48 protein-coding genes, 2 tRNA genes and 2 rRNA genes (1 of these 52 running past the window's edge) are annotated in these 57,259 nt (G+C 59.9%); 30 read left to right on the forward strand and 22 right to left on the reverse strand.

Features of this window, described 5'->3' with window-relative positions; all coding sequences use genetic code 11:
• Window positions 1-272: 272 nt before the first annotated feature.
• The 3 genes from Tal182_RS00325 to Tal182_RS00335 all read left to right on the forward strand — a co-directional run bounded on the left by Tal182_RS00325 (window position 273) and on the right by Tal182_RS00335 (window position 3,626).
• Window positions 273-3,072, forward strand: a 23S ribosomal RNA gene (locus Tal182_RS00325).
• Between the two features lie 212 nt (window positions 3,073-3,284).
• Window positions 3,285-3,399: ribosomal RNA gene (gene rrf / locus Tal182_RS00330) — 5S ribosomal RNA — on the forward strand.
• A 150-nt stretch (window positions 3,400-3,549) separates the two neighbouring features.
• Window positions 3,550-3,626: transfer RNA gene (locus Tal182_RS00335), tRNA-Met, on the forward strand.
• Between the two features lie 48 nt (window positions 3,627-3,674).
• Here Tal182_RS00335 and Tal182_RS00340 read toward each other — a convergent pair.
• Window positions 3,675-7,094 carry a DEAD/DEAH box helicase gene (locus tag Tal182_RS00340; RefSeq protein WP_085857704.1) on the reverse strand — a complete coding sequence of 1,140 codons (3,420 nt, stop codon included), beginning with the start codon at window positions 7,092-7,094 and terminating at the stop codon, window positions 3,675-3,677.
• A gap of 638 nt (window positions 7,095-7,732) precedes the next feature.
• Here Tal182_RS00340 and Tal182_RS00350 point away from each other — a divergent pair.
• Complete coding sequence (locus Tal182_RS00350; protein ID WP_085857705.1) at window positions 7,733-8,515, forward strand: response regulator transcription factor; 783 nt, start codon at window positions 7,733-7,735, stop codon at window positions 8,513-8,515.
• Window positions 8,516-8,611: 96 nt separating this feature from the next.
• On the opposite strand, the gene Tal182_RS00355 is transcribed toward Tal182_RS00350, so the two are convergent.
• Window positions 8,612-8,935: a hypothetical protein gene (locus Tal182_RS00355; RefSeq protein WP_085857706.1), complete on the reverse strand. Its 324-nt coding sequence runs from the start codon at window positions 8,933-8,935 to the stop codon at window positions 8,612-8,614.
• Between Tal182_RS00355 and Tal182_RS32060 the strand changes: the two genes are divergently transcribed.
• From Tal182_RS32060 to Tal182_RS00380, 6 genes are all read left to right on the forward strand, one after another.
• A complete protein-coding gene (locus Tal182_RS32060; protein ID WP_164517749.1) occupies window positions 8,934-9,104 on the forward strand; it encodes a hypothetical protein in 171 nt (56 codons plus the stop codon). The two genes, Tal182_RS00355 and Tal182_RS32060, sit on opposite strands and share 2 nt — an antisense overlap.
• Window positions 9,105-9,317: 213 nt before the next feature.
• Window positions 9,318-10,340, forward strand: coding sequence for a UDP-glucuronic acid decarboxylase family protein (locus tag Tal182_RS00360; protein WP_085857707.1), 1,023 nt, complete (start codon window positions 9,318-9,320; stop codon window positions 10,338-10,340).
• 1 nt (window position 10,341) lies between these two features.
• A complete protein-coding gene (gene galE / locus Tal182_RS00365; RefSeq protein WP_064800177.1) occupies window positions 10,342-11,325 on the forward strand; it encodes a UDP-glucose 4-epimerase GalE in 984 nt (327 codons plus the stop codon).
• Window positions 11,322-13,181, forward strand: coding sequence for a glycosyltransferase family 2 protein (locus Tal182_RS00370; protein ID WP_085857708.1), 1,860 nt, complete (start codon window positions 11,322-11,324; stop codon window positions 13,179-13,181). The genes galE and Tal182_RS00370 overlap by 4 nt, the downstream gene beginning before the upstream one ends.
• A gap of 36 nt (window positions 13,182-13,217) precedes the next feature.
• On the forward strand, window positions 13,218-13,736 hold the full coding sequence (locus Tal182_RS00375) for a DUF995 domain-containing protein (RefSeq protein WP_085857709.1): 519 nt from the start codon (window positions 13,218-13,220) through the stop codon (window positions 13,734-13,736).
• 3 nt (window positions 13,737-13,739) lie between these two features.
• Window positions 13,740-14,711 (forward strand): glycosyl hydrolase, encoded by a 972-nt coding sequence (locus tag Tal182_RS00380; RefSeq protein ID WP_085857710.1) that lies wholly within the window; start codon window positions 13,740-13,742, stop codon window positions 14,709-14,711.
• Between the two features lie 66 nt (window positions 14,712-14,777).
• Here the strand turns inward: Tal182_RS00380 and Tal182_RS00385 are convergent, their stop codons facing one another.
• On the reverse strand, window positions 14,778-16,064 hold the full coding sequence (locus Tal182_RS00385) for an ABC transporter substrate-binding protein (RefSeq protein WP_085857711.1): 1,287 nt from the start codon (window positions 16,062-16,064) through the stop codon (window positions 14,778-14,780).
• Window positions 16,065-16,207: 143 nt separating this feature from the next.
• On the opposite strand from Tal182_RS00385, the gene Tal182_RS00390 reads away from it, so the two are divergent.
• Genes Tal182_RS00390 through Tal182_RS00400 form a run of 3 tightly spaced genes read left to right on the forward strand, consistent with a single transcriptional unit; the run spans window position 16,208 to window position 20,109 of the window.
• A complete protein-coding gene (locus tag Tal182_RS00390; protein WP_085857712.1) occupies window positions 16,208-17,236 on the forward strand; it encodes a LacI family DNA-binding transcriptional regulator in 1,029 nt (342 codons plus the stop codon).
• A 9-nt stretch (window positions 17,237-17,245) separates the two neighbouring features.
• Window positions 17,246-19,102: a DUF2264 domain-containing protein gene (locus tag Tal182_RS00395; protein WP_085857713.1), complete on the forward strand. Its 1,857-nt coding sequence runs from the start codon at window positions 17,246-17,248 to the stop codon at window positions 19,100-19,102.
• Window positions 19,099-20,109 (forward strand): hydroxyacid dehydrogenase, encoded by a 1,011-nt coding sequence (locus Tal182_RS00400; protein WP_085857714.1) that lies wholly within the window; start codon window positions 19,099-19,101, stop codon window positions 20,107-20,109. Before Tal182_RS00395 ends, Tal182_RS00400 begins: the two co-directional genes overlap by 4 nt.
• A gap of 23 nt (window positions 20,110-20,132) precedes the next feature.
• On the opposite strand, the gene Tal182_RS00405 is transcribed toward Tal182_RS00400, so the two are convergent.
• From Tal182_RS00405 to Tal182_RS00425, 5 genes are all read right to left on the reverse strand, one after another.
• The gene (locus Tal182_RS00405) at window positions 20,133-21,410 is read right to left on the reverse strand and encodes a Gfo/Idh/MocA family oxidoreductase (RefSeq protein ID WP_085857715.1); all 1,278 of its coding nucleotides are present in this window, start codon (window positions 21,408-21,410) and stop codon (window positions 20,133-20,135) included.
• A gap of 45 nt (window positions 21,411-21,455) precedes the next feature.
• Window positions 21,456-22,286, reverse strand: coding sequence for a sugar phosphate isomerase/epimerase family protein (locus Tal182_RS00410; RefSeq protein WP_064809188.1), 831 nt, complete (start codon window positions 22,284-22,286; stop codon window positions 21,456-21,458).
• Window positions 22,287-22,315: 29 nt separating this feature from the next.
• Window positions 22,316-23,479, reverse strand: coding sequence for a dihydrodipicolinate synthase family protein (locus tag Tal182_RS00415; RefSeq protein ID WP_085857716.1), 1,164 nt, complete (start codon window positions 23,477-23,479; stop codon window positions 22,316-22,318).
• Between the two features lie 3 nt (window positions 23,480-23,482).
• Window positions 23,483-24,631, reverse strand: a complete 1,149-nt coding sequence (locus Tal182_RS00420) for a Gfo/Idh/MocA family oxidoreductase (protein WP_085857717.1) — start codon at window positions 24,629-24,631, stop codon at window positions 23,483-23,485.
• A gap of 131 nt (window positions 24,632-24,762) precedes the next feature.
• On the reverse strand, window positions 24,763-25,440 hold the full coding sequence (locus Tal182_RS00425) for a TetR/AcrR family transcriptional regulator (protein ID WP_064800189.1): 678 nt from the start codon (window positions 25,438-25,440) through the stop codon (window positions 24,763-24,765).
• A gap of 263 nt (window positions 25,441-25,703) precedes the next feature.
• On the opposite strand from Tal182_RS00425, the gene Tal182_RS00430 reads away from it, so the two are divergent.
• The 7 genes from Tal182_RS00430 (at window position 25,704) to Tal182_RS00460 (ending at window position 34,476) form a co-directional block, all read left to right on the forward strand.
• Window positions 25,704-26,990, forward strand: a complete 1,287-nt coding sequence (locus Tal182_RS00430) for an ABC transporter substrate-binding protein (RefSeq protein WP_085857718.1) — start codon at window positions 25,704-25,706, stop codon at window positions 26,988-26,990.
• 6 nt (window positions 26,991-26,996) lie between these two features.
• Entirely contained in the window at window positions 26,997-27,956 is a 960-nt protein-coding gene (locus tag Tal182_RS00435; protein WP_085857719.1) for a sugar ABC transporter permease, read from the forward strand.
• Window positions 27,949-28,836 (forward strand): carbohydrate ABC transporter permease, encoded by an 888-nt coding sequence (locus Tal182_RS00440; RefSeq protein WP_094299086.1) that lies wholly within the window; start codon window positions 27,949-27,951, stop codon window positions 28,834-28,836. Before Tal182_RS00435 ends, Tal182_RS00440 begins: the two co-directional genes overlap by 8 nt.
• Window positions 28,836-29,933, forward strand: a complete 1,098-nt coding sequence (locus Tal182_RS00445) for a Gfo/Idh/MocA family oxidoreductase (protein ID WP_170965923.1) — start codon at window positions 28,836-28,838, stop codon at window positions 29,931-29,933. Before Tal182_RS00440 ends, Tal182_RS00445 begins: the two co-directional genes overlap by 1 nt.
• A 27-nt stretch (window positions 29,934-29,960) precedes the next feature.
• On the forward strand, window positions 29,961-31,037 hold the full coding sequence (gene ugpC, locus Tal182_RS00450) for a sn-glycerol-3-phosphate ABC transporter ATP-binding protein UgpC (RefSeq protein ID WP_064800194.1): 1,077 nt from the start codon (window positions 29,961-29,963) through the stop codon (window positions 31,035-31,037).
• Between the two features lie 112 nt (window positions 31,038-31,149).
• On the forward strand, window positions 31,150-32,025 hold the full coding sequence (locus Tal182_RS00455) for a phosphotransferase (RefSeq protein ID WP_085857722.1): 876 nt from the start codon (window positions 31,150-31,152) through the stop codon (window positions 32,023-32,025).
• Window positions 32,026-34,476, forward strand: a complete 2,451-nt coding sequence (locus Tal182_RS00460; RefSeq protein ID WP_085857723.1) for an FAD-dependent oxidoreductase — start codon at window positions 32,026-32,028, stop codon at window positions 34,474-34,476. It begins immediately after the preceding gene.
• 66 nt (window positions 34,477-34,542) lie between these two features.
• Here the strand turns inward: Tal182_RS00460 and Tal182_RS00465 are convergent, their stop codons facing one another.
• The gene (locus Tal182_RS00465) at window positions 34,543-36,000 is read right to left on the reverse strand and encodes a mannitol dehydrogenase family protein (protein WP_085857724.1); all 1,458 of its coding nucleotides are present in this window, start codon (window positions 35,998-36,000) and stop codon (window positions 34,543-34,545) included.
• Entirely contained in the window at window positions 35,997-37,412 is a 1,416-nt protein-coding gene (gene uxaC / locus Tal182_RS00470) for a glucuronate isomerase (RefSeq protein ID WP_085857725.1), read from the reverse strand. Before uxaC ends, Tal182_RS00465 begins: the two co-directional genes overlap by 4 nt.
• 166 nt (window positions 37,413-37,578) lie before the next feature.
• Here uxaC and Tal182_RS00475 point away from each other — a divergent pair, with 166 nt between their 5' ends.
• Window positions 37,579-37,788 (forward strand): SlyX family protein, encoded by a 210-nt coding sequence (locus tag Tal182_RS00475; protein ID WP_085857726.1) that lies wholly within the window; start codon window positions 37,579-37,581, stop codon window positions 37,786-37,788.
• 46 nt (window positions 37,789-37,834) lie between these two features.
• Here Tal182_RS00475 and Tal182_RS00480 read toward each other — a convergent pair whose 3' ends face one another.
• Both Tal182_RS00480 and Tal182_RS00485 read right to left on the reverse strand, forming a co-directional pair.
• Window positions 37,835-39,316 carry an NAD-dependent succinate-semialdehyde dehydrogenase gene (locus tag Tal182_RS00480; RefSeq protein WP_085857727.1) on the reverse strand — a complete coding sequence of 494 codons (1,482 nt, stop codon included), beginning with the start codon at window positions 39,314-39,316 and terminating at the stop codon, window positions 37,835-37,837.
• A 63-nt stretch (window positions 39,317-39,379) separates the two neighbouring features.
• A complete protein-coding gene (locus Tal182_RS00485) occupies window positions 39,380-40,660 on the reverse strand; it encodes a 4-aminobutyrate--2-oxoglutarate transaminase (RefSeq protein WP_085857728.1) in 1,281 nt (426 codons plus the stop codon).
• Between the two features lie 158 nt (window positions 40,661-40,818).
• Between Tal182_RS00485 and Tal182_RS00490 the strand changes: the two genes are divergently transcribed.
• The 3 genes from Tal182_RS00490 (at window position 40,819) to Tal182_RS00500 (ending at window position 44,082) form a co-directional block, all read left to right on the forward strand.
• Window positions 40,819-41,628: a MerR family transcriptional regulator gene (locus Tal182_RS00490; RefSeq protein ID WP_064800201.1), complete on the forward strand. Its 810-nt coding sequence runs from the start codon at window positions 40,819-40,821 to the stop codon at window positions 41,626-41,628.
• 84 nt (window positions 41,629-41,712) lie between these two features.
• Complete coding sequence (locus Tal182_RS00495) at window positions 41,713-42,339, forward strand: ribonuclease D (protein ID WP_064800202.1); 627 nt, start codon at window positions 41,713-41,715, stop codon at window positions 42,337-42,339.
• Window positions 42,340-42,564: 225 nt separating this feature from the next.
• Window positions 42,565-44,082: a hypothetical protein gene (locus Tal182_RS00500; RefSeq protein ID WP_085857729.1), complete on the forward strand. Its 1,518-nt coding sequence runs from the start codon at window positions 42,565-42,567 to the stop codon at window positions 44,080-44,082.
• A gap of 76 nt (window positions 44,083-44,158) precedes the next feature.
• On the opposite strand, the gene rpsA is transcribed toward Tal182_RS00500, so the two are convergent.
• Window positions 44,159-45,862 carry a 30S ribosomal protein S1 gene (gene rpsA / locus Tal182_RS00505; RefSeq protein ID WP_064800204.1) on the reverse strand — a complete coding sequence of 568 codons (1,704 nt, stop codon included), beginning with the start codon at window positions 45,860-45,862 and terminating at the stop codon, window positions 44,159-44,161.
• 175 nt (window positions 45,863-46,037) lie between these two features.
• Window positions 46,038-46,685, reverse strand: a complete 648-nt coding sequence (gene cmk / locus Tal182_RS00510; RefSeq protein ID WP_064805815.1) for a (d)CMP kinase — start codon at window positions 46,683-46,685, stop codon at window positions 46,038-46,040.
• Between the two features lie 378 nt (window positions 46,686-47,063).
• On the opposite strand from cmk, the gene Tal182_RS00520 reads away from it, so the two are divergent.
• From Tal182_RS00520 to Tal182_RS00535, 4 genes are all read left to right on the forward strand, one after another.
• The gene (locus tag Tal182_RS00520; RefSeq protein WP_038686030.1) at window positions 47,064-47,447 is read left to right on the forward strand and encodes a TIGR02300 family protein; all 384 of its coding nucleotides are present in this window, start codon (window positions 47,064-47,066) and stop codon (window positions 47,445-47,447) included.
• Window positions 47,448-47,598: 151 nt separating this feature from the next.
• Window positions 47,599-47,674: transfer RNA gene (locus tag Tal182_RS00525), tRNA-Ala, on the forward strand.
• A 270-nt stretch (window positions 47,675-47,944) separates the two neighbouring features.
• Window positions 47,945-48,493 (forward strand): DUF4365 domain-containing protein, encoded by a 549-nt coding sequence (locus tag Tal182_RS00530; RefSeq protein WP_085857730.1) that lies wholly within the window; start codon window positions 47,945-47,947, stop codon window positions 48,491-48,493.
• The gene (locus Tal182_RS00535; RefSeq protein ID WP_085857731.1) at window positions 48,490-49,623 is read left to right on the forward strand and encodes a hypothetical protein; all 1,134 of its coding nucleotides are present in this window, start codon (window positions 48,490-48,492) and stop codon (window positions 49,621-49,623) included. The genes Tal182_RS00530 and Tal182_RS00535 overlap by 4 nt, the downstream gene beginning before the upstream one ends.
• Window positions 49,624-49,695: 72 nt before the next feature.
• Here Tal182_RS00535 and Tal182_RS00540 read toward each other — a convergent pair whose 3' ends face one another.
• Window positions 49,696-50,325, reverse strand: a complete 630-nt coding sequence (locus Tal182_RS00540; protein ID WP_085857732.1) for a recombinase family protein — start codon at window positions 50,323-50,325, stop codon at window positions 49,696-49,698.
• A 189-nt stretch (window positions 50,326-50,514) separates the two neighbouring features.
• On the opposite strand from Tal182_RS00540, the gene Tal182_RS00545 reads away from it, so the two are divergent.
• Entirely contained in the window at window positions 50,515-51,636 is a 1,122-nt protein-coding gene (locus tag Tal182_RS00545) for a DUF3883 domain-containing protein (RefSeq protein ID WP_164517750.1), read from the forward strand.
• Window positions 51,637-51,687: 51 nt separating this feature from the next.
• Here the strand turns inward: Tal182_RS00545 and Tal182_RS00550 are convergent, their stop codons facing one another.
• The 4 genes from Tal182_RS00550 to Tal182_RS00565 all read right to left on the reverse strand — a co-directional run bounded on the left by Tal182_RS00550 (window position 51,688) and on the right by Tal182_RS00565 (window position 53,983).
• Window positions 51,688-52,062: a MarR family winged helix-turn-helix transcriptional regulator gene (locus tag Tal182_RS00550; protein WP_085857734.1), complete on the reverse strand. Its 375-nt coding sequence runs from the start codon at window positions 52,060-52,062 to the stop codon at window positions 51,688-51,690.
• A gap of 584 nt (window positions 52,063-52,646) precedes the next feature.
• Entirely contained in the window at window positions 52,647-52,952 is a 306-nt protein-coding gene (locus Tal182_RS00555; protein WP_085857735.1) for a hypothetical protein, read from the reverse strand.
• Between the two features lie 37 nt (window positions 52,953-52,989).
• Window positions 52,990-53,526, reverse strand: coding sequence for a hypothetical protein (locus Tal182_RS00560; protein WP_125461449.1), 537 nt, complete (start codon window positions 53,524-53,526; stop codon window positions 52,990-52,992).
• Window positions 53,519-53,983, reverse strand: a complete 465-nt coding sequence (locus Tal182_RS00565) for a hypothetical protein (RefSeq protein ID WP_125461450.1) — start codon at window positions 53,981-53,983, stop codon at window positions 53,519-53,521. The genes Tal182_RS00560 and Tal182_RS00565 overlap by 8 nt, the downstream gene beginning before the upstream one ends.
• A 1,142-nt stretch (window positions 53,984-55,125) precedes the next feature.
• Here Tal182_RS00565 and Tal182_RS00575 point away from each other — a divergent pair.
• Entirely contained in the window at window positions 55,126-55,665 is a 540-nt protein-coding gene (locus Tal182_RS00575) for a DUF4145 domain-containing protein (protein ID WP_164517751.1), read from the forward strand.
• Window positions 55,666-55,734: 69 nt separating this feature from the next.
• Here Tal182_RS00575 and Tal182_RS00580 read toward each other — a convergent pair whose 3' ends face one another.
• From Tal182_RS00580 to Tal182_RS00595, 3 genes are all read right to left on the reverse strand, one after another.
• The gene (locus Tal182_RS00580) at window positions 55,735-55,926 is read right to left on the reverse strand and encodes a hypothetical protein (RefSeq protein WP_085857740.1); all 192 of its coding nucleotides are present in this window, start codon (window positions 55,924-55,926) and stop codon (window positions 55,735-55,737) included.
• A gap of 871 nt (window positions 55,927-56,797) precedes the next feature.
• A complete protein-coding gene (locus Tal182_RS00590) occupies window positions 56,798-57,088 on the reverse strand; it encodes a CopG family transcriptional regulator (protein WP_085857742.1) in 291 nt (96 codons plus the stop codon).
• Between the two features lie 165 nt (window positions 57,089-57,253).
• On the reverse strand, window positions 57,254-57,259 hold the 3' portion of the coding sequence (locus tag Tal182_RS00595; protein WP_125461451.1) for a thermonuclease family protein. Its footprint extends 372 nt past the window's final position; 6 of the gene's 378 nt are visible here — the last part of the coding sequence; its start codon lies beyond the right edge, outside the window — the gene reads right to left on this strand; its stop codon occupies window positions 57,254-57,256.

Raw genomic sequence — 57,259 nt, forward strand, 5'->3', positions numbered from 1 at the left:
AGCTTGTCGCTCTGGATCGTTTGTTGTTCGTGGCTTTCGGGCCTCGTCTGATGAACGATCGGATTACCGTTGCCTGACCGCGCGGTATCGGATCATATCTCGAGAAGCTGGTCTTAAGACCTGACACAAGCGAGCTGCTCGGCGTAGCTCCGATAAAGTGATCAGGTCGAACACGTCGATGGCATCAAAGATGGTCTGGGTTGTAAAAGGTAACCCTGGCCGCCGCATCCCTTCGGGATGTCGGCTAAGTGATGAGCATTGGCAATGAGAACGATTAAGTGTCGTAAGGGCATTTGGTGGATGCCTTGGCATGCACAGGCGATGAAGGACGTGATACGCTGCGAAAAGCCGTGGGGAGCTGCGAATGAGCTTTGATCCATGGATCTCCGAATGGGGCAACCCACCTTAAATGCTTGGAAAATTTAAGACGATCTGCTGATCGTCTTATCTTTCCAAGCATTGTGATAAGGTATCTGCACCTGAATACATAGGGTGTAAGAAGCGAACGCAGGGAACTGAAACATCTAAGTACCTGCAGGAAAGGACATCAACCGAGACTCCGCAAGTAGTGGCGAGCGAACGCGGACCAGGCCAGTGGCAATTGTGATTAAAGTGGAACGCTCTGGAAAGTGCGGCCGTAGTGGGTGACAGCCCCGTACGCGTAGATATCATGATTGTCCTAGAGTAGGGCGGGACACGAGAAATCCTGTCTGAACATGGGGAGACCACTCTCCAAGCCTAAGTACTCGTGCATGACCGATAGCGAACAAGTACCGTGAGGGAAAGGTGAAAAGCACCCCGACAAGGGGAGTGAAATAGAACCTGAAACCGGATGCCTACAAACAGTCGGAGCCCGCAAGGGTGACGGCGTACCTTTTGTATAATGGGTCAACGACTTAGTGTAACAAGCAAGCTTAAGCCGGTAGGTGTAGGCGTAGCGAAAGCGAGTCTGAATAGGGCGATATAGTTTGTTGCATTAGACCCGAAACCGAGTGATCTAGCCATGAGCAGGTTGAAGGTTGGGTAACACCAACTGGAGGACCGAACCCGCATCTGTTGCAATAGATTGGGATGACTTGTGGCTAGGGGTGAAAGGCCAATCAAACTCGGAAATAGCTGGTTCTCCGCGAAATCTATTTAGGTAGAGCGTCGAGCGAATACCCCCGGGGGTAGAGCACTGGATGGGCTATGGGGACTCACCGTCTTACTGATCCTAACCAAACTCCGAATACCGGGGAGTACTACTCGGCAGACACACGGCGGGTGCTAACGTCCGTCGTGAAAAGGGCAACAACCCTAACCTCCAGCTAAGGTCCCCAAGTCATGGCTAAGTGGGAAAGGATGTGAGGATCCCAAAACAACCAGGATGTTGGCTTAGAAGCAGCCATCATTTAAAGAAAGCGTAACAGCTCACTGGTCTAAATAAGGGTCTTTGCGCCGAAAATGTAACGGGGCTGAAGCCATGCACCGAAGCTGAGGATGTGTAGCAATACACGTGGTAGCGGAGCGTTCCGTAAGCTGATGAAGGCAGACCCGTGAGGGCTGCTGGAGGTATCGGAAGTGCGAATGTTGACATGAGTAACGATAAAGAGGGTGAGAGACCCTCTCGCCGAAAGACCAAGGGTTCCTGCTTAAAGTTAATCTGAGCAGGGTTAGCCGGCCCCTAAGACGAGGCGGACACGCGTAGTCGATGGGAACCACGTTAATATTCGTGGGCCTGGTGGTAGTGACGGATTGCACAAGTTGTTCTGGTTTATTGGATTATCAGGGCAGCGGAGCGGTTCCAGGAAATAGCTCCACCGTATAGACCGTACCCGAAACCGACACAGGTGGTCAGGTAGAGTATACCAAGGCGCTTGAGAGAACTATGTTGAAGGAACTCGGCAAATTGCACGCGTAACTTCGGAAGAAGCGTGACCCCATATGAGGCAACTCTTGTGGGGTGGCACAGACCAGGGGGTAGCGACTGTTTATCAAAAACACAGGGCTCTGCGAAGTCGCAAGACGACGTATAGGGTCTGACGCCTGCCCGGTGCTGGAAGGTTAAGAGGAGAGGTGCAAGCTTTGAATCGAAGCCCCAGTAAACGGCGGCCGTAACTATAACGGTCCTAAGGTAGCGAAATTCCTTGTCGGGTAAGTTCCGACCTGCACGAATGGCGTAACGACTTCCCCGCTGTCTCCAACATAGACTCAGTGAAATTGAATTCCCCGTGAAGATGCGGGGTTCCTGCGGTCAGACGGAAAGACCCCGTGCACCTTTACTATAGCTTTACACTGGCATTCGTGTCGGCATGTGTAGGATAGGTGGTAGGCTTTGAAGCGGGGACGCCAGTTTCCGTGGAGCCATCCTTGAAATACCACCCTTATCGTCATGGATGTCTAACCGCGGCCCGTCATCCGGGTCCGGGACAGTGTATGGTGGGTAGTTTGACTGGGGCGGTCGCCTCCGAAAGAGTAACGGAGGCGCGCGATGGTGGGCTCAGACCGGTCGGAAATCGGTCGTCGAGTGCAATGGCATAAGCCCGCCTGACTGCGAGACTGACAAGTCGAGCAGAGACGAAAGTCGGTCATAGTGATCCGGTGGTCCCGCGTGGAAGGGCCATCGCTCAACGGATAAAAGGTACGCCGGGGATAACAGGCTGATGACCCCCAAGAGTCCATATCGACGGGGTTGTTTGGCACCTCGATGTCGGCTCATCGCATCCTGGGGCTGGAGCAGGTCCCAAGGGTTTGGCTGTTCGCCAATTAAAGCGGTACGTGAGCTGGGTTCAGAACGTCGTGAGACAGTTCGGTCCCTATCTGCCGTGGGTGTAGGAATATTGACAGGATCTGTCCCTAGTACGAGAGGACCGGGATGGACATATCTCTGGTGGACCTGTTGTCCTGCCAAGGGCATAGCAGGGTAGCTATATATGGACGGGATAACCGCTGAAGGCATCTAAGCGGGAAACCCACCTGAAAACGAGTGTTCCCTATCAGAGCCGTGGAAGACGACCACGTTGATAGGCCGGGTGTGGAAGTGCGGCAACGCATGAAGCTTACCGGTACTAATAGCTCGATCGGCTTGATCGTTCTCATTGTTCATGCTCATCAGCCAAAGGCTGATGATGCCTGACCTTGTCCTGACGCGCCAAGGGCGCTGCGGACGGCCCGCGCCACAAAGCGCGACGGCCTCTGGCCTGTATCGGTGCCACAAGCACCCGCAGCCGGAAAGATCAAAGACGTGTTCAAAACAAAACAGGCTAACGCCTGCCAGCTTCTCAAACAAAGTTGCGCTTTGCCGACCTGGTGGTTATGGCGGGGTGGCTGCACCCGTTCCCTTTCCGAACACGGCCGTGAAACGCCCCTGCGCCCATGGTACTTCGTCTTAAGACGCGGGAGAGTAGGTCGCTGCCAGGTCTGCAAATCGCAACTCAACGCATGCGCCCGGAGCCGTCAGGCTTCGGTAAGCTGCATGCGTCAACAAAGACTATCTTCTCAATCACAATCCAACGGCCCAAAGCCGAACAAAGGGCCGCTCAAAAGCGGCCTTTCGTGTTATAATACTTCCGCGGGGTGGAGCAGCCCGGTAGCTCGTCAGGCTCATAACCTGAAGGCCGCAGGTTCAAATCCTGCCCCCGCAACCAAAAGTCCCAAAAGCCCGCCAAAAGCGGGCTTTTTGTTTTTCCGGGACCTCAAAACATACGTTCAGAGAACGGCGCCGGAGTCCGATCTCTCACGTTCAGCTCATTGCGGGCCAGGAATTCCGCGGGTTGGATCGTCCGCAATGCATTTGCTGCCTCTCTGAAATAGGGAAGCGTTTGCCAGAGCGTGCGGTCGCCGACGATGTAGAAACGGCGCTTGGCGCGCGTCAGCGCCACGTTCAACAGGTTTGGCTTGGATGCGGCCCAGCCAGCTGCTCCGCGATGTTCGGCATCGGCGCCGAGGACCATGAAAACGATATCTTCTTCCTTGCCTTGGAAGGTATGGACTGTGCCTACCCGTTCCTGAAGCCATTTCTGCAGTTTCGCTGGAGATCCGTGCGCATATCCGTCTTGATCGATCCAGACCGCCTGAGAAAGAGCCCGTCTCAAACTGGTCTTGATCTCCTTGAACGGAGAGATGAGATAGATGTCCGGCAATGCACCATCCCGGCGATAGGTCGCGGCGAGGAGATCGACGATGAAGTCGGTCTGCTCGGCGACGGCCTGTTTGCCCGATACTTTGCCCTTGACGTCGATCCAGGCGCTGTCGCCATAAAAGGGCGATGCGTCGCCGGCCGGTCGGCGCTCGTGCAGCCCGAAGATCATCTTGTTCTGATAGGCGATCTGATTGGCAAGGCTGAACATCGGATCGATGCAGCGTCGATGCACTCTGAGTGGGCTGCCGATCCAGAGCCCATCTGCCTCCTCGCCCTGAAGTGTGGTTCCGTAGCGATTGGCGGCATCGGCCAGCATCTGCACCGACGCCCTGTTCGGCGAATATTGGCCTGCCGCCGTGTGGGGTGAAAGAGCCGAAGCGCCTGAAATCAGCGCGCTCGGAAGCGTGAAAACCGGTTCGATCTGCAAGGGATCGCCGATCACCATGACGCGACGTGCACGCAACAAGGTCCCGACCGCCGCTTGCGGCACGGCCTGGCCGGCTTCATCGATGAAGACCCAGCCGATCGAGCCGGGCCCGAGCCCGCGGAACTGCTTGGCAAAAGACGCGAACGTCGTCGACACGATCGGAACGATCATGAAAAGGCTCTGCCAGATCGATGCAATGTGCTTGTCATCGACGGGATTGTTGTTGGAAAGGAGCTTGGTGATGGCAACGATGTTTCCGCCAAAACCTCCGCCCTTCCTGCCGACATCGGCCAACCAAGCTTCATGCAGTGTCAGCGCTGCTTCCAGCAATGCCGAACGCAGAGCCGCCAGTTCGTCCTGATGCCAAAGACCGTCGATCTGCACCCGGTCCTTATCGAGATCGGCGGGACGCTCCGGTGCGGCGGGGTGATCGAGAATTTCCCCCAGCCGCTCGAGTTCCTCCTTTTTCGCAGACCAGATTTTCCGTCGTGACCGCAGTGCTCGTTCGGCCCGGTCATGCTCTCGCAAAGCCCGTTCCAGCGCGGGTTTATCGGTTTTCGCGAGCCGATCTTCGCATTCGGCCAACGCCTTGCTCAGTTCCAGCTGCTTTCGCGCATTGACGATGACGTCTTGCCGATGCTGCCGGGCCGGGTTGGTCGAGAGCACTCTCTTCCATCGCGCAGGGGCGCCGCGGTCGAGCAGCTGTTCCTCCTCCTTCAGGTAAGACAAACCGTCGGCGATGTGGCGCATTTCGGTCGCCAGCATGTCGCATCGGTTCTGCGCATGCAAGACTTCGTCCGCGGCGGCAGCCACCCTCTCGAGCGCTTGGCGGCAGAATGCATCCTCCGAAACGGGCGCTATTTCATCGCGGAGATCGGCATAGCGCGCATATTGGCCGATCTTTTCGCGAACCATCTCGTCGGCGGCATGAAAAGCCGATGCCGCTTCGGCAAAGCTTGGCCCCTCATAGCTCTTCAACCATTCCCAGATGCTCTGCGGCTTTGCGGCGCCCGACCAGCCGGGCTTCGGTCTTTCGGCGATCTCCATGAAGGCGAAACGTTCCTTGAAGGCTCGGCGGTTCCTGGAATTGCCGAGGGCACAGGCGATCAATCCCCATGGGCGGTCGCTGTCGGAGAGCTTGACGACCGATCCATTGTCTTTCTGGCAGGCGATCTTGTGTGCGACCGTCTGCAGATATTGAAAGGAAGACGTCCTCGCGATCGAGTTCCGCTTGGGAAGGTCGCGCGAAATATTCTCCACGGCGGCATTGTTAGAGGAGGCGACGACCATTTCGAACCCGGCAAGGGCTGGGATCAGCGCCGATATTGAGGCGGTGCTCCAATCCGTAAAACCGACACGACGTGGCGAGCCGTCAAAGGCGTCGCGCGCCGTCGTCAGGGAGGAGAGCACCCGGGCGCGCCGAACGATATTCTCCGCGAACATGTCACGCAGCAGCGTGGTCTTTCCGGTGCCCGGCGGGCCGTTGACCGAGAACAAACCCGTTTCCGACAGGCCGCCGATCGCCGAATTGATCGCGAACTGTTGCATGAGGCTCATTGCAAGATGAGGCTCGCTCAGCCAGCGTCCACGGTTGAGATTGGCGGGATGCAGCGCCCGAATGATCGCCCGGCGTCCTTCTTCCGAATAAAGGTCGACCCGATTTTCATCTGCCGGCGGGTTGAGGTACCGCCGGAGCGGCTCCGGGACATTGCCCTGCCTGACGCAGATCATCGCCCGTTCGATATCCTCGATAAAGAAGCTGTTCAGAATGCCGATGTCCTCATCAAGGCTGGCACCTTCGTCTTCCTCGTCGGCATTGGCTGCATGATCCTCCTGTTGAGGCGGCAACGAAATGAGCTCGGGTCTTTCCGCCCTGTCGCGGTAGCGTATTTCGACGGCGGCGATGGGCTTTTCCTGGCGTGAGGCAAAACCCGCCCAATCGCAGAGCAATTCATGCAGCGCCAGGATTTCGCCGGCATCGATCGGCTGATCGGTGGCGGCCTCGAAGGATGAAGATCCCAGCTGTCGCTGCGCCTGGAAGTTTTGAAGCAATTCCGACAGCTGCCGCTTGCCGTCTGCAAATGCCTCATGGCTGAGCGAGGAGAGACCAGATTTCCGTGCCCGTCCGAGGGCCCATGGAAGCGTCGAGACGGAAAATGTTTCGAACATCGGCTGTCCGAGCGGAGTAAGCTGCAGGCTGGCAAAGCAGGTATCGCCATCGAGATCGCTGCGTTCGGCATCCTCATACTCGGTAAAGTCGATCGCAGCGCTGTCGAAGTGCCTGCGGATGTCGGCGATCTCGGATTTGCTGAAAACGCCGAGGAACAAGGTGAAGCCGGTGATCTGCTTCTCCTCGGGTATGACGGGACGGCTGAGTGCAGCGCTGTCCTGCAAGAGCGTCTCTGCATGCAGCCAGAAAACGGTCCGTCCTTCGCCGAGGACGAGACGATTGGAGAGATCATAAGGTATGAAAAACTCGATTTTATGCCAGAAATCGAGTATGGCCAGAAGCTGTTCCCGTTCCACCCTGTCCGCATCGATCTGCATGACTTCTCACTGAGGAGTGCAAAATAGGCTCACGCCTCTTTTAGCAGCGATTGCAGCTCAAAATCAAAGAGCATGGTGATGATGCGCCCGGTCGCGTGCATTTAACGGCCGCGGAAGCGCGTCAGCGCAGACGCGGCTGCCTTTTTTTCGCCTTGCTGGCGCTGATATCAGCCTTGCGATGCGCGGCCTCGGCGAACGATCGGAGACGTTCGAGAGCAGTGCTGGCCCTGCAGGGATTACGACCGGGCGCGAGCAGCTGGAATGCGAGACTTCCGCCAACCGCGCCGGGTTGAACAACCTGCGAGCGTTTCGCCTGCCTCATAATCTTCGGGAGAAGATGACAAAAATATTACAATTTGTACTGAAATATTACATTTACTGAATTATCTATAGTGGGAACAAATATAACCTTGAAGTATAAGTATCAGTAAAAATACAACCGATACGTAGTATCTTATTGTTTCTCGCTCCCTAAAACTAATCACTTTGGGCCATTTCCTTCCTTCTCAATCCGTATTAACATAATTAAGAAATGTCTAAAGAAAAAGGCGATGACACAATAGGACCGGCATTTCATACTATCTTATACCTGCCATCGCTTCATGTTTGAGTAAAGTGTACCGCTAGGGGAGGCGTATATGTTCATGACAGGCTCAGGAATGGAGAATGCGGACCAGGCCAAGAAGTCTAGCCCATCCGGAGATACTATCCTTGTAGTAGCCAAGGCTGATCTGTTTTCAGAATGCATGGTGGAGGCGCTGGCAAAGAAATTTCCAAACTGCGATGTGCCAAGCATAACAAGCGCAAATCCGATGCTGGAAAAGGATACTAGCGATATAAAGCTCGTTTTATTTTACCATATACCTGCGCCTGAGCTGCAAGACGCGCTGCAGGCGGTCAGAGAAAATCATCCGGAAACCTCGATCGGACTTGTCGTCGAGGCCATAGACATGATGGAGCCCTATGTCAGCCGCTTGGTGGAGGCAAGGATCATCGACGGCGTCCTGCCGCTTAATCTTCGACTTGATGTTTTCATGGCGGCGGTGGATCTGCTGATGAAGGGCGGGGAGCATTTTCCCTCGGCGCTTCTCAACCGCCTCACCAATAAGGGGGCCCAGTTGGAGGCCTCACTTTATCAGACGAAATCGGTTGATGCCGCCCGCAACAATGCGCTCAAGCTGAGACGCGACAGCATCTCCGCCTTGACGACCCGGGAGGTTCAGATCCTGGATCTCATCTGCAAGGGGACGCAGAACAAGATTATAGCCGACAAGCTGCACCTTTCCGAAAATACGGTGAAGGTTCACGTCCGCAACATCTATAAGAAGATGAACGTCCGAAACCGCACGGAAGCAGCGTCCCGCTTCTTCAATGATCATCCGGTCGGCGATGACGACATGTCCAGCCGTTGGCGCAACTGATCGGCAGCGCCGCGCCCCTTTTCAGGCGTGCAACGAGCGCATGGTTCTAACCTTGAATCGATTCCGATTTAAGAAATATGCAGCGGCGCTTTTGCTTCAGATCGAGGGACGCGCAAAGCAGCGCGACTTCTGTCCGAAGCCGCTTGGAGAGCAGATATAGGGCGCGGACCCGTGATAGGCGACGATGCGGGCTCGTGCCGCAGCAGGCCGAGCGGTTCGATTTTCCGGGTAGGTGTAAGCCTTCGACGCGGGTGTCGTCTCGACGACGACAACATTCTTTTTCGCGATGGCGGCCGTGTCGTTGTCAACGACCGCACAAGCCGTTGCTCCGATCGCAAGAAGCGTCGCTCCCCCGGCAAGCATCGCCAAATGAAATGGACTCCAGTCTTTCGGCTGGGCTGCGGCGCGATTTTTGAACATGCCCAAACCCTCGCATATGACGCTTCCGGATGCAAGGCCGGTCGCGCAGCCCTGCGCGGTCGGCCTCTCCCTCTTCTATCCGATCTTTATTGAGCAAAGTTTGAGCAACGGCGTGATTCCCGTTTTGCGTGAAAAAATAGGTAAAATGATTAATCATTTGTTACTCTAAAGAACAACTGCGTAACTATTTGGGATATTTTATATTTTTAAAGTTGACCTCGATAACAATCGTCTTATCATTTCAATAGTAAATGAGTTATCTGAAGAATAACCTCGAAATTATTCCTGTATGGGTACTCAGTTGCATGAATATCCATCCGGGTAGTGGAGGTGTAAGGCGCCTTAATAATACAAAAGACTAAAACGTGGGGAGGAGTTTGTAATGCGTAGTTTCATTCCCGGCGAAGGCTATTCTGAAATAAACAACATAGCGGTGCTCAAGAATCTGGGCACCGCTCTTGTAAATGGCGGAGCCGGCTTTCTTGGCTCGCATCTCTGCGAAAGGCTTCTGCTGCGCGGCCACAGCGTCGTATGCCTCGACAACTTTTCCACCGGCCGCCGTGCAAATGTCGAGCATCTCGCGTCGAATCCCAGCTTTCGCATCATCGAGCACGATGTCCGTCAGCCCTTCGATATCGAAGCGTCGCTGATCTTCAACTTCGCCTCTCCTGCTTCTCCGCCCGATTATCAGCGGGATCCGGTGGGCACCTTGCTCACCAACGTACTCGGCGCCGTCAACACCTTGGACTGTGCGCGCAAGACCGACGCGATCGTCGTTCAGTCGTCGACGTCGGAAGTCTATGGCGATCCGACCCAGAGCCCGCAGCGCGAATCCTATTGCGGCAATGTCAACTCCATCGGGCCGCGAGCCTGTTACGACGAGGGAAAACGCAGCGCCGAAACCCTGTTCTTCGACTATCACCGGACCTACGGCGTCGACATCAAGGTCGGCCGCATCTTCAATACCTACGGACCTCGCATGCGCCTGGATGATGGCCGCGTGGTCTCCAACTTCATCGTGCAGGCCCTGCGCAACGCCGACCTGACGATCTACGGCGACGGCCAGCAGACCCGCTCTTTCTGCTATGTCGACGATCTCGTCGAAGGTTTCCTGCGTTTCTCGGCAGCCGGCAGCGCATGCCACGGTCCGATCAATCTCGGTAACCCGGGCGAGTTTACCGTTCGACGCCTGGCGGAGATCATCCGGGACCTCACCAATTCGCGCTCCCGCATCGTTCACCTGCCGGCTGTCGTCGACGATCCCCGCCAGCGGCGGCCGGATATCTCACGGGCGATGACGGAACTGGCATGGCAGCCTCATATCGAGCTCGAAGCCGGCCTTGCGCGCACCGTTGAATATTTCGACGGCCTGCTTGCCGGGACGGAGCAGGCGGAGGCTGTATGAGATGCCCCGCTATATTCTCGTCACCGGCGGCGCCGGTTTCATAGGCAGTCATATCTGCAAAACGCTGTCGCGCGCCGGGATGATCCCGGTTACCTACGACAACCTCTCGACCGGACATGCCGACAGCGTCCGCTGGGGACCGCTCGTTCGCGGGGAACTCGGCGATGCGATCGCGCTCCGTCGGACGATGGCCGAATTTTCGCCCGATTGCGTCATCCATTGCGGCGCCAATGCCTATGTCGGCGAATCCGTCGATATGCCGAGGAAATATTACCGCAACAATGTCGTCGGCAGTCTCACGCTGCTCGAAGCCTGCCTCGACCAGGAAATCGATCGGATCGTCTTTTCCAGCAGTTGCGCCACCTATGGCGTCCCCGCCTCGTTGCCGATACGGGAGGAAAGCCCGCAGCAGCCGGTCAATCCCTATGGACGTACCAAGCTGATCTTCGAGATGGCGCTCGAGGATTTTGCCGCTGCCTATGGCATCCGCTTCGCTGCCCTGCGTTATTTCAACGCGGCCGGCGCCGATCCGGATGGCGAGCTTGCCGAGCGTCACGAGCCCGAGACACATCTCATTCCTCGCGCCCTCCTCGCCGCCGCCGGCAGGCTGGAGCGGCTCGATATCTTCGGCACCGACTATTCGACCGAGGACGGAACCTGCATTCGCGATTATATCCATGTCAGCGATCTCGCGCAGGCACATTTGGCCGCCGTCAACCACCTGATCGCAGACGGCGCCTCGCTGAGCGTCAATCTCGGTTCCGGCCGCGGCACGTCAGTGCGCGAGATCCTCGACGCGGTCTATCGCGCCAGCGGCCGCGAAGTCCCCGTCCGTTATCGCGCCCGCCGCCCCGGCGATCCGCCGATCCTGTTTGCCAATACGGCACGGGCCAAGGCAGAGCTCGGCTTCGTGCCGGCTCTTTCGGATATCGACACGATCATCCGCACTGCCGGACCCACCTTCGGGCTGGAGATGACGGCATGAGCCTGGTTTCGGAGATCGATCACCGGATCAGGACGGCGAATGCCGCCGATGCATTCAACCCGGTTTTCACGGGTCGGAAGCGTGTCGCCTATGCTGTCGGCATCCTCTGCTGGCTGGCGGCGCTCGGCTATTTCTGGAGCTGGTGGTGTCAGTCCGCCCACATCATTTCCTGGCCAGCCTTCGTGCTCGTCACCGTCGTGCTTGCCTGGATAACGCTTGTCCCCGCCTATTTCATCCTGATCTTCCTCGATGCCAGAACGATCGGTTCGCGCGTCCTGCTGCCGGAAGGACGCGTGGCAATGGTCGTCACCAAGGCGCCGTCCGAACCCTTTGCCGTCGTCCGCGCCACGCTTCAGGCGATGCTCGATCAGACCGGTGTCGAGTTCGATGTCTGGCTGGCCGATGAGGATCCTTCCGCGGAAACCAGACGCTGGTGCGCCGAGCACGGCGTGCTGATCTCGACGCGAAAGGGCGTGGCGGAGTATCACCGCACGACCTGGCCGCGCCGGACGCGGTGCAAGGAAGGCAATCTCGCCTATTTCTACGACCATTTCGGCTATGCGCGTTACGATTTTGTCGCCCAGTTCGATGCCGATCATGTGCCGACACCGACCTATCTCCGTGAAGTCCTGCGCCCCTTCGCGGATCCTGGCGTCGGCTATGTTTCCGCTCCCAGCATCTGTGATGCGAATGCCGCGGCGAGTTGGGTCGCGCGCGGCAGGCTCTATGCGGAGGCAAGTCTGCACGGTTCGCTGCAGACCGGTTACAACAATGGCTGGGCGCCCCTTTGCATCGGCTCCCACTATGCGGTCCGCACATCAGCCCTTCGCCAGATCGGTGGCCTTGGCCCCGAGCTTGCCGAAGATCATTCGACGACGCTGATGATGAACGCCGGCGGCTGGCGCGGCGTCCACGCGGTCGATGCGATCGCTCATGGCGACGGCCCGGCGAATTTCGTCGATCTCGCCGTGCAGGAATTCCAGTGGTCGCGCAGCCTCGTCACCATCCTGCTGCAATATTCCCGCCGCCACGTCATCCATCTCCCCTGGCGGCTGAAATTCCAGTTCGTCTTTTCGCAGCTGTGGTATCCGCTCTTTTCCGCGGTCATGGCAGTGATGTTCCTGCTGCCGGTTGCCGCCTTGCTGACGGGCGAGGTCTTCGTCAACGTGACCTATCCGGATTTTCTGCTGCATTTCGCGCCGATGTCGATCGTGCTGACGCTCTTTGCTTTCTTCTGGCGGGCCACGGGAACCTTCCGGCCGCACGATGCGAAACTGTTTGGATGGGAAGGGCTGGCCTTCACCTTTCTGCGCTGGCCATGGTCGCTGGCCGGCAGCCTGGCGGCCATTCGCGACCATATCTCCGGTTCTTTCGTCGACTTTCGCATCACCCCGAAGGGAAAGCAGCAGCAGCAGTCTTTGCCGCTGCGCGTGGTTGCGCCCTATCTTGCTCTCGCGGGGCTTTGCGCCGCGGCCATGGCGCTCGCCGGCGAGGCCGCTGCCGCTCAGGGCTTTTACCTTTTCGCTGCGATGAACCTCGTGCTCTATCTGTCACTGACGGTGCTGATCGTCATTCGCCATGCGATCGAGAACGGCCTGCCGCTGCTGCCGCAATCGCGCGGCCTCTGGCTCGCGACGGCCACCGGTTTGGCGATCTGTGTCACCGGCGGCTTGCAGGCGGGCAACCACGGTCTGCGCGGCCTCGAAGCCCTTTCCCATGGCCAGACGCTCATCAGTTTCAGCCAATCGCAATTTGCCGTCGCCGGGGCCGGCCTCGGCGGCAAGACCAGGACCGTGAAGTTTCGCCTCAGATGGAATGGATTCGGAAGCGCGGGACGGGACCAACAGGGTGTTTGAACCGGCCAACCGGCACGTGTCGAGGAGGAGCATATAATGAGCATCGGATCGAGACTGTATGGCATAGCCCTGGCTCTCAGCCTGTGCCTGCCTGTGATGGCGCACGCTGCCGAGGCCACTAAGACGCCGCCGACGCCGCTCAGCGCCTATGAACTCTATCGCATCTACGGTGACAAGACCTGGACCTGGGGCACCGGCGGCGGCCGTTTCTTCAATGAAGGCCGGCGGTTCGTGGCCTGGACCAACGACAAGGGCAAGCAGTCCTTCGCCGAAGGCAAATGGGTGGTGGACGATCTCGGCCAGCTCTGCATGCGCGCGACCTGGACGAATGCCGAGGGAGCAGCCCGTGCCAGCACCTGTTTCGGTCACCGCAAGATCGGCAATACGATCTACCAGCGCCGTCAGCCGGACGGCAACTGGTACGTCTTCCGCCATTCTTCGGTGCGCCAGGATGACGAATTCGGCAAGCTCGTCTCTACGGATACCGTCAGCGCCAAGGCGTATGAACTGAAGCAGCTCCTGCTGAATCAGGAAATAGCCCGAAAAGGAGGCTGAGCCATGAAGGAGCTGACGAAAAATCACCTCTCGGCCGCCGCGATCGCGTTGCTGCTGTTGTGCGTCGCGGGACTGCCGGGCCGAAGCGAGGTGCAATATGCGGGCATCGCGCCGAATCCGGCGGCGAGCGCGCGAACGATCATCGACAAACGCCCGGTCGTCCATGCCGACGGCATCAAGTTCGGCGCCTACGACCCGCATGGGGATTTCGGCACCCAGGCCAATGTCTCGACCGAAGCCCTGTTCCTGCCGTGGGAAGACGTTGACCTGGAGACGCTGCGCGTTGCGGATGCCTATGCACTGGCCAGGGGCCGCAACCTGCTGATCACGGTGGAGCCCTGGTCCTGGGATGTCGATTGGCGGCTGACCTCGGGCGAGCTTCGCGCAAAGGTTCTGCGCGGCGACTACGATGTCAACATGCGGGCGATCGCGCAGATGATATCCCAGCTGAAAAGCCCCGTGATCGTCCGCTGGGGACAGGAGATGGAAGACAAATCCGGGCGGTTTTCGTGGGCCGGCTGGAACCCGCAAGACTATATCGCCGCCTACAAACGCATGATGGACATCCTCCGCGAGGAGGCGCCCGGCACCGAGATCATGTGGTCACCGAAGGGCCTGCCAGGCCTGCAGGACTACTATCCCGGCGACAACTATGTCGATCTGGTCGGATTGTCGGTCTTCGGGCTGGAGCGCTATGATGAACTTGCTTACAACAAGCACCGGACCTTCTCGGAAGCGCTGAGGCAGGGCTATGATCTCGTCGCCGGCTATGGAAAGCCCATCTGGGTCGCAGAGCTCGGCTACGAAGGCGGCGACTCCTATATGAGGCCCTGGATCGAAACCGCGACCTTGAAACAGAGCGCCTTCCCGAACCTTCGGGAAGTGGTCTATTTCAATGACCGGGACGTGCATGCCTGGCCGTTCAATCTCGGCCGGCCTGACTGGCGCGTGGTCGAGAGCTTGGCGGACAACTGATGTTGCTTAACGAGGGAGAGGCCCGCCGGGGTTTTGCGGCCCTCTCCTCTCATATAAGGCAAGCGATCATCCCTTGAGCGTTGCCTTACCCTCTTCGACGAGCCGGGTCGCCGCATCGGCGGGCGAGGTCCGTTCGAAGGCGAGTTCGTCGCAGATCGGGCGCAGCACGCGCTGGTCGAATTGAGTTGCACCCATCGGCACCGGCGGCGGATATTCGCCGACCTGATCCTTGAGCATGTTGACGTATTTGACCGTCTCCTGCTCCGTTGGGTTCAGCTGCGGCAGAATGGCCTCACGCACGGCCGGTGACATCGGCACGCCACGCTCGACGCCGAGAATCTTGCCGGCTTCGATGTCGTTGACGAAGAAGTCGATGAATTTCGCGGCCGCTTCGCCGTTCTTCGTCGTGGCGCCGACGCTCCAGATCAGCGCAGGGCGGTAGTAGTGGCCGGACGGCCCGCCCTTCTTTTCCCGCGGCAGCATGGTGATGCCGATTTTGTTCTTGATGATCAGCTGATAACCGATCATCTGGTTGGAATAGGCCATGCCGATCACCGATTTGCCGAGACCGAGGGCGTTGGTGTCAATGGTGTTTTGATCGAGCGTCTGGACGTCGGCAGCAACCGTGCCTCCCGCCTTGCGCAGCTTCTCCCAATAGTCGAACCACTCCGTGGCATCGTCGGCCGTGAAACCGAGCCCCACCGTTTCCTTGGCAAAGAGGCTTTTGCCCCGCTGGCGCAGCCAGGCGTCGAACACATAAGCGTAGCGTGCCGCGTAGGGGCCGCCCGCCTTGCCCGAGGACTTGGAGAGTTCCACCGCGAGTTTGGCATATTCATCCCATGTCAGGTCGGGTGTTGGCACCGGAATGCCTGCCTTTTCGAATTCCACCGTGTCGAAGAACATTGAGAAAGAGTTGAGGCCGAGGCCGACACCATAGAGTTTCCCGTCGATGGTGGTCAGTTTCAGAACGTCGCCGCCGAAGGACTGGACCTTCAAGGTCGAGGGGACGAATTCGTCGAGCGGCATGCAGGCGCCGCGCTTGGAATAATCGGAGATCGTTCCCGGCTCGAGCTGAAAGACGTCAGCGATCGAGCGGCCGGCCATCTGCGTGGCGAGCTTCGTCCAGTAGCCGTCGCCTGAAAGCGATTCACCGACGATCGTGACACCGGGTGTTTTCGACTGGTAGAGTTTGGCGACATCGAGCGTCCGCTTGGCGCGGTCGTTCGACCCCCACCACATGGCTCGCAGCTGCGTGTCTTCGGCAAAGGCCGGGATGGCGCTTCCGGCGCCAAAGGCAAGGCCGGCGGCTGCACCGGCTGAACCCATCAGAAATGAACGGCGATTGACCTGCATGATATCCTCCCTTGTCCCAATTTGTCCGCTGCCATCCTCCATGGCGTTGTCGGATTTTCGCGAGACAGGTTACGCAAAAAAGAATTTATTGCAAGAAATAACGTTGGTATTGCAAATTTGCGTGATTTGCATAAAGTTTGCCTATGAGCGATGAAAAAGCCAGACGGCTGCGACAGGCCGACATAGCCACATTAGCGGGCGTCTCCGTCTCGACGGTGTCGCGCGTGCTCGCCAACGAACCGGGGATCAGCGAGACCGTCCGGCGGCAGATATTGAAGGTGGCCGCCGAACACGGTTATCCCGTCAAGCCTGCTGCCGAAGCCGTTGCCGGCGGGCTGGCGCTGATTGCTAGCGATGGCGTCACCGGCGGGCTCAGCGTCTTCTATGAAGCGATCGTCGACGGCTTGCGCACCGGAGCCGCCGAAGCGGGCATGCCTTTCGAAATTCGGCTGGTCCGCGAGGATCGGATCACGCCGGATGCCGTGCGCGACTATATGCAGGCCGCGGGGGCTGCGGGTCTTTTTCTCGTCGGCATCGACCCCATCGAAAGCTTGCGCGACTGGCTGCAGGCCACCACGACACCGACCGTGCTTGTCAACGGCACCGATCCCAGGATGCAGTTTGACGGTGTTTCGCCGGCTAATTTCTTCGGTGCCTATGAGGCGGCCAGCCGGCTGACCCGGGCCGGCCATCGCCGTATCCTGCATCTGAGCGGCTCTCACCGCCATACGATTCGTGAGCGCATTCGTGGCTTCGAGGCGGCGATCGCCGCCGTCCCCGGCGCCGAAGGACGATTCGTTTCGCTGGCGCTCCAGGGCAGCGCAAGCCGCGAGGCCCACGAACGCACCGCGGCAGTCCTTACCGAGAATGCCGGCTTCACCGCGGCGTTCTGCATGAATGATTTCATTGCCGTCGGCGTTTTGGAGGCGGTCACCGAGGCCGGCCTGCGGGTGCCCGAGGATTTCGCGATTATCGGTTTTGATGATCTGCCCTGCGCATTGATGACCAATCCGCGGCTTTCCACCATGCGCGTCGACCGTGCCGCTCTCGGGCGCGAGGCCGTGTCGCTGATGCTGACCCGGTTCCGCAACCGAACAGCGGCTGCGCGCCACATCTGCCAGGCGGTCGTTCCCGTTCCGGGGGGGACCGTTGCCAATGCCGAGAACCCGTAAGAGGTGCCGATGACCTATGATCCTGCCAGCGCCAATCCGCTTGCCGGCAATCCGCTGGAAACCCGCGCCGATATGAGCCGCGCTCTGCTCGCTCTCTTCGATCCGCTGCTTCCCTGTTTTTCGCAGGGCAATGCTCGAGTCAGGCTCAATGGCGCAGCCGCCCATTTCGATCGGGCGGCCGCCGATCTCGAGGGTTTCGCCCGCCCGCTCTGGGGATTGGCGCCTTTTGGCGCCGGGGGTGGCGACTTCGCCCATTGGCATCGATTTGCCGAAGGTCTCGCAAACGGCACCGACCCCGCCCATCCCGAATATTGGGGAACAGTCAATGGCCGGGATCAGCGGATGGTCGAGCTTGCTGCCCTTGGCTTTGCCCTGGCGCTGGTGCCGGAAAAGATCTGGGAGCCGCTTGATGCGCGCGCCCGCAGCAATGTCGTCGCCTATCTCAAACATGCCAGAGAGTTCGACTATGCCGATAACAACTGGAAATTTTTCCGCATCTTCGTCGATATCGCCCTCGATCGTCTCGGCGTCGATTTCGACCGCAGCCTGACGCGGCAATATCTGCAGGAGCTCGAAGGCTTCTATATCGGTGACGGCTGGTATCGCGACGGAAACGTGCGTCGTATCGACCACTACATTCCCTTTGCCATGCATTTCTATGGGCTGATCTATTCGAAGCTCGTCGATGACGATTATGCGAAACGCTATCGCGAGCGCGCCATCCTCTTCGCCCGGGATTTCCGCCACTGGTTTGCCGCCGACGGCGCGACGATCCCCTTCGGCCGCAGCCTGACCTATCGCTTTGCCTGCGCCGGCTTCTGGTCGGCGCTCGCCTTTGCCGATGTCGAGGCTTTGCCTTGGGGCGAGGTCAAGCATCTCTGCTTGCAGCATCTGCGCTGGTGGAGGGACAAGCCGATTGCCGACCGCGACGGCGTTCTCTCGATTGGTTTCGGCTACCCGAACCTGCTGATGTCGGAGAGCTACAATTCCGCCGGCTCGCCTTATTGGGCCTTGAAGGCCTTCCTGCCGCTGGCGATCGCGGAGAACCATCCCTTCTGGAGCGCCTGCGAGAAGGCGCCGGAGCAGGCGCCTGAGGTCGTTCCCCAGCGCCATCCCGGCGTGGTTCTCATGCAGGCGGGCCGCGATGTCGTGGCTCTTTCTTCCGGCCAGGAAAACCTGCAGATGCGTTTCGGCACCGAGAAATACGCAAAATTCGCCTATTCCACGCGGTACGGCTTCAGCGTCGAGTCCGACGAACGCGGCTTTGCGCTTGCCGCCTTCGATTCCATGCTGGCCTTCAGCGATGACGGCCTGCACTACCGCGTGCGTGAAACGAATGAGGAGGCCCGGCTCGCGGGTGATGTGCTTCATTCGAAATGGTCGCCCTTCCCCGATGCCGAAGTCGAAACCTGGCTCGTGCCCGCCGCCCCCTGGCATATCCGCCTCCACCGGATCAGGTCGGGCCGGCCGCTGCGGATTGCCGAAGGCGGCTTTGCCATCGGCCGCCGCGACTTCGAGCAGGATCGGCTGTCGGCCTCGGAGGGGGCGGCCTATGCGATCGGCGAAGCCGATTTCACCGGCATTCTCGACCTCGGCTCTTCGATCAAACGTGTCGGACTTGCCCAAAAGGCCCAGCCGAACACCAATGTGATCGTCGCCAAGACCATCGTGCCGCAACTGCGCGGGCAGATTCCGGCCGGCGAGACCATTCTGGTGACGGCGGTGCTGGCGCTCGCCGATCCCGCCGCTGTTTCGTCAGCCTGGACACGGCCGCCGAAAGCGCCTGATATTGCGGCGCTGGAGGCCCTGGTGCGGGAAAAGGGCGTGACCGTCAGCGCCATCGAAGCGCCGGGTCAGATGCCATGAGCCGTCCGGCCATCGTCCTTGCCATGGAGCCGTCGCGCACGGAACATGTCCTGCCCGATGAGATCCTGCGCCGGCTCGATTCCATCGGCCGCCTTCTCGATCCCGAGCCGCTGCAGCGCTTCGACGACGCGCGGGCAAGGCGCCTGCTTTCAGAAGCGGAGATCCTGATTACCGGCTGGGGTGCGCCCTATGTCGGGCCTGAGATTCCGGCTGCCGCGCCGCGACTTCGCCTCATCGTCCATGCGGCGGGCACGGTGAAGGGTATCATCGATGACGCCATCTTCGAAGCCGGCATAGCGGTCAGCCACGCGGCCGAGGCCAATGCCGTGCCCGTTGCCGAGTTCACGCTTGCCGCGATTATTTTCGCCGGCAAACGTGCCTTCCGCTTCCGCGACCTCTACGTCGGCGACCGCAACCGTGATCGGACCTATCCGATGCAGCGGGAAGCGATCGGCAATTGTGGACGAACCCTCGGCATCGTCGGCGCCTCGCGCATCGGCCGACGGGTAATTGAACTCCTGAAACCCTTCGACTACAGGCTGCTGCTGTTCGATCCCATGCTCGATGCCGCCGAAGCAGCCGGCCTCGGAGCTGAAAAGGTCGATCTCGACGATTTGATGCGGCGCGCGGATATCGTTTCCCTGCACGCGCCGTCACTGCCGTCGACGCAGCATATGATCGATGCGCGAAGACTGTCGCTGATGAAGGACGGGGCAACCCTGATCAACACCGCGCGCGGCATCCTCATCGATGAGGCCGCGTTGCTTTCGGAGCTGAAGACCGGCCGCATCGATGCGGTCATCGACGTCACCGATCCGGAAATTCCGGAGGCGGATTCGCTCTTCTACGATCTGCCGAATGTTTTCCTGACACCGCACATCGCCGGCGCCATCGGCCTGGAACGGGCGCGTCTGGGCGCGATGGCGGCGGATGAGGTCGAGCGTTTTACGACCGACCGGCCGTTGCTCTACCAGATCCGCCGGCAGGATCTCGAAAATATCGCCTGACGCATCCCGTCCAGGGATACGCGTCAGCGCGGCGTGCTCAACGAATTGGGCGAGCCGTCATTGGCAAGCTCGGGCATCAGCTCGGCGATGTCGACCACCTTGCCGGTGCGCGAGCTCGTCAGCGCGGCAATGCCGCAGAGCACGGACATGGCGCCCGCCCGTGTGCCGGCGCGCTGGCCGAGCCTGTCTTCCATGTCAGGCTTGAAGATCATATTGCGCATCCGGTCGTCGCCGCCGTAATGGCCGCCCGTGAAATGCGGAACGACGATGCGCTCCACCGCCTCCTTCCCATTCGGGAAATTGCGAATGAGCAGGATCGTATCCTGCTTCGGCTCTTCCCAGGGCTGCGCCTCATACTGGCGGATTTCGATGCGGCCTTTCGTTCCGTTGAAGGCCAGGTGATGGCCCTCGATCGGCTGGAAGGTGTTCAGCGAATAGGAGACGTGGACGTTGTTGCGGTAGCGGATCGACACGACCATCGTGTCGGGGATGTCGATATCTTCGCGGAAGACGCAGCCGTCCCGGAAATAGCCGTCGATCTCAGAAGGATCCTCGTAAAGTGAATCGAGGAACGGATCCTTTTCGATATCGAGATAATAGTCGCATTCATGCGCGTGCGGACAGAGCTTGCAGCGAGGCCCGCGAAACGGGCCCTTGCGGCCGTAGTTCTGCAGGTCGGCAAAAGAGGTGACAGACTCCGGATCGCTGTCGAGATACCAGTTCAGCAGATCGAAATGGTGGGTGGCCTTGTGGACGAACAGGCTGCCGGAATTTTCCGTATAGGCATGCCAGCGGCGGAAATAGTCGGCGCCGTGCTTGGTGTTGAGATACCAGTGAAAATCGACCGAGGTCACCCGGCCGATCTCGCCGGCATTCAGCAGTTCCTTGATCTTGGCGGCCGTCGGCGCATAGCGGTAGTTGAAGGAGACGTCGACCCGGCGGCCGGTGCGCTTTTCGGCATCGAGAATCCGGCGAATTTTCTCGATCGAGGTGGTCATCGGCTTCTCGGTGATGACGTCGATGCCGGATTCCAGTGCCCGCACGATGATATCGTCATGTGTATGGTCAGGCGTGCAGACGATGGCGAGATCCGGCCTCTGCTCGGCAAGCATGGAATCGATGTTGTCATAGAGCGGCGCATTGCTGCCGATCATGTTGCGGGCGCGCTCGCCGCGAAGCGAGTTCTTTTCGACGATGGCTGTGAGATCGACATGTTCGCGCCAGCCGGCAAGCAGGTCCTTGCCCCACATGGTGGTGCCGCGGTTACCGGTGCCGATCAGGGCAAAACGGCGTTTCTCCATCGAATGACTCCTCTTTCATACGTGATGAAACAATTGGATTTGAAATCAGATCTGGCAGCAGTTCCGGAAGCGCTCGACGCAAGTGGCGATCACCTCATCGGCCGGACGCTTCCACCAGTTTTCGGCCGAAAAGATCTCCACTTCCTGCGCGCCGAAGAACCCGGCGGCTTCGATCATCCGTCTTATGCCCTTGAGGTCGATGACGCCATCGCCCATCATGCCGCGGTCGAGCAGCATATCCTTCGTCGGCGCCAGCCAGTCGCAGATGTGATGGGCGAAGATACGGTTCATGCGTCCGGCGCGAGCAATCTGGTTGGCAAGATCGGGATCCCACCAGACATGGTAGACGTCGATCGCGACGCCGACATCCTCGCCGAGCGGCTCGCACATGTCGAGCGCCTGGCCGAGCGTGTTCACGCAGGCCCGGTCGGCCGCATACATCGGATGCAGCGGCTCGATCGCAAGTTTCACGCCTGATGCCTGCGCATGCGGCAGCACCGCGGCAATGCCATCGAAGACCATCTGACGGGCGGCGACGATATCCTTCGAAGCGCCCGGCAGGCCGCCGACGACGAGCACGAGGCAGTCGGCGGAAAAGGCGGCCGCCTCGTCGATCGCGCGTCTGTTGTCGTCGAGGTTTTTCTGCCAGTCGGCCTCGGTTGCCGCCGGAAAGAAACCGCCGCGGCAAAGGCCGGTCAGCTTGATGCCGTTCGACTTGACGATCCGCACCGCCTCGTCGAGACCGGCCTTGGCGACCTGGTCGCGCCAGGGCGCGATCGAGGTAATGCCGTGCTTCAGGCAGATATCGACGGCTTCCGCGAAGCCGCACTGCTCGCGGATCGTCGCCAGGTTGATCGAGAGTCCTTCGACCTTCATGTCATTCTTCTCCCGTGCGGTGTCGTGTTTCAGTTGACGCCGTGGACGGCAAGCAGCTGTTTCATGCGCGCGGTTGCGAGTTCCGGATCGGCCAAAACCCGCGCCTTGTCGGCCAGCCGGAAGAGTTCGGCCAGATGCGTCAGCGAGCGGGTGCTCTGCTGGCCGCCGACCATGGTGAAATGGTCCTGCAACCCGTTGAGATAGGCGAGGAAGACGACGCCCGTCTTGTAGAAGCGGGTCGGAGCCTTGAAGATGTGGCGCGACAGCGGCACGGTCGGCTCCAGCAGGTCGAAGAATTCGTGATTGCTCTTGCGGCCGAGCGCGTCGAGTGCTGCCGAAGCCGCCGGCGCGATGGCGTCGAAAATGCCCAGCAGCGCATCGGAATGGCCCTCTTCGTCGCCGGCGATCAGTTCGGCATAGTTGAAGTCGTCGCCGGTATACATGCGCACGGATCTCGGCAGTTGCCGGCGCATCGTCACTTCCTTCTCCTTGGAAAGCAGCGAGATCTTGATGCCGTCGACCTTTGAGGCATTGGCTTCGATCACGCCAAGGCAGGTTTCCATTGCCTTGAGGTGGTCGCCATTGCCCCAGTATCCCTCGAGCGCCGGATCGAACATTTCTCCGAGCCAGTGGATGATGACGGGTTCCTTGACCTGGCGAAGGATGCGGTCATAGACCCTGATATAGTCGTCCGGCCCCTTGGCCGCGACGGCAAGCGCCCGGCTTGCCATCAGGATGATGCGGCCGCCGGCCGCCTCCACCGTTTCGATCTGCTCTTCATAGGCCTTGATGATCGTATCGACCGTCACGTCGGGACCGGGCGACAAATGGTCGGTGCCGGCGCCGCAGGCGATCAGCGCGTCCTTGCGGCCGGCCGCCTCGGCAAGCGCCCGGCGGATGAGGTCGCGCGCCTCCGGCCAGCCGAGGCCCATGCCGCGCTGCGCCGTATCCATGGCTTCGGCGACCCCGAGGCCGAGATCCCAGAGCCGATGACGGAAGGCGAGCGTCCGCTCCCAGTCGATCGCCGGCGTCAGCCATGGGTCGTTGTCGGCGAGCGGGTCGGCGACGACATGGGCGGCGGCAAAGGCGATGCGCGGAAAGCTTTTGGCGTCGCGCTTCTTCAGTTCGATCGGCGTACCGGTCAGCGTATAGGGAACGATCTTGCCGTCGAGGGGGAGATTGATCGTTGTCACGGCTCAGAACTCCAGTGCGGGGACGTCGAGCCAGCGGCGTTCGGCCCAGGATTTCAGCCCGAGTTCGGCAAGCTGCACACCCTTGGCGCCGGCTTCCAGCCCGTAGGGCCACGGCGCATCTTCGACGACATGGCGGATGAACATTTCCCACTGCGCCTTGAAGCCGTTGTCGAAGGCCTGCGTATCGGGAACCTCGTCCCAGGTCTTGTAGAAGTCGATTGTCTGCGGCTGGTCGGGGTTCCACACCGGCTTCGGCGTGTTGACGCGGTGCTGGCTCCAGCATTTCGTCAGGCCGGCCACGGCCGAACCATGGGTGCCGTCGACCTGGAAGGTGACGAGATCGTCGCGGCGCACGCGCACCGCCCAGGAGGAATTGATCTGCGCGATCGCGCCGCCTTCGAGCTCGAAGGTCGCATAGGCCGCATCGTCGGTGTCGCAATCATAAGGCTTGCCCTGCTCGTCGATGCGCCGCGGAATATGCGTGGCGCCAAGGCAGGAGACGGCCTTGACTTCGCCGAACAGATTGTCGAGCACGTAACGCCAGTGGCAGAGCATATCGAGGATGATGCCGCCGCCGTCACCCTTGCGGTAGTTCCAGGAGGGGCGCTGGGCGGGCACGCCCCAATCACCCTCGAACACCCAGTAGCCGAATTCGCCACGCACCGAGAGGATCTTGCCGAAGAAGCCGGAATCCCTCAGCAGCGCCAGCTTGCGGAGGCCGGGCAGGAACAGTTTGTCCTGCACGACGCCGTGCTTGAGGCCGGAACGCCGTGCCTTGCGGGCGAGATCGATCGCCACCTGCAGATCGTCGGAAATCGGCTTTTCGCAATAGACGTGCTTGCCGGCGTCGAGCGCCTTCGACAGTAGCTCGGCGCGCATCAGCGTCGTGCCGGCATCGAAGAAGATCATGTCGTCGGGATTGGCGAGAGCGGCATCGAGATCGGTCGACCAGCGCTTGATGTTATGCTTCTTCGCCAGCTCTTCCATCTTCGCGCCGTTGCGGCCGACGATGATCGGGTCGATCTCGAGTTTTTCGCCCGATTTCAGCGTGATGCCACCCTGGTCGCGGAAGGCCAGGATAGAGCGAACCAGGTGCTGGTTGTAACCCATGCGGCCGGTGACGCCGTGCAAGATGATCCCCAAGCGTGCCATGTTTTCCTCCCTGCAATCTTTTATGGCGGGAGCGGGCGTCCTGGCCCGGCCCTCCCAAGCCGGTAACTAAACGGTTACTTGATGGCAGAAGAGCGGCGAGCCTGTCAATAGTCAAATCCCGCTTTCACTATTCAGCGCTTGATTGAGGCGAGGGTGACGTGGACGATATGCCTCTCCCAGGCACTGAGATTGGCCGGCTCGATCAGGTCGCGGCCGAAGATCGTCGAAAGCGTATACTGGTTGGAAAGATAGAAATAGCCGAGCGAGGCGATCGTCAGATAGACATGCAGGGGATCGGCGGTCTCGATGAAGACGCCCTGCTTCTTGCCCCGCTCGAGCACTTGGGAAAGCTCGCCGATCAGATGCGAATGCAGTTCCTTGAGCCGGATGGACTGACGCAGCCATCGGGCACGATGCAGGTTTTCGGTGCCGAGCAGGCTCAGGAATTCCGGATGCTGGAGGAAATAACGCCAGGTGAAGAGCGCCAGTTCGCCGATGCCTTCCTCGGGGCTGCGGTCGCCGATATGCAGCGCGCGTTCCGCCGTGCGGATGCCGACATAGGCCTCTTCGAGCACCTTGAGGTAGAGCTGCTCCTTGTCGCCGAAATAGTGGTAGAGCATGCGTTTGTTGGTGCCGGCACGTTCGGCGATGGCGTCGACACGGGCTCCGCCCATGCCGTTTTCGGCGAATTCGCGGGTTGCTGCCTCGAGGATGGCGGCGCGTGTCCGCTCCGGATCGCGTTGCGCCGTCCGCTCCGTTGACGGTCGCCGGGCCGGTTTCTTTTCTCTGTTTCCCCCGCTGTCGTGCATCGCTCCACCCCTGTCTTCACGTGTTGCGCTCATAAGCCTTCGGTGCGAAATTGTAAAAACCGAATTTGGAAGGGCGGCCCGCTGGAACGGAATGCTGAGAGCATGATGTCGCCGAAAACCGCTGACGCTTTCGACATCATGCTCTGACCGACACCGCTTGACAGGCTTGCCGCTTTGCTCGTAGCTTGTAACCAATTAGTTATTTGCGCAAGCAAAACTAAATTGGAAGCGTGTGGAGGCGCTTCCCTTTGGAGGAGGAAAAAATGACTCTACGTGTTAACAGACGTAATTTCGTTGCAGGAAGCGCAGCACTTCTGTCGCTGTCGGCGCTCGGAACCAGCGCTTTGGCACAGGAAACGCGCTTGCGTCTCCTGTGGTGGGGCTCGCAGCCGCGCGCCGACCGCACCAACAAGGTGTCGCAGCTCTATCAGACGAAGAACCCGGGCACCTCGATCACCGGCGAATTCCTTGGCTGGGGCGATTACTGGCCGCGTCTGGCGACCCAGGTCGCCGGCCGCAACGCGCCCGACGTCATTCAGATGGACTATCGCTACATTGTTCAATACGCCCGGCGCGGCGCGCTCGCGCCGCTTGAATCCTATATGCCGGCCAAGCTCAATCTCGACGATTTCGACAAGGCGCAGATCGAAGGCGGCAGCGTCGACGGCCATCTCTATGGCGTCAGCCTGGGCGCCAATTCGGCTGCAACGGTGCTGAATACAACGGCCTTCAAAGAGGCGGGCGTCGATCTGCCGACGCAGGCGACCACCTGGGATGAATTCGCCCGAATGGGTGCGGAAATCACGAAGGCGGGCAAGCGCAAGGGCATGTTCGGCCTCGCCGACGGCAGCGGCGGTGAACCGCTGTTCGAAAACTGGCTGCGCCAGCGCGGCAAGGCGCTCTATACCGCCGACGGCAAGATCGGTTTCGGTGTGGACGACGCATCGGAATGGTACGATATGTGGGCCAAGTTCCGTGCGGCCGGCGCCTGCGTCCCTGCCGATATCCAAGCTCTCGACAAGAACGATATCGAAACCAACACGGTGTCGCTCGGCAAGGCTGCCGCCGGTTTTGCCCATTCCAACCAGTTCGTCGCCTATCAGGCCATGAACAAGGACAAGCTGGCGCTCACCAACTACATGCGCATCAAGCCGGACTCGAAGGGCGGCCATTATCGCAAGCCTTCGATGTTCTTCTCGGTCTCGGCGCAGTCGAAGTCGATCGATCAGGCGGTTGATTACATCAACTTCTTCGTCAAGAACCCCGAGGCTGTGCTGCTCCTGGATGTCGAGCGCGGCATTCCGGAATCGGCTGCCATGCGCGAGGTCGTCGCGGCGAAGCTCGACGACAACGGCAAGGTTGCCTTGGCCTATGTCAGCGGCCTTGGCGATCTCGCCGGCAAACTGCCGCCGCCGCCGCCGGCGGGTGCCGGCGAAGGTGAGTTGATGCTGCGCAACATTGCCGAACAAGTCGGTTTCGGACAGCTGTCTCCTTCCGATGGCGGCAAGCAGCTTGTCACTGAAATTACGCAGATTCTCGCACGAGGCTGATGCCGTATGAGCAATGCGATGCGCACGCCCGCAGGGGCCATACCAGTGGAAAGATATCAGGGGGCCGTGGCCGCAGGACGCTTCAGGCGTCTCTGGAATGCCAATGCTCCCGGCTATCTCTTCCTCCTTCCGTGGCTCATCGGCTTTTTCGGGCTGACGCTCGGGCCGGCCCTGATTTCGCTTTACCTGTCCTTCACCGACTTCGACATGCTGCAGTCGCCGCGGTGGGTGGGAGTTGCGAATTACGTGCGCATCGCCACGGCGGATCCGAAATTTTCCGCCGCAATGCACGTCACCCTGACCTATGTCGTCTTCTCGGTGCCGTTCAAACTGACCTTTGCCTTGCTGGTCGCCATGGCACTGAACCGCGGCCTGCGCGGTCTGCCCATCTACCGTGCCATCTTCTATCTGCCGTCGCTGCTTGGCGGCAGCGTTGCCATCGCCGTTCTCTGGCGCCAGCTCTTCGCCAGCGACGGCCTCGTCAACGCCGCACTGGCCCAGATCGGCATCGAGGGGCCAAGCTGGATCTCGCATCCGAATTATTCGATCTATACACTGGTGGCGCTGTCCGTCTGGCAGTTCGGTTCGCCGATGATCATCTTTCTCGCCGGCCTGCGCCAGATCCCGCAGGATATGTATGAGGCGGCAAGCCTCGACGGCGCCTCGAAATTCCGGCAGTTCTACAAGATCACGCTGCCGCTGCTGACGCCGGTGATCTTCTTCAACGCCGTCGTCCAGACGATCGAAGCCTTCAAGGCCTTCACGCCCGCCTTCATCATATCGGGCGGCACCGGCGGTCCGATCAACTCGACGCTGTTCTATACGCTCTACCTCTATCAGGAAGCCTTCGGCAATTTCCGCATGGGCTACGCTTCGGCGCTCGCCTGGATCCTGGTGGTGATCATCGCCATCTTCACCGCCTTCTCCTTCCTAAGCTCGCGTTATTGGGTGCACTACGATGACTGAGATGACCGCTTCCGTCACTGCGGCCAGGCCGCCATCGGATATCACCAAACGCAGCCTGCCCGGGTCGCTCATTGTCCACGCCCTGCTGATCGCCGCTTCGCTTCTCATGGTCTATCCGCTGTTGTGGATGGTTTCGGCATCGGTCAGGCCGGAAACCGAGATCTTCTCGTCGACCTCGCTCATTCCGTCGTCGATCGATTTTTCCTCTTATGCCCGCGGGTGGGTCGGCCTCGACGTCAGCTTCAGCCGGTTCTTCTGGAATTCGCTCGTCATCTCGCTGCTGGTCGTGACAGGCAATGTCATCGCCTGCTCGCTGACGGCCTTCGCCTTTGCCAGATTGCGTTTTGCCGGCCGGAACTTCTGGTTCGCGATCATGCTCGGCACGCTGATGATCCCCTATCACGTGACGCTGATCCCGCAATATGTGCTCTTCCTCAATCTTGGCTGGGTCAACACCATCCTGCCGCTCGTCGTGCCGAAGTTCCTGGCAAGCGACGCCTTCTTCATCTTTCTGATGGTGCAGTTCTTCCGCGGCATTCCGCGGGAACTCGATGAGGCGGCGATGATGGACGGCTGCAGCGCCTGGCGGATCTATTGGAAGATCATGCTGCCGCTGTCGCTGCCGGTGCTGGCAACGGCCGCCATCTTTTCTTTCATCTGGACCTGGGACGATTTCTTCGGGCCGCTGATCTACCTGAACGACATGAACACCTACACGATCCAGCTCGGTCTGCGCACCTTCGTGGATTCCACCAGCGCTTCAGATTGGGGCGGCTTGTTCGCCATGTCGACCCTGACGCTGGTGCCGGTCTTCTTCTTCTTCCTGTTCTTCCAGCGCCTGCTGATCGAGGGCATCGCCACGACCGGCATGAAACGCTGATGGCAGTAGTGGAAAAGAGTGACATGAGCATCAAGACCGTCGCGATCGTCGGCTGCGGCATCGGCCGTTCGCATATCGTCGAAGGCTATCTGCCGCATTCCGACAAGTTCAAGGTGACGGCGATCTGCGATCTGAACGAAGAACGCCTGGCTGCCGTCGGCGACGAGTTCGGTATCGAACGCCGCACCACCTCTTTCGAGGCGCTGCTGGCCGACGAAACGATCGACATCATCGATATCTGCACCCCTCCCGGCATTCATCTGGAGCAGGTGGTCGCCGCTCTCGGTGCCGGCAAGCATGTCGTCTGCGAAAAGCCGCTGACGGGCTCCCTTGCCGGGGTCGATACGATCATGGAAGCGGAAAAGAACGCCAAAGGCGTGCTGATGCCGATCTTCCAGTACCGCTACGGCGACGGCATCCAGAAGGCCAAACGGATCATCGATGCCGGCATTGCCGGCAAGCCCTATACGGCTTCCGTCGAAACCTTCTGGCTGCGCAAGCCCGAATATTACGCCGTGCCCTGGCGGGGCAAATGGGCGACCGAACTCGGCGGTGTGCTCGTCACCCATGCCCTGCATCTGCACGACATGCTGATGCACCTGATGGGCCCGGCCGCAAGGGTCTTCGGCCGCGTCGCCACCCGCGTCAATGATATCGAGGTGGAGGATTGCGCCTCTGCCAGCCTGCTGATGGAAAACGGCGCCTTCGTCTCGCTGTCCTGCACCCTCGGTTCGCAGGAGCAGATCAGCCGGCTGAGATTGCATTTCGAAAACGTCACCTTCGAAAGCACGCACGAACCCTATACGCCGGGCAAGGATCCCTGGAAGATCATCGCCGCCAATGACGACGTTCAGGAAAAGATCGATCGCGTGGTCGGCGACTGGCAGCCCGTTGCGCCGCGCTTCACCACCCAGATGGGTCAGTTCCACGCCTTCCTCAGCGGCACTGGACCCCTGCCGGTGACCACGAAGGACGCGCGCCGCGCGCTGGAACTCGTCACCGCCATCTACCAGTCTTCCGACAGCGGCGCCGAAGTGCCGCTGCCGGTCGGTCCCGACAGTCCCAAATACGCCGATTGGCGCGCAAGAACGAAGTAACCTGTAAAAGAGAGGGGTTTTGAGACGATGGCAACCAGTGTCGTTCTTCAGAAGGTCGAGAAGCGCTACGGCGCAATGGATGTGATCCATGGCATCGACCTGACGATCGATCCCGGCGAATTCGTCGTTTTCGTCGGCCCCTCGGGCTGCGGTAAATCCACGCTTCTGCGGATGATCGCCGGCCTCGAGGAGATTTCGGGCGGCGCGCTGCTGCTCGACAGCGAGCGCATGAACGAGGTGGCACCCGCCAAGCGCGGCATCGCCATGGTCTTCCAGTCCTATGCGCTCTATCCGCATATGTCGGTCTACAAGAACCTCGCCTTCGGCCTTGAGACGGCCGGTTACAAGAAGGCCGATATCCAGCCGAAGGTGAAACGCGCCGCCGAAATCCTGCAGATCGAGAAGCTCCTTGAGCGGAAGCCGAAAGCGCTCTCCGGCGGCCAACGCCAGCGTGTCGCGATCGGCCGCGCCATCGTGCGCGAGCCACGTATCTTCCTGTTCGACGAACCGCTGTCGAACCTCGATGCCGAACTGCGAGTGCAGATGCGGGTCGAGATTTCCCGCCTGCACCGGCAGCTCGGCAACACCATGATCTACGTCACTCATGACCAGGTCGAAGCCATGACGATGGCCGACAAGATCGTCGTCTTGAATTCGGGCCGCATCGAGCAGGTGGGCGCGCCGCTCGATCTCTACAACAATCCCGCCAACCGCTTCGTCGCCGGCTTCATCGGTAGCCCGAAGATGAATTTCCTGAAGGCGCGCATCGAACAGGTCGGCGAGGCCGAAACCAGCATTCATGTCTGCGGCAACTCCGTCCGCCTGCCGCGCCGGCTGAAAGGCGAGGCCGGTCAGGAGGTCACCTTCGGCATTCGCCCCGAACATCTTTCGCTTACAGAGGGCGCCATCACGCTCTCGACCGTCAATGTCGATCTCGTCGAAAATCTTGGCGGCGCCACCATGCTCTACACCACGACGCCGGATGGGCAGCTCTTGACGATCGCCCTTGACGGCCAGCAGAAGGTCGAGCGGGGCGCCAATGTGAAGACTTTCTTCGATCCCGCCCGCTGCCACGTATTCGACGCCGCCGGTAAAACGATCTGACTCTCGGGAGCGCTCCCGCGAGTCCAGAAGGACGCGTAGCGCTGCCACCGCTGCTTGACAGCCGATCCTGCTCTGTCCCATCATTTCGGAAGGGGCCGCAAGGAGGGTGAGCATGACGCCTGAGGATAGGATTCATGCGCTTGGCATCTGGCAGGGCTCGATCGAAATATCGCCGATAGCAGGCGGCATCACCAACAGGAACTATCTGGTCAGCGATGCCGTCGCCCGTTGCGTGGTGAGATTGGGCACCGACATTCCGATCCATCACATCAGCCGCCAGAACGAGCTTGCCGCCAGCCGCGCCGCACATGCCGCCGGCCTGTCGCCCGCCGTCATCCACCATTCGCCTGGCGTGCTGGTGCTCGAATATATCGAGGCGAGGGCACTTGTGCCGGAAGATATCAGGGCGCCTGACATGCTTGCCAGGGTGGTGCCGCTGGTGCGTGCCTGTCACCACGACATCGCCCGGCATTTCCGCGGCCCGGCGATGATCTTCTGGGTCTTCCACGTCATCCGCGATTATGCCGCCAGCCTGAGGGCGGCGGGCAGCTCCCACCTTCCCTTGCTTGCGAAACTCCTCGCCAGGGCCGAGACGCTGGAAGAAGCGGCAGGACCCTTCGAGATCGCCTTCGGTCACAATGACCTGCTGGCTGCCAATTTTCTCGATGACGGCAAGCGGCTTTGGCTAATCGACTGGGATTATGCGGGCTTCAACACGCCGCTTTTCGATCTCGGTGGATTGGCCTCCAACAACGAACTGCCGGAAGCAGCCGAGCGGATGATGCTGGAAATCTATTTCGGCCGGCCGCCAATCGATGAACTCATCAGACGCTACGCTGCGATGAAATGCGCCTCGCTGCTGCGTGAGACGCTCTGGAGCATGATTTCGGAAATCCATTCCACGATCGATTTCGACTATGCCGCCTATACGGCAGAGAATCTCGCTCGTTTCGAGCGCGCCTATCAAGCCTTTGAACGGGATCAATAAATGATGAGACAATTACCGAAGACGGCAAAGGCCGTGGTCATCGGCGGCGGCATCATCGGCTGCTCGACAGCCTATCATCTCGGCAAGCTCGGCTGGACCGATACCGTTCTCTTGGAACGCAAGAAGCTGACCTCCGGCACCACCTTTCATGCCGCCGGCCTTGTCGGCCAGCTGCGCACAAGCGCCAACATCACCCAGCTGCTCGGTTACTCGGTCGATCTCTACAAGCGGCTGGAAGAGGAAACCGGCCTTGGCACCGGCTGGAAGATGAATGGCGGCCTGCGGCTTGCCTGCAACGAGGAACGCTGGACGGAAGTGAAGCGCCAGGCGACCACCGCCCAGTCCTTCGGCCTCGACATGCAGTTGCTGACGCCGCAGGAAGCCTTCGATCTCTGGCCGCTGATGACGATTGACGATCTGGTCGGCGCCGCCTTCCTTCCCACAGACGGTCAGGCCAACCCTTCCGACATCACCCAGGCGCTCGCCAAAGGCGCCCGCATATCAGGCGTTTCGATCTTCGAGGATACCGAAGTCCTCGACCTCGAAATCGACAAGGGGAAGATTCGCGCCGTCATCACCGCAGAGGGGCGCATCGAATGCGAGCGGGTCGTCGTCTGCGCCGGCCAATGGACCCGCGCCTTTGCAGCCCGCTTCGGTGTCAACGTGCCGCTGGTCTCGGTCGAACATCAATATATCATCACCGAATCTTTCGGCGTGCCTTCCAACCTGCCGACGCTGCGCGATCCCGATCGTCTGACCTATTACAAGGAGGAGGTCGGCGGCATCGTCATGGGCGGCTACGAACCGAACCCGATCGCCTGGGCAGAGAAAGGCATTCCCGAGGATTTCCACTACACGCTGCTGGACAGCAATTTCGAGCATTTCGAGCAGATCATGGAACAGGCGCTCGGCCGCGTTCCGGCGCTGGAGAATGTCGGCGTCAAGCAGCTCTTGAACGGCCCGGAAAGCTTCACGCCTGACGGTAATTTCATTCTCGGCGAGGCGCCGGAACTCAAGAACTTTTTCGTCGGCGCCGGCTTCAACGCCTTCGGCATCGCATCTGCCGGCGGCGCCGGCATGGCGCTTGCCGAGTGGGTGACGAAGGGCGAGCCGCCCTATGATCTCTGGCCGGTCGACATCCGCCGTTTCGGACGCCCGCATTTCGATACCGACTGGGTGCGCACCCGCACGCTGGAAGCCTATGGCAAACACTACACGCTGGCCTTCCCCTTCGAGGAATATGCGAACGGCCGCCCTTGCCGCAAATCGCCGCTTTACGATCGGCTGAAGGCGCAGGGTGCCTGTTTCGGTGAAAAACTCGGCTGGGAGCGGCCGAACTGGTTTGCCGATCTCTTCGCCAATGAGGAGCCGAGGGATGTCTATAGCTACAAGAGGCAGAACTGGTTTGAGGCCGTCGGCCGCGAGCACAAGGCGGTGCGCGAGGCAGCGGTCATCTTCGACCAGACCTCGTTCGCCAAATTCGTGTTGAAGGGCAGGGATGCCGAGGCGGCGCTCTCCTGGATCGCCTCCAATGATGTCGCAAGGCCCGTGGGCTCGCTCATCTACACCCAGATGCTGAACGACAAGGGCGGCATCGAATGCGACCTGACCGTCGCCCGGATCGCCGAGAACGAATATTACATCGTCACCGGCACGGGTTTCGCCACGCACGACTTCGATTGGATCGCGCGCAATATTCCGGCCGAGATGCATGCCGAACTGGTCGACGTCACCTCTGCCTATTCCGTTCTGTCGCTGATGGGGCCGAATGCGCGCGCCGTGCTGGAAAAAGTGACCGGCAGCGATGTTTCGAACGCGGCCTTTCCCTTCGGCCAGGTCAGAACGATCGGCATATCGGGCTGCCCGGTGCGGGCGCTGCGCATCACTTATGTCGGCGAACTCGGCTACGAACTGCATGTGCCCATCGAATATGCCACCACCGTCTATGACGTGCTGATGGCATCAGGCGGCGAATTCGGCCTCGTCAACGCCGGCTACCGCGCCATCGAAAGCTGCCGCCTGGAAAAGGGCTATCGCGCCTGGGGCTCCGATATCGGCCCCGATCACACGCCTGTCGAAGCCGGCCTCGGCTGGGCGGTGAAGACCCGCAAGAACATTCCCTTCCGCGGCCGCGAAGCAATCGAGCGGCAGCTCAAGGAAGGTGTGAAGAAGCGCCTCGCCTGCTTCGTTCCCGATGATCCCGATACCGTGCTGCTCGGCCGCGAAACCATCTATCGCGACGGCAAACGTGTCGGCTGGCTATCGAGCGGCGGCTTCGGTTATACGCTTGGGAAGGCGATCGGCTACGGCTATGTTCGCAACCCGGAAGGTGTGACGGAAGATTTCGTCCTCGCCGGCGTCTATGAGCTCGACGTCGCGAGGCAACGCATTCCCTGCAAGGTGTCGCTGGCGCCGCTCTATGATCCCGAAATGGCGCGCGTGAAGGGCTGACATGAAGTGACGCAAAGAGAGGGCGTGCCGTGGCACACCCCCCTCTGCTGAAAAGACTTCAGGCTCTCAAAACAGCGGCAGTCGGTCGTCCTGGATCAGGATCTCGAGCTTGTCCGAGACATCCTGCGTCCAGGCCCGATGCCCTGTCAAAGCCGACGGGAAAAGGCCTGGCAGGGTGAACAGAGCTGCCGAGATCGCCGGACCAGTGTGCGGGACGTCGGCGATGAGCGCGGCGATCTCGGCAGCGCGGGGGTCGCGCAGCTCGTAGCGTTCGCCATTGCCGTGTGCGCCGATCGCATAGCGCATCCAGGCCGCCACGGCGATTGCATAGGTCTCCGCCCGGTCGCCAAGGGCAAGCGCCTCGCATGCCGGTTCCAGCAGCCGTTGCGGCAGTTTCTGCGTGCCGTCCATGGCGATCTGATAGGTGCGGTGGGCGATCGCCTTGTTTGCAAAGCGTGCTATCAATTCATTGGCATAATCATCGAGATCGATACCCGGCACTGCGTCGAGGGTGCGTGCCGCCGCATGCATGTGGCGATAGGCCAGCGCCGCTAGACCCACGTCATCCATGACGTCGCGGATGAATTCATAGCCTCCGATATAACCGAGATAGGCAAGCAGCGAATGGGCGCCGTTCAGCATCCTGAGCTTCATTTTTTCGTAGGCCGAAACTTCCTCGACCATCAGCGCGCCGCGTACCTTTTCCCAAGCCGGACGGCCATTGGCGAAATGGTCTTCGATGACCCATTGCGTAAAGGGCTCCGTCTCGATCGCCGCCATGTCGGCGCGGCCCGTCAGCCGCTCGGCATCGACATAGGTCGCGTCGGTGCTGGCGGGCGTGATTCGGTCGACCATCGTCGACGGGAAGGGCACGTTCGCTTCGATCCAGCGATGCAGCTCGGCATCGATGCGTGAAGTGAATTCGAGCACGAGGCGCTTCAGCACGGCGCCGTTGCTCGGCAGGTTGTCGCAGCTGAGTGGGGTGAAGGGCGCTATGCCCTTCTGCCGGCGGCGCGCGAGGCCTTCGACGAGATAGCCGATGACGCCGCGCGGCGCACGTCGGTTGGCGAGGTCGGCGACGATATCCGGATGTTTGAGGTCGAGGCCGCCCGTTGCGGGATCGAAACCATAGGCCTTTTCCGTCACCGTCATGCTGACGATGCGAATGGCAGGGTCCTCGAGCCGCGCCAGCAGCCCGGCCGGATCGCGCGGCGCCACATGCGCCTTCAGGATCGAGCCGATCACTTCGGCCGTCGTGCCTGACGTGTCGCGGATCAGCACCGTATAGAGCCCGTTCTGGGCGGAGAGATTGTCCGCGACATCGGGCGTGCGCAGGCTCGCCACCTCGATGCCCCAGTCGCCGCCGGCGGCTGCGAGCGCGCCATCCGTGAACGGTGCGAAATGGGCGCGGAAGAAGGCGCCCGGGCCGAGATGCAGGATGCCGGCCTTCAGCGCATTCCTGTTATAGGCGGGAAGCTTCGCCGTCGGCGCAAGGCCGGTCACGTTCTGCAGTCTGTCGCTCACAGCTTATAGGCCTTCTTCGCATTGTCATAGGAGAGTTCGCGCGCCACGATCTCGGCGTCATGCCCGGAAATCCGGTGCTCGGCGACGAGCCCAGCGAGGAAGCGGCAGACTTCACGGCGCCAGACGTCGTGGCGCGCCGGGATCGACAGCAGCGCGCGCGTGTCGTCGTTGAAACCCGCCATATTGGCGAAACCGGCCGTCTCGACGACCTGGTCGAGATAGCGGCGGATGCCAAGCGGGCTGTCATGGAACCACCAGGGCGGGCCCACCATCAGGCAGGCCCAATGGCCGGCCATCGGCGCCAGCTCCCGGGCATAGGTCGTCTCGTCGAGCGTGAAAAGCAGGATGCGCAGGCCCGGCGCATGGCCATATTTGGAAAGCAGCGCATTCAGGCCGCCGACCCAGTCAGTGCGTGTCGGGATATCGGCGCCCATATTGGGACCGCGGGTGGCAAAGAGCCCGCTGTCGGTATTGCGTCGCGAGCCGGCATGGATCTGCATCACCATGCCGTCCTCGGCCGATAGACCGGCCATCTCGGTCATCATCTGGCCGCGGAAAAGCTCGGCATCGGCAGCCGAGAGCGGTCCCTTCAGCACCCTGTCGAGCAGCGCCTGTTTTTCCCCAAGCGGCAGATCGGCGGTGAAGGCGCTCGGTACGCCGTGATCGGTCGCGGTGGCGCCGAACTGGCGGAAATAGGCGCGCCGGCGCCGATGCGCCTCGATCAGGCCGTCCCACTTCGTGACGTCGGCGCCGGTGATCTCTCCGAACTTGAGGAGATTGTCGCGGAAGCCGACGGCATCGGGATCGGTGACGCTGTCCGGCCGGTAGGTGGTGCGCACCTTGCCGATCCAGCCCTCTGCCGCCATCTTCTGGTGATGGACAAGCGGGTCGAGCGCACCTTCGGTCGTCGCGATCGTTTCGATGCCGAATCGCTGATGCAGCGCCCGCGGGCAGAATTCGGGACGGGCGAGCTGGGCATTGATGTGATCGTAGAGCTCATCGGCATTATCCGCCGTCAGCGGCTCGGTGCAGCCGAGCACGGCCGACATGGCGTGATCGACCCAGAGGCTCGAAGGCGTTCCGCGGAAGAGATGGTAATGCCTGGCAAAGGTCCGCCAGATCGCCCGCCCCTCAGCCACCGGCTTGCCGTCGAGCCTGGGAACACCGAGCTCGTCCAAGGTGACGCCGACGCTGTGCAGCATGCGGAAGAGATAGTGATCGGGAATGACCAGCAGCGAAGCCGCGTCTTCAAAGGGCTTGTCGTCGGCGAACCAGGACGGTTCGGTGTGCCCGTGCGGGCTGACGATCGGAAGATTGCGCACCGTCTCGTAGAGGTCTCGCGCGATGGTCCGTGTCGCCGGGTCGGCCGGAAAGAGCCGGTCCGGATGAAGAAAGCCGTTGCCTGCATCCATCAGTATTCCTCCCTGATGGATTAGGGCCTACCCCACTACATCGGGCACGGCAAGGTCTTTTAGTAACCAAACGGTTCAGTTTTGCGCATGGCCGCGCCGGGGGTCGAAACATTGACGCGGCGGTCTATTTCCGCTTTGGAAACACCATCTGTTCAAAGGAGGATCGATGTCCGACGAGACCAACCGCATCACCCGGATGGAGGAAATGCTGGCGCATCAGGCAAAGACGATCGAGGAGCTTTCCGATCAGCTCGCCGAACAATGGAAGATCGTGGAGCAGATGCGCACCAAGCTTGATCGGTTGACAGAACGCTTCCTGTCGCTGGAGGAGCAGTCGCTGGAAGCCCCGGCCATCACCCGTCCGCCGCATTATTAAAAGCACGCGGCGCAATGCCGCGTGCTTGTCCTGTTAGGGCGACGGATCAGACGCCGCCGATGCAGAGATATTTCATTTCCAGGTAATCGTCGGCGCCATGGCGCGAACCCTCGCGGCCGAGGCCGGATTGCTTGATGCCGCCGAAAGGCGCCGTCTCGGACGACATAAGGCCGGTATTGATGCCGATCATGCCATATTCCAGCGCTTCCGCCACCCGCCAGACCTTCTTGAGATCGCCGGCATAGAAATAGGCGGCAAGGCCGAATTCGGTGTCGTTGGCCTCAGCGATGACGTCCTCGGCCGTCTCGAAGCGGAAGAGCGGCGCCACCGGCCCAAAGGTTTCCTCGCGCGCCACCGTCATGCCGCGCGTCACGCCGGTTAGCACCGTCGGCGCAAAGAAGGTGCCGGCGCCGTCGATGCGTTTGCCGCCGGTGAGAACCTTGGCGCCCTTGGCCAGCGCGTCGCCGACATGGTCCTCCACCTTGGCAAGACCCTGCTCGTCGATCAGCGGCCCGATCTCGACACCGGGCTTGAACCCATCGCCGACCGACATCTCGGCGACTTTGGCGGCAAGCTTCGCGGCGAAAGCGTCATAGACACTCGATTGGATGTAGAGGCGGTTGGCGCAAACGCAGGTCTGGCCCGCATTGCGGTATTTGGAGGCGATCGCGCCCTCGACGGCGGCGTCGAGATCGGCATCATCGAAGACGATGAACGGCGCGTTGCCGCCGAGCTCCAGGCTCACCTTCTTGATCTGGTCGGCGCACTGTCGCATCAGGATACGGCCGACCTCGGTCGAGCCGGTGAAGCTGATCTTGCGCACTTTTTCATTGCTGCAGAGCTCGCGGCCGATCGCCGGGCCATCGAGCCCGACGATGAGATTGAAGACGCCGGCGGGAATGCCGGCCTGTTCGGCGAGCACGGCAAGGGCAATCGCCGTCAGCGGCGTCTGCTCGGCCGGCTTCGACACAACAGCGCAGCCGACGGCAAGCGCCGGCGCGATCTTTCGGGCAATCATCGCCGCCGGGAAATTCCACGGCGTGATTGTGCCGACGACGCCGACCGGCTGCTTGATGACGATCATGCGCTTGTCCTGGGACGGCGCCGGGATCGTCTCGCCGTAAATGCGCTTGGCCTCTTCCGCATACCATTCGATATAGGCCGCGGCATAAAGGATCTCACCGCGCGCTTCCGGGAAGGGCTTGCCCATTTCGGCGGTCAGGATCGCCGCGAGCGCATCGGCATTGGCGACGATCAGGTCGAACCATTTGCGCAGGATCTGGCTGCGTTCCTTGGCCGGGCGGGCAGCCCAGGCCGGCTGGGCGGCATAGGCCGCATCGATCGCCGCCCGCGTTTCGGCTGCGCCCATATCGGGCAGCGACGCGAGCAGCTCGCCGGTAGCCGGGTTCAGCACGTCGAAGATCTTTGCGGCATCGCCCGATGTCCAGACACCGTTGATATAGCCGGCATCGCGCAGAAGGGGCGAGGAAAAGGCAACATGCCTGGTCAGAGCGGTGGTGAAAGCCATGTCATATCTCCTTGGGAGCGGCTGCCGATCGCCGGCGCCATTGAAATCCGGGTTCGATCGGCGCTAGCTGGCGGCACTCGCCTCCAGCATCGAGGTTTCGAGAATGTCGAGCGCCTCGCCGAAGACCTCGTCCTGGATGGTGATCGGCGCGAGGAAGCGGATGACGTTTCCATGGACGCCGCAGGTGAGCAGGATCAGCCCCTTGTCGAGCGCTGTCAGCCGCACCTTGTTGGCGAAATCAGCACTCGGCAATCCCGTCGTCCGGTCATTGAATTCGACGGCGTTCATGAAGCCCGGCCCGCGGATATCGGTGATCTCCGGTACGCTCTCGCGCAGCGATTCCAGCCGCTGCTTGAGCCGCCCGCCGAGCAGGTTGGCGCGGTTGCAGAGATCCTCCTCCTTGATGACGTCGAGGACGGCATGGGCAGCGGCGATACCGAGCGGATTGCCGCCATAGGTGCCGCCGAGCCCGCCCGGCCCCGGCGCGTCCATGATTTCGGCGCGGCCGGTGACGGCAGCGAGCGGAAAGCCACCGGCAAGGCTCTTCGCCATCGTCGTCACATCGGCCGCCACTTCGTGGTGGTCCATCGCGAACATCCTGCCGGTGCGGGCAAAACCGGTCTGCACCTCATCGGCGATCAGCAGGATGCCATGCTGGTCGCAAAGTTCGCGCAGGGCCTTCATGAAGGCTGCGGGCGCCGGATAGAAGCCGCCTTCGCCCTGCACCGGCTCGAGGATGATGGCCGCGACGCGCTGCGGATCGACATCGGCGGCGAAGAGTTTCTTCAGCGCCGCAAGCGACTGATCGACGGAGACGCCATGCAGTTCGACAGGGAAGGGAACATGGAAGACGTCGCCCGGCATCGCGCCGAAGCCGACCTTGTAGGGCACGACCTTGCCGGTCAGCGCCATGCCCATGAATGTGCGGCCGTGGAAGCCGCCGCCGAAGGCGATGACGGCCGAGCGGCCGGTGGCGGCGCGCGCGATCTTGACGGCGTTTTCGACCGCTTCGGCACCTGTCGTGACGAAGATGGTCTTCTTCTCGAAGTCGCCGGGCACCAGCGCATTCAGCCGTTCGGCGAGATGCACGTAGCTCTCGTAGGGCACCACCTGATGGCAGGTGTGGGTGAAGCGGTCGAGTTGATCCTTGACCGCAGCAATGACCCTGGGATGGCGGTGACCGGTGTTGAGCACGGCGATGCCGGCGGCGAAATCGATATAGCGGCGGCCCTCCTTGTCCCAGATTTCGGCATTCTCTGCGCGGTCCGCATAAATCTGGGTGGTCATGCCGACACCGCGTGAAATCGCGGCGTTCTTCCGGTCGGTAAGGCTTGTCGCGGTCATCGATCTGTTCCCGTGTTGAAGGTTTTGGAATTATCTTGCATAATTTCTGTAATGAGAAATTCCTACATTTTTTCTGCAAGAAAACAAGCGGCATTTTTTGCTTCAAACATCACGCGATTTGATGAATGCTCGCGCAACGAGAATCGGGGTATTGGCTGATGAGTGACAACGGGCCTGTGCGCTACAAGGTGGCGGAGGCCGCGCGGTTGGCGGGCGTCTCCGCCTCGACGCTGCGCCTCTGGGAAAGCCAGGGTCTGGTCGTTCCCGGCCGCTCCGGAACCGGCCATCGCCAATACAGCGCCGACGACGTGGCGCGGCTGAAGCGCGTCTCGTGGTACCGGGTCGAGCGCGGTCTCAATCCGGCGGCCATTCGCGAGGCGCTGGAGAGCGAGGAACCTTCCGCCGACGGTGCCGAAACCGGCCAGAGTTCCGGCCTCGGCCGGAAACTGCGGAGCCTCCGCCACGCCGCAGGCAAGACCCTCGATCAGGTGGCGAGCGATATCGGCATCACCGCTTCGACGCTCTCGACGCTGGAGCGCACCTCGCAAGGCGTCGGTTTCAAGACGCTGCACGACCTCGCCGAATATTACGCCACCACCGTCTCCCGCCTCTCCGGCGAGGAAAACGAGGAGGTGCCGGCAGTGATACGCGCCGGCGAGTGGCGCACCTGGCCGGAAACAACCCCCGGGGTTACGGTGCAGCTGCTTGCCGAAGGCCGCAGGATGATGGATTGCCATCGTTTCGTGCTGGCGCCGGGCGCTGCCAGCGAGGGCGCCTATCGCCACGAAGGCGAGGAATTCATGCATGTCCTGTCCGGCCGGCTGGAACTGGTGCTCGACAGCGATCAGTTCTTCGATCTCGGCCCGGGCGATTCACTGTATTTCGAAAGCCGCCGCTACCATTCCTGGCGTAACCGCCACGATGGCGAAACCGTGCTTTTATGGATCAACACGCCGCCGACATTCTGAACCGGCCGCAGCAGGAAGCAGTTTCGCAATGTGTGCCTTTGCGCTATAGCGCGAGTGGAGAATATCCGAACGAAAGACAGTCTCATGGCCGCCACCATCCGTTATCACGAAGGCGATATTTCCGCGGCCGACGCGGCCCGCTACACCGGCGCGATCGCGATCGATACCGAGACGCTGGGCCTGGTGCCGCGGCGGGATCGTCTCTGCGTCGTCCAGCTTTCTCCCGGTGACGGCACCGCCGACATCATCCGCATCGCCGCCGGCCAGAAAGAGGCACCCAATCTCGTCGCTCTTCTCGAAGATCCCACGCACCAGAAAATCTTTCATTACGGCCGCTTCGATATCGCCGTGCTCTTCCATACCTTCGGCGTCACGACCAACCCGGTGTTCTGCACCAAGATCGCCTCGCGCCTCTGCCGCACCTACACCGATCGCCACGGCCTCAAGGACAATCTCAAGGAGATGCTCGACGTCGATGTCTCCAAGGCGCAGCAATCTTCCGATTGGGCGGCCGAGACGCTGTCGCCGGCCCAGCTCGAATATGCCGCTTCCGACGTGCTTTATCTGCACGCGCTTCGCGACAAGCTGACGGCCCGCCTGATCCGCGACGGCCGATTCGACCATGCCACGGCCTGCTTTGCATTCCTGCCGACCCGCGCCAAGCTCGATCTTCTCGGCTGGGAAGAGGCCGACATCTTCGCTCACAGTTGAGCGAATTGCCGTCAGTCTTCACTGTCTGCAGCCGCGGATGGACTGATCCGCGGGCGTTAGCGATTCGTTAATCTCTGTTTCTTAATATTCGATTTAATTTTTATGCATTCGATGGCGCCGCTTGCGTCATGCGGACGGGAGGATCTGCTCGGAATGCAAGGGACCGGATGAGCGCGGTCCTTTCATAGAGCCTGCTTTCATCGTCACTTTACGAAAGGGCATGCCATGCTGACCCCCGTTCGTGCAGCGTCCAATGCAAGCTTTTCGTCTCAAGGCCAGACTGCAGCGATCGTTGCCGGCGGTCTTGACCGTTCGGTGATTGCCCCCGCGCCCGTCAACGCGGTCGAAGCCGCCGACCTGAATTCGGCCATTGCCGGCAAACTCAATATCCTGCTCCTTGCGGCGCGCGAGCGCATGGTCGAAGCCCTTTTCGATGTCGTCGATGCGGCTGGCCGCTCGATCTCGCTCGATCGCGGCGAGGACGAGAGCAACTCCGCCTTCGCCTCTCGGCTCGCCGATGCCATCCGCGGGCTGCCGGCCGCCAAGATCGATGAGGTCGAACGCCAGCTGAGTACGCAGGCGCACAGTCTGCCGCTTCGGACGATCGCCGAAGCCTTGAAGAATCCGACGGGGCCTGAGGCGGCGCGTATCGTCGCCTATCTGGAAATCGTGCGCTACAAGGACCGCGATCTCGCCGCGCGCGCCGTCGTCCGATCCTATGGTCAGAACGATGCTTCGCCGATGCGAGCCGAAGCGCGGCCCGAGATCCAGCTGCATGAAGACAGTCTGCCCGCCGCGATCCGCCAGCCGGTGGAAAAGCGAACTGAACCAGCCGGCAAATTGATCGAGACCGCCCTGCTTGCGACAACAGAGGAAGCGGTGACCGCCGCAGCCGTGGAGGCCGCTGATCCCGAAATTTCGCCGCCTGAAAACCGAATTCGCTCCGCTTCGGTGACAAAAGCAGAGCTTGCCCCGAAGGTCGAAGCTCGGCAATCGGCGCCGGCGAAGCCTGATGACGATACGGCCGAAGTGACGGAGCCGCCGGTCATTCAGCCTCGCGCAACGTCGGAAAAAGCCGATCCGGTTATTCCCCGGAACTGGACGGGAATCGTCGCCTCGATGACCGAAGAGGTCTCCGAGATGATCGTCACCATCATTCGCGAGCAGGACCTTGAAAACGTGCTGGAGGATGGTGCTGTCGACGCGGCGGTGGCGATCGACGCCATTCTCGACGAGGTCGTCATCAGCGAAGCGAAGGAGACGTTGACGAGACAGCCGGCAGACCTCGCCGCCGATGCTCGACAATCCGCAGCGCCCCACCCGTCGCAGATGGAAACCGGGGCCACGGCTGCGGCCGCCCGACAGCCGAAAGAAATCGCCGCACAGCCGCAACCGGTGCCGCTTCCCGAGATGGCCGAGGCCTCCTATGTGCCGCTCGCGGCCAAGCTGCCCGAGGGCTTTGCCTATGCCCAGCTGCCTTATCAATTCGCCAAGGATACACCGTCGAACGAGAAGGCGGGTGAAACGAGCCACCAGCATCACCATCAACAGGACGGTGCGCCGCAGGACGAGCAGCAGGCGCAATCCGGCGGCGAGGATGCCGAGCCGGATGCCGAAGGGGCGGAAGCGGCACCCGAGCTGAGGACGCCGAGGATGATCGACACCGAGCCCTCGGCGTATCGGCCCGACACGGCGGCCGATCCGGTCTACGCGCTCTATCAGCGCATGGTCGGCTGGGAATAGCGGTTTTCATTACCTGAAAATAAAAACCCGCCGGATCGCTCCGGCGGGCTCTTCAATTCGAAAGCGGATGCGAGGCTTATTCGCCGCCGCGGTTCTTCAGGGCTGCGCCCAGGATGTCGCCGAGCGAAGCGCCCGAGTCGGACGAACCGAACTGAGCAACGGCTTCCTTCTCTTCCGCAATCTCCAGAGCCTTGATGGACAGCATGATCTTGCGGTCCTTCTTGGAGAAGTTGGTGACGCGGGCGTCGACGACCTGGCCGACCGAGAAGCGCTCAGGACGCTGCTCGTCGCGGTCGCGGGCGAGATCGGCGCGACGGATGAAGGAAGTGATGTCCTCGTGGTTGACGAGCTTCACTTCGATACCGCCATCGTTGATGGCGATGACTTCGCAGGAAACAACGGCGTTCTTGCGCAGGTCGCCGGAGGCAGCGGCTTCGCCGACAGCATCCTTGCCGAGCTGCTTGATGCCGAGCGAGATGCGTTCCTTCTCGACATCGACGTCGAGAACGACGGCCTTGACCACGTCACCCTTGTTGTACTCCTCGATGACCTGTTCGCCCGGACGGTTCCAGTCGAGGTCGGAGAGGTGCACCATGCCGTCGACATCGCCGTCGAGACCGATGAACAGGCCGAATTCGGTCTTGTTCTTGACTTCGCCTTCGACTTCAGTGCCGGCCGGATGGCTGCGGGCGAATGCTGCCCACGGGTTTTCCAGCGTCTGCTTGAGGCCGAGCGAAATACGGCGCTTGGACGGATCGACTTCGAGAACGACGACTTCGACTTCCTGGCTCGTGGACAGGATCTTGCCGGGGTGAACGTTCTTCTTGGTCCAGGACATTTCCGAGATGTGGATCAGGCCTTCGATGCCCGGCTCCAGCTCGACGAATGCACCGTAGTCGGTAATGTTGGTGACGGTGCCGGAAATCTTCTTGCCTTCCGGATACTTGGCCTGGATGCCATCCCACGGATCGGACTCGAGCTGCTTCATGCCGAGCGAGATGCGGTGGGTTTCCTGGTTGATGCGGATGATCTGAACCTTGACCTGCTGGCCGATGTTCAGGATTTCCGACGGATGGTTCACACGGCGCCATGCCATGTCGGTGACGTGCAGCAGGCCGTCGATGCCGCCGAGGTCGACGAACGCACCGTAATCGGTGATGTTCTTGACGACGCCGTCAACAACCTGGCCTTCTTCGAGGTTCTGAACAATTTCAGAACGCTGCTCGGCACGGGATTCTTCCAGAACCGTCCGGCGCGATACGACGATGTTGCCGCGGCGCTTGTCCATCTTGAGGATTTCGAAGGGCTGCGGGTTGTGCATGAGCGGGGTAACGTCGCGGATCGGGCGGATATCGACCTGCGAACGCGGCAGGAAGGCGATCGCACCGTCGAGGTCGACCGTGAAGCCGCCCTTGACCTGGTTGAAGATCACGCCTTCGACGCGCTCGCCGGCTTCGAACTTGGCTTCGAGCTTGATCCAGCTTTCTTCGCGGCGAGCCTTCTCGCGCGACAGAACGGCTTCGCCAAGCGCGTTTTCGATGCGCTCGACATAGACTTCGACTTCGTCGCCGACCTTCAGCGAACCGTCCTTGGCGCGTGCGCCGAATTCCTTGAGCGCGATGCGGCCTTCGACCTTGAGGCCGACGTCGACAACGGCGACATCCTTTTCGATGCCCGTGACGATACCCTTGGTGACATAGCCTTCAGCCAGATCGTTCTTGGCAAAGGACTCTTCGAGAAGGGCCGCGAAATCCTCGCGAGAGGGAGTTGCTACTGACATAAAATCTCCTGCGTGGCCTTCGATAGCTTCAAGGCCCACGTATGCGCCGGTTGGTTCGTGTTGAATGGGCCTGAACCCAGTCCGCCTTCTTTCACGAAGGCAATCCGGCGCTTGGACGGAATTTCAGGCTGCATTAAAGCGATCCATGCGTCTGAGCATGCAAAATCGCTTGAATTTAGGCATTTCGGTTCAAGGCCGCATCGATGATCGATTGAGCAGCTTGAAACGCGGCCTCTATACTCATTTCCGACGTATCAAGCAAGTGTGCATCATCGGCTGGTTTCAAAGGGCTGTCGGCCCGTCCCATGTCGCGTTCGTCGCGCCGCTTGACGTCCTCGAAAATCGCATCGAAATCCGCCGTCGCCCCCTTGCCGAGGATCTCGTCGTAACGGCGTCTGGCCCGCACCTCCGGCGACGCCGTCACATAGAGCTTGACCGGCGCATCCGGGCATACAACCGTGCCGATATCGCGTCCGTCGAGCACCGTCCCCGGCGTCTTTGCCGCAAACCGACGCTGCGCCTCGACCAGGGCCCGGCGCACCGCCGGCATGACGGCGATTTTCGAGGCGGCTTCGCCGATTTCGTGTCGGGAAAGTATATCGCGATCCAGTCCGGCAAGTTCAACCTCCCGCGCTATCTTTTCCGCCACCGCCTCGTCATCGAGCGGCAGGCCGGCGTCGAGCAGCGCCTTGGCCGTGGCGCGGTAGGTGAGCCCCGTGTCGAGATGGTGAAAGCCGTATCGTTCAGCGATAAGACGCGAGAGCGTCCCCTTGCCGGCCGCCGCCGGGCCGTCGATGGCGATGGTGAAAGCCTTGGTTGCCATGGGGATCAATCCTGCGATGATGGGTGAAGGAGCCCGTGTTGCCGAAATGCGCCGGAAGATCTCGAAGTTGACGCCGGACTGCGGCGCAGCGCCGTGCATATTGCGTAATCCCCTGTAACTGCAGAGTATTTCTTCCGAAGCTTCGGTTTGGCCGGCTGCTGCCTTCGCCCGCTTTTTCTCCCTCCGCGGCTCGTTACCACAAACGCCGTCAGCGGTCACCCGCCAGCCGGCGAAAACGGCCGCACGGAGATGATAAAGTTTGGCTTTGACATGGGAAGCCACAGCGATTAAGGGGACCGGCTTATAAATTCCGATGGAACGCCGGCTTGCACGGCATTTTGCCGAATCGCGGATTCGGCCATTCTCACGAGGCTTATAGTGGCGAAAGCGGAACTTGGAACCAAGCGCACCGATCCGGAAACCGGCAAGAAGTTTTATGATCTGAACCGGGATCCGATCGTTTCCCCTTATACCGGCAAGTCCTATCCCCTGTCCTTCTTCGAGGAAACCTCGGCGATCGCTGATGTTGCCGAGGAAGACGAGGTTGCGGAAGTCGATACGGAAAACACCGAAGTCGAACTGGTTTCGCTCGAGGATGCCGATGACGCCGCCGGCGGCGACGACATCCCCGATATGGGCGACGACGACGTCGAAATCGAAGGCGACGACGATGACGACACCTTCCTCACGCCCGACGAAGACGACGACGATGACGACATGAGCGACATCATCGGCGTAACCGGCGACGAAGACGAAGTCTGACGGCTGCATTCCGGCCCGGCGAGGAAAAAATTCTCCGGGCCGAATTTTTTAGGCTTGCTATCTCCGAAAACCGGAAGTAATAAGCCGCCACTCCGCAGGGCACGCGCCTTCGGAGCATCCCAGGACCGGCCCTGAGCCGGACCATCTTGATGGGGCTATAGCTCAGCTGGGAGAGCGCTTGCATGGCATGCAAGAGGTCAGCGGTTCGATCCCGCTTAGCTCCACCAATCTCCTGTTGAATGCAGTTTCATGTGGGGAATCAACGCTTTAGAGCGGACGTCGATTCTCATTCTGACCAATCATTCTGACCAAGCGATCTATTGCCGCCAGACTAGTCAAGAATGACCTCTTCCAGCTGTAGTGTCGATGCGCGTGTTCCTGCTTTGCATGGACGGCGCAACTCGCCTTAACCGTGTCGGCAGATGGTCTGGCCAACCTCTTGCGTCGATTGAAGTAGTGAATAGAGTTCTACCTATTGCTTCAATGTCACGTGTCAGATGATCACCACCTCGCATTTAAAAGAAAGTCTAAGTATCGGCTATGTGACAGCAACTGCCGCTGCTGCACGCATCAATCTGTCAATCAAGCGCGAGCACGATTATGGGGTTGATGGGACATTCCTCGCGATGGCTCAGCGCGTTCAGGGAGTCGACGACGAGGGCAACGTAGAGTACCGGTATGTCGAAAGCGGTACGAGGTTGGATTTTCAGCTGAAATGCACGACCAACTGGGAATTCAGGGGGTCAAACGTGGCTTGGAAAATTAGCACGCAAACATACAACGACTTGGTTTTGCGTCCTGCCCATGCCCCGCTAATCCTTGTGCTGATGTGTTTGCCGAAGGAAGAGGTCGAGTGGTTGTCGACGACAGAGCAGCAGCTGATCCTGCAGCACTGTTGCTACTATGCCAAGATCACCGGACAGCCTGTGGCAAATGAGAATTCCAAAAAGCTTATTGAAATTCCGAGGGCCAATGTCCTTACGCCGGAAGCTGTATCTGGTTTGTTGACCGAGATGGACGCGAAGCTGGCGGAGATGTTCGCATGACAGATACCGCTCTACAGTCTGACCTGATAGCGTTTCTGCAGGAAAACGGATGGAAGCGTCAGCTCAGTAAGGATGGGCGGGTCGTTCGTTTTCAGATGGCAGACCCAAGCCTCAGCAAGCCAGTCAGCATATATTTCACGCCGAACTCCAGCGAGCCGGGCATTGAGCGGGCTCAGCTCGACGAGGCGCTGGCAACCATCAGGCAATTCTACGGTATATCGTTCGGTGACCTGCGGCACAGATTTGAGACGCTGATACGCGGAGGCTCCAGAGTTGGCCTGCATCCCCGTGATCTCGTCACAAGTCGAGTACCGGATCGATACGTGCAAGACGATACAATTGAAATGTCGGTGGCATCGTCGATGGTAGCCTACATGAAAGAGTTGGTATCCGGTGCGGCAATTGCCGAAGTTGTTTCTACTACGGATGCAACAAGCGCGGTCCTTCGATCAGCGAAGGGATATGTCGAGGAGTGCCGGTTCGGTCATACGTTTAGGGGCAGCTTCGGTTTCCAGGTTGAATGCCCACTCTATGAAGCGGTACAGTTCGACCTCTTTGGAGTTGAGAAGCCGCTGGGGAGAAAGATATCGGAGCGTATCGCCTTGGCTATGGCAGCGGTCACAGATGCTTTCGTCCAGGAAGACCTTAGTCCGCTCATCCACTCACCTGTTTCCGCTCGAATGTGCTCGGATTTGGCCGACTTCTTGGAAGAGTCTGGCGTGGCGTCCTTCAACCTAGGTGTCTTCTTTGATGGTGGGCTCGCCTTTCAACCACCCGCGCGAACGGAATTTGATGTAACAGCCGCATCAGTTCCTATGCTCCGGGAAGCGGCAGCCCAACTCGAGCCAGTTCCGGCTGATGCTCCCGTGAACGTGGTCGGGCGGATTGTAGAGTTGAAGGCTGCGGGCATTCCGCTTGCGGAAGATGATGACCACAAACGATCGATTGTGATCCAATGGGACGCCCCAGAAGGCCGCCGAAGAATACGGCTCGACTTAGACCCGCACCAATATGCGGAGGCGATCAGGGCCCATGAGGCGGGACTTCATGTGCAAGTGAGAGGAACTCTCACGTATAAGGGCAAGCGTGCTGAGCTAGTGGACGCAACGCCCCTAAACGTTCTGGACTGACTTCTATCGCAAAAATGCATTATCGGGGGGACGCGTATGATGAACTCGCCGTTCAAAGTGGCCCCCTCGCACTCACCCACCCCACAAATACAAGGCCTTCTCCGCCGCTGCCGGGTCTTCCTTGATCCGGTAGACCGTCTGGCGTGACAGGCCCGTCGTCTTCGCGATCTCTGAGACCGACGCGCCGGCCATGTTCACGACCTGAGAGAACTGGTCGCGGGTGTAGCTCGGCTTGCGGCCCTTGTAGCTGCCATCGTGCTTGGCCTTTAGCTGGTCGATAGCGGCTCGCTGAGCTTCCTTGGTGGCCTCGGCCTGTGCCTGTGCTGTCGCGGCCATAAAGGCGATCAGCGAGTCCCTGACGGCCATTTGAACGGGGTCCGTGGTGGAGCCGTCGAAGGTCATGTTGTTGATTACCGTGCGGATGATCACGCCCCGACGGATGAACTCACGGATCGTGTCTGTCACGTCAGCGTAGTTCCTGCCCAGGCGATCCACCCAGCGCACTACGAGCGTGTCGCCGGCCCGCAGCATATCGAAGAGACGCCTGCCCTCTGGACGGTCCCTCATCAGGACGGACACCCCAGATACGCCGTGGTCAGCAATGACGTGGTCGAAGGTGAAGCCTGCCTTCTCGGCTTGGGTCTTCTGATGGCCGAGCGTCTGCTCGGAGGTCGATACGCGGGCGTAGAGGAAGATAGCCATTCGTCGCTCCATGTGTCCGATAGGGTGGCGACCGAATGGATATGTGTACGAAAGACGAATGTCAACCCTATCGGACGCAATGACGAGCAGTTCCCTTCTGTCCGTTGCGGTATACCTTTGCGGACGGCGTCGAGTTGACATGTCGTCATGATAGGGCAAAGTCTTGATGCTCAATCGAGGGATTTGAAGATGCCGCCTTGGCGAGATGATGTTGCCGCCGCCTTACGGGATATCGGAGGAAGTGGGTCGCTCTCGGAGATCTATAAAGCAGTACGTGCTCGCAGGGGCGAAGGACTACCCAGAAGTTGGCAAGCTATCGTTAGACGCGAGCTTGAATACAATTCAAGCGACAGCGAAAGCTACAAGGAGCGATATGATCTGTTCAGAAGTGTCAACGGCATTGGGTCAGGGGTCTGGGCGTTGCGCGAGGCTTCTCACGAAAGCGCGATTGCTTCGAGTGGCGCAGACTGGTCTTCGGACGAAATTACAGCGTTAGTAGATTCCTACTTTGATATGCTGAACATGGAGGTAAGCGGCGCTCGCTACAGTAAGAGCCGCCATCGCCATGAGCTGATGAAAATAGTTAAACGGTCGCCTGGAGCGATAGAACGTAAACACCAAAATGTCAGCTCAGTCTTGCATCGTCTCGGGTATCCATGGATCGAGGGTTATAAGCCGCTTGCGAACCTCCAAGGCGGCCTCGCTCAGGAGGTTCTACGACGAGTCGAAGCGAATGCCGACCGGCTTAATGGTTTTGTGCCGTCCTTGGAGGTGACGAATCAAACGTTTCAGAATGTGTTCGTTGATCGCCCTGCTGAAGGCCCACGAAAGCTGCCACTTGAGGGCCTTGAAGTGACGGCCATCAAAATCGACTTTGCAGAGCGCGATAACAGAAATCGGGATCTCGGGAGAGCTGGTGAGGCGTTCGTTGTTGCTGTAGAGCGCGCGCGTTTGATGGACCTTGGACTTGCCGACTTGGCGAAAAAAGTTCGGTGGGTGTCACATGAGACAGGAGATGGCTTGGGTTATGACGTCACATCCTACGACGAAAACGGTGACGAGATTTACATCGAGGTCAAAACTACCCGTGGCGACAAGTACACGCCCTTTTACTTGAGCGAGGCGGAACGCCAGTCAGCCCTTCGCTTGGCTAATAGCTATCGATTGTATCGCGTATTTCAATTTAGCAAGCGGCCATTAATTTACGTGCTTGCCGGTTCACTTGATGGCGCAGTCGCGATGCACCCCATCGCATATCGAGTAACCTGCATCGCTCAGACGCTTGTCGGACCTGCCCGACAGTTGGCGTAGGAATGGCCAGTCGGAGCGCCCTGGTGACACATCTGCTGCTCCTGAAGAGACTCAGCTATCGCCAAGTTCGTGTGCCTGCCCGAGCGCCGCAACTCGCTTGGCCAGTGCGACCCCCGCAGGCGTCAACCGAAGCCCTACCTGACGTGAGTCGAAAGGGTCACGCAGTTGGGCAATCAAACCGAGCCCTGGCTTCCCGTGCCTATTTACATCCGCCAGAGCCATGACGTTTCGCGAGACACCTGATTGACTGGTTCCCATTAATTTCAGCAATTCCCTTTGTGAAATGCCGGGTTTCATCGCGATGATGAGGAAGACCGATATCGTCTGTATCGGAACGTCCGGGAAGAGTTCGCGTAGCTTTTCGACGAACCGGAAGACTTTGATGAGAATGGGCCGAGGATCGTCCGCGACGGTAGCTGTATTCATCTGTGGTTTCCTGATGTGGGTTTGGTATCCGGAGCTTCAACAGGTCGGTTGAAACTCCGCCGCGACAGGCACAACAGCCAAGTCATCAGTCGGTTCGAATCGTACCGGGACAGCGAATCAGCTGCAATAACTCTTTGGAATCAGAGGATAATTTTTGAATGGCGGCAGCGATCGGCCTGTGGAATTGTGTGGACAGAGGGGCAGCGGGGGGAACTGCCGGTTCCTCACATCTGATTTGACCTCAGAAATTTTTGTTGCAGATATTTTGCCCCCTCGGCCCGCCCTTGGATAACCCGATGACCATGAATGATGGCTGTCGTGAGGGTAAGGTAGGCCAAGGAGGAAATGAGCATGCCCCCAAGTTCTATCTTGGACACGCGATATTGTCAGTCTCGAAGCTCTCTGCGGGGCAGGCCTGAACCTGCCCAATCTGAGGAACTGCATCGCGTCAATCATACGGGCGAAGGGAGGAACACGCCTCAGGTTCTCGGAGTCCTCGTGGGAGTAGTCATCCCCGAAGACTGCGACCGTGCCACCAGCAATACCGGAGACGCCCGATTTCAGGAGATCGCCGCTGGGGTTCCTTAGCGCTCGTTCTGCTTCGTGGCAGCTTCGGCCCTAAGGCGCCGTGCATCGTGTTCGGCGATCAGCGTGACCGGGCCAAAAGTCTTGCCCCGGTCGTGAACTTTAGAGTCAACGAACGGGACGCCCAGGGCTGCGAGCGTCGATCGGAAATCGCCATCTTCCTCCGGCTGAAGGCCTGCGTATTCGGCTATGTCCTTGGCAAGGAAATGGGAAGCGCCGTCGATCTCCACGAAGCGGAGACGCATTGGCGGAATCGATTCATCGTGCGAGACGATAAACATGGCATTGATGCGGGGATGTTCCATAAGAATTACTCGTTGCTGTGGTGAGCTGCGGTGGAGTTCAGCGGCGTGTGAGAGCGTCTCGCTGTAGTTTCTTGTCGTATTGGTCGAGGCCTTCGCCAACGATCCTAAGGCCTGCATCGAAGAAGGAGGGTTTGGCTGCCCGCTGGACCGAGTTGATGCGGTCTTCGGCGTTCGAGCGGATGCCCCTCATTTCGTTGTTGAGCTGGCTGAGGGTCCAGTCGGTGTTCTGGTCGATGCGGTCGTTCGCCTGGGAGGCACGACCATCAAATTCGGCCAGGAGGGCGTCGACGGATAAACCGGACACACCGCTTTCGCCAGCCGCTACGGTCGCCGTTGCTTTGGCCTCGCGGGCGTCTCGGAGATTGTCAGCCTTCTCCGCGCCGGCCTTCTCCTGCTCCTGCAGCATGCGCTGCTGGGTCTGGAACATCTGATCACGGGCGTTCTGGTTGGCCCGGGCGGCGTTCTCCGCATAGAGCCGGTTCTGCTCGTTCGCGGCCTGGGACTGCGCCTGAAAGCTGACGACTTGTTGAGCTGCGCCGATGGCAAGCCCGATCATCGAAGCGGGGTCACACATTGCTTATCCTCGCAAATTCGTAGAAGGGCAGGTTTCCCGGCCCCAGTGCGTTGACAGTCCTCAGGAACTTGAAGCCTAGCCAGCGGAGCCACAGGAGATGGACCGTATTGCGCTGGTCGACGAAGTTGGTGAGGACCGGAAAATCTTGGTGAAGGGTCTCCAGCCACCGCTTTGAGTGGCGAAGAAACCGTGTCTTGTTCTGTTTGATCTCGTCGCTACCGAGGAGCCAGACATATCCCACGTCGATCTCGGAGGACGGGCAGACGCCAAACATGGCAACCGGCTTGTCGTCCTCGTTGATGATCGTGATGCAGTCCTTCGAGAGCCTGAGGCCGTCCTGAAGGGACTTTTCAGCGCCGGCAGAGCCAGCAGCCTGCAGTTCCCTCAGGTCAGCGTCACGAAGTCTCGGGGCTAGATAGGTCACGTCCTCAGGAAGCGAGCGACGTGTTTCCAACATCACAGCCTCTTTGAACGTGTGTGACCTGGGCAGTCATCGACGACAGGACAGACCAAGCCTTGGATACGCTATGCAACGCCAGCCAGAGCAGCTTATCGAGGCCGTCTATGGAGACCATGTAGACTGTCGACGCTTCTCGTGTGGTATTGGGCACCCGTGCCGTCATCTTCTGATCGTTGGGCACAGACCTGATATGCTTTGACCCACCATAGCGGGGATTGAGAACACCGAGCGCTCGGCAGACGTCAACGGCGGCAAACCAAGGCTGACCATCGATTATTGCAAAGCGTATGGGAGTGGATTGGTAGGAAAGTATATGGACGTTGTTCAACGGCAGGGGTGTGCCCTGGCCGCGGAAAGCGGACGGTTCGTTGTGCATTTAGGTTCTCATAGGTTTGTGGTGACGGTGAGTGATCAGCCTGGCATGGGGAAGTCCAGCCCTCTCGTCGGCATTACAATGCGACAAGAGGACCGACGGCCACCACAGCCACGAGAACCTATGGCTCAGCCGATATTTGAGCCGAGTCTGCGCACTCTCAGGTGTCGAGGGTCCACGGGCGGGACTGTGCGGGCGATCGCGGAGAAGCTGAGGTGTCCCCTATAAGTTTACCTGAAGGTCTCCTTCGGGTGGGGTTTTGGTGGATAAGGGTTCTATCCACTTCCATCCATCATAAAGATCATTCGGAGAGAGACCGTTTTCCATCAGTCCCCTCTCCTCAGCCTTTATTTTTGGTCTTCCCCTTCCGGGGTTCTCCTTAAGTGGGGGGTAATTGAATAGGCGGTCTTCCCCCGCCGCTCTCCTTAAGTGAGGGGTAATTGATTTGCCCTCAGGCGGTCTTGGATACCCCTCTCTACGGGCGGCTGCCCCAGCCCACTAGATAGACCCGCGCGACTCCGCTATCGCTTTCATGGCAACTGCGGAGAGATGTATGAAAAGAGATCTTTGGAATGACAGGTTTTCCAGTCTTCCGAGGTGGACGTGCCCGACTTGCGAAACAGGGCTTCTCATTGCGGTGGAGGGCTCCCCACATAGCGAAGAAACTGAGGAATCGAAAAGAGAGCGGAACCATCTGGAATGGGAACCGCAGTGGGTTCGAGAGAAATTCCTAGCGTTTCTCAAATGCGATGAGTGTGGAGAGGTCGTGACCGTAGCCGGCACTAAGCGGTTGTGGACGTACGAGGATCGCGAAAGTCGCGAAGAATGTTTGGGAGAATCCCTTATCGTTCGGCACATCTACCCCGCACCCCACATCATCGAGGTTTCGGGAGAACTTCCTTCTGAATGTGTTGAACACCTGGAATTAGCGTTCGAACTTTACTGGGTAGACAAAGCTGCAGCCGCCAACCGTCTGCGCATTCTTGTCGAGCGCCTCATGGATCACTTCGACGTTCCGGCTGAAAGGAATGGCAAGAACAACAAAACCCACACCTTAAATCTTTCGGAACGAATTGATGAGTTCGAAAAGATGACGCCCGGCCACAAAGATGCATTGGATGCTCTGCGCTTCGTCGGCAATTACGGTAGCCACGCTGGGCAGAGCGACCAGAAAGCGTTACTGGACGCGTTTGAGATTCTGGAAGGTGCGCTCTCTGAGTTGGTCGACAACAAGAAAGCGAAGCTTGCCGCCAAGGCAAAGGCCCTCATACAAAGCAAGGGTAATCCTAAGGCTTGGGCAAAGTGACCGCATTGCGGGAACCAGTAGTGCCGCCCCGCAGAACCTCTACGGGGCTGCCGGTGAGGCTTCGGCTTGTCAGGCGGTGGCCGCGTCTGTGTCGCTGGCCTGCGCCTCGCGGCGATAGACGTGGAAAGCCAAGTAGCATCGACCAATCCAGAATTGGTGATCATTGCCCTCGCTAAGGCGGTCAAAGAAGCGTTTGAGGATGCGCCTCTCCTCGATCTCGAAATATGCCTCGAACCACGGTGTCCGTTTGAAGATTTGCATTCTCATGATGTTGATCTATGCCCCAGTTGAAGTTTTGTCCCGGCCGGAACGACACCGTTAGACTCCCGCTTCACAATCCCGTCAAGAGTGAAAAGTTGATTATTTCCAATGGTTTAATTCACTGGTGAATTGATTGACACAGGAGGGAGCTACTATCAATGAGTTAACGAGGGCGCCGGTGAATTGATTGGCGAGAAGATTTTTTGCGTCGGCTTCCTCACCTCAACAGCCGCCGTAGTTTTTGTTGCCACTTGCCGTGATCGTATAGGTCCCGCCTTTTGGGCCAACAAAGCACTGATCGGAGCTTCGGATCGTTGCCATTTTGCGCGAAGGGGTCAGTAGCTTTGTTTTGTGGCGGGCTGCACTGGCGCGCAGCGTTTGTCCGAATTCACAGGCATAACCATCGCCATCCCGGTCCAGCCCGTGGGGATCTACAAAGGGGCCACCCGCCGACAAAAAGAATCGCTGTGCTTCAGCCGATGAAGAGAAGTCAGCACAGTCTCGATCCGATCCCGCGCCGGCCGATCTTTGATATGTTGGCACTCCGACCCCGGCGATTGTGCGACGGCCCAGGTATTCTGCTCCTGACGAGGTTTCTCCGCGCGCTGCTAGTTCAGCTTCAAGCAGCATCATCTCGCGTGTGTAAGTCGCGAGAGTTAGTCTGTTCCAAAGCAGGTCGCTGGGAACCTGCTCGTAGCTGACAGGGGTGGGGGGCATTGGCTGAGGGGTGGTGGCTACACAGGCAGAAAGAAGGCACACAGGTGCCAGTAGCAAAGCGCGCATTTTTTAAGTCCCACCCTCTCTACGAGAGTCTGGCATGGGTGCGCCCGAAGTCAAGGCTTCAAAGCCACATCTTAAACAGCAACCGTATTCATGCTGACCCTTCAACATCGTCGTCTTCGCCGAGGCTGTGGACAGGCAGATAAGTATTCTTTTCCATCCACTCGCGAACGATGAACCTGATCGTGTCACTGCGCGTCAGTCCGAATTCTCCTGACAGGTCACGAAGAGCATCGTCGATATCAGCGTCGAAGGCGATTGACCCGGAGTTGCGCAGTAGCAGCGCGGCCCGGCGAAGCATGACCTGCAGGTCCGCCCGAGTGACGTTGGCAATTCCATCGGCAGCGCTTTCCAAAAGCGTTGCCATGTCGGGCGTTGTCATTGCTTTATCTCCGCAGCCTCATTGGGCTCAGCACAGCGGAATTCATGATCAGCGATGACTTGCTGCTCAAAGGGACAACCGACCCACGCTCTTGGGTATCGAGGAGCGCAGCCGTCAAGAGCAGTAATCAGGAATGCGCAAAAGAACTGACTCATCTCATGCCTATCATGC

Origin of the sequence: Rhizobium sp. TAL182, from assembly GCF_002117725.1 — a bacterium.
In the GTDB taxonomy this organism is placed as follows: Bacteria; Pseudomonadota; Alphaproteobacteria; order Rhizobiales; family Rhizobiaceae; genus Rhizobium; species Rhizobium esperanzae.

Bases quoted from the DNA above. Each gene is read 5' to 3' on its own strand.
- Tal182_RS00340 (WP_085857704.1), bottom strand. From the start codon at position 7,094: ATGCAGATCGATGCGGACAGGGTGGAACGGGAACAGCTTCTGGCCATA.
- Tal182_RS00350 (WP_085857705.1), top strand. From the start codon at position 7,733: ATGTTCATGACAGGCTCAGGAATGGAGAATGCGGACCAGGCCAAGAAG.
- Tal182_RS32060 (WP_164517749.1), top strand. From the start codon at position 8,934: ATGCCCAAACCCTCGCATATGACGCTTCCGGATGCAAGGCCGGTCGCG.
- Tal182_RS00355 (WP_085857706.1), bottom strand. From the start codon at position 8,935: ATGTTCAAAAATCGCGCCGCAGCCCAGCCGAAAGACTGGAGTCCATTT.
- Tal182_RS00360 (WP_085857707.1), top strand. From the start codon at position 9,318: ATGCGTAGTTTCATTCCCGGCGAAGGCTATTCTGAAATAAACAACATA.
- galE (WP_064800177.1), top strand. From the start codon at position 10,342: ATGCCCCGCTATATTCTCGTCACCGGCGGCGCCGGTTTCATAGGCAGT.
- Tal182_RS00370 (WP_085857708.1), top strand. From the start codon at position 11,322: ATGAGCCTGGTTTCGGAGATCGATCACCGGATCAGGACGGCGAATGCC.
- Tal182_RS00375 (WP_085857709.1), top strand. From the start codon at position 13,218: ATGAGCATCGGATCGAGACTGTATGGCATAGCCCTGGCTCTCAGCCTG.
- Tal182_RS00380 (WP_085857710.1), top strand. From the start codon at position 13,740: ATGAAGGAGCTGACGAAAAATCACCTCTCGGCCGCCGCGATCGCGTTG.
- Tal182_RS00385 (WP_085857711.1), bottom strand. From the start codon at position 16,064: ATGCAGGTCAATCGCCGTTCATTTCTGATGGGTTCAGCCGGTGCAGCC.
- Tal182_RS00390 (WP_085857712.1), top strand. From the start codon at position 16,208: ATGAGCGATGAAAAAGCCAGACGGCTGCGACAGGCCGACATAGCCACA.
- Tal182_RS00395 (WP_085857713.1), top strand. From the start codon at position 17,246: ATGACCTATGATCCTGCCAGCGCCAATCCGCTTGCCGGCAATCCGCTG.
- Tal182_RS00400 (WP_085857714.1), top strand. From the start codon at position 19,099: ATGAGCCGTCCGGCCATCGTCCTTGCCATGGAGCCGTCGCGCACGGAA.
- Tal182_RS00405 (WP_085857715.1), bottom strand. From the start codon at position 21,410: ATGGAGAAACGCCGTTTTGCCCTGATCGGCACCGGTAACCGCGGCACC.
- Tal182_RS00410 (WP_064809188.1), bottom strand. From the start codon at position 22,286: ATGAAGGTCGAAGGACTCTCGATCAACCTGGCGACGATCCGCGAGCAG.
- Tal182_RS00420 (WP_085857717.1), bottom strand. From the start codon at position 24,631: ATGGCACGCTTGGGGATCATCTTGCACGGCGTCACCGGCCGCATGGGT.
- Tal182_RS00425 (WP_064800189.1), bottom strand. From the start codon at position 25,440: ATGCACGACAGCGGGGGAAACAGAGAAAAGAAACCGGCCCGGCGACCG.
- Tal182_RS00430 (WP_085857718.1), top strand. From the start codon at position 25,704: ATGACTCTACGTGTTAACAGACGTAATTTCGTTGCAGGAAGCGCAGCA.
- Tal182_RS00435 (WP_085857719.1), top strand. From the start codon at position 26,997: ATGAGCAATGCGATGCGCACGCCCGCAGGGGCCATACCAGTGGAAAGA.
- Tal182_RS00440 (WP_094299086.1), top strand. From the start codon at position 27,949: ATGACTGAGATGACCGCTTCCGTCACTGCGGCCAGGCCGCCATCGGAT.
- Tal182_RS00445 (WP_170965923.1), top strand. From the start codon at position 28,836: ATGGCAGTAGTGGAAAAGAGTGACATGAGCATCAAGACCGTCGCGATC.
- ugpC (WP_064800194.1), top strand. From the start codon at position 29,961: ATGGCAACCAGTGTCGTTCTTCAGAAGGTCGAGAAGCGCTACGGCGCA.
- Tal182_RS00455 (WP_085857722.1), top strand. From the start codon at position 31,150: ATGACGCCTGAGGATAGGATTCATGCGCTTGGCATCTGGCAGGGCTCG.
- Tal182_RS00460 (WP_085857723.1), top strand. From the start codon at position 32,026: ATGATGAGACAATTACCGAAGACGGCAAAGGCCGTGGTCATCGGCGGC.
- uxaC (WP_085857725.1), bottom strand. From the start codon at position 37,412: ATGGATGCAGGCAACGGCTTTCTTCATCCGGACCGGCTCTTTCCGGCC.
- Tal182_RS00475 (WP_085857726.1), top strand. From the start codon at position 37,579: ATGTCCGACGAGACCAACCGCATCACCCGGATGGAGGAAATGCTGGCG.
- Tal182_RS00480 (WP_085857727.1), bottom strand. From the start codon at position 39,316: ATGGCTTTCACCACCGCTCTGACCAGGCATGTTGCCTTTTCCTCGCCC.
- Tal182_RS00485 (WP_085857728.1), bottom strand. From the start codon at position 40,660: ATGACCGCGACAAGCCTTACCGACCGGAAGAACGCCGCGATTTCACGC.
- Tal182_RS00490 (WP_064800201.1), top strand. From the start codon at position 40,819: ATGAGTGACAACGGGCCTGTGCGCTACAAGGTGGCGGAGGCCGCGCGG.
- Tal182_RS00495 (WP_064800202.1), top strand. From the start codon at position 41,713: ATGGCCGCCACCATCCGTTATCACGAAGGCGATATTTCCGCGGCCGAC.
- Tal182_RS00500 (WP_085857729.1), top strand. From the start codon at position 42,565: ATGCTGACCCCCGTTCGTGCAGCGTCCAATGCAAGCTTTTCGTCTCAA.
- rpsA (WP_064800204.1), bottom strand. From the start codon at position 45,862: ATGTCAGTAGCAACTCCCTCTCGCGAGGATTTCGCGGCCCTTCTCGAA.
- cmk (WP_064805815.1), bottom strand. From the start codon at position 46,685: ATGGCAACCAAGGCTTTCACCATCGCCATCGACGGCCCGGCGGCGGCC.
- Tal182_RS00530 (WP_085857730.1), top strand. From the start codon at position 47,945: ATGATCACCACCTCGCATTTAAAAGAAAGTCTAAGTATCGGCTATGTG.
- Tal182_RS00535 (WP_085857731.1), top strand. From the start codon at position 48,490: ATGACAGATACCGCTCTACAGTCTGACCTGATAGCGTTTCTGCAGGAA.
- Tal182_RS00540 (WP_085857732.1), bottom strand. From the start codon at position 50,325: ATGGCTATCTTCCTCTACGCCCGCGTATCGACCTCCGAGCAGACGCTC.
- Tal182_RS00545 (WP_164517750.1), top strand. From the start codon at position 50,515: ATGCCGCCTTGGCGAGATGATGTTGCCGCCGCCTTACGGGATATCGGA.
- Tal182_RS00550 (WP_085857734.1), bottom strand. From the start codon at position 52,062: ATGAATACAGCTACCGTCGCGGACGATCCTCGGCCCATTCTCATCAAA.
- Tal182_RS00555 (WP_085857735.1), bottom strand. From the start codon at position 52,952: ATGGAACATCCCCGCATCAATGCCATGTTTATCGTCTCGCACGATGAA.
- Tal182_RS00560 (WP_125461449.1), bottom strand. From the start codon at position 53,526: ATGTGTGACCCCGCTTCGATGATCGGGCTTGCCATCGGCGCAGCTCAA.
- Tal182_RS00565 (WP_125461450.1), bottom strand. From the start codon at position 53,983: ATGTTGGAAACACGTCGCTCGCTTCCTGAGGACGTGACCTATCTAGCC.
- Tal182_RS00580 (WP_085857740.1), bottom strand. From the start codon at position 55,926: ATGCAAATCTTCAAACGGACACCGTGGTTCGAGGCATATTTCGAGATC.
- Tal182_RS00590 (WP_085857742.1), bottom strand. From the start codon at position 57,088: ATGACAACGCCCGACATGGCAACGCTTTTGGAAAGCGCTGCCGATGGA.